The sequence below is a fragment of the Micromonospora sp. LOL_021 genome, from assembly GCF_048060215.1.
In the GTDB taxonomy this organism is placed as follows: Bacteria; Actinomycetota; Actinomycetes; order Mycobacteriales; family Micromonosporaceae; genus Micromonospora_E.
In genome coordinates this window covers 1-55,502 of record NZ_JBHMIN010000041.1, presented here as the reverse complement: position 1 = coordinate 55,502, position 55,502 = coordinate 1, and the positions used below count along the sequence as shown (strand labels likewise).

Annotated in this window: 57 protein-coding genes and 1 pseudogene (1 of these 58 running past the window's edge); 21 read left to right on the top strand and 37 right to left on the bottom strand. The window is 71.4% G+C overall.

Annotated elements, in window-relative coordinates; translation table 11 throughout:
- Positions 1-693, top strand: the 3' portion of a protein-coding gene (locus ACFHWT_RS23130) for an NAD(P)-dependent oxidoreductase (RefSeq protein WP_416596747.1). Its footprint begins 324 nt before the window's first position; only the last 693 of its 1,017 coding nucleotides appear in the window; its start codon lies off the left edge, out of view; its stop codon occupies positions 691-693.
- Positions 694-824: 131 nt separating this feature from the next.
- Here the strand turns inward: ACFHWT_RS23130 and ACFHWT_RS23125 are convergent, their stop codons facing one another.
- Positions 825-2,468, bottom strand: a complete 1,644-nt coding sequence (locus ACFHWT_RS23125) for a 5-guanidino-2-oxopentanoate decarboxylase (protein WP_416596746.1) — start codon at positions 2,466-2,468, stop codon at positions 825-827.
- 292 nt (positions 2,469-2,760) lie between these two features.
- Between ACFHWT_RS23125 and ACFHWT_RS23120 the strand changes: the two genes are divergently transcribed.
- Both ACFHWT_RS23120 and ACFHWT_RS23115 read left to right on the top strand, forming a co-directional pair.
- The gene (locus tag ACFHWT_RS23120) at positions 2,761-3,858 is read left to right on the top strand and encodes a helix-turn-helix domain-containing protein (protein WP_416596745.1); all 1,098 of its coding nucleotides are present in this window, start codon (positions 2,761-2,763) and stop codon (positions 3,856-3,858) included.
- The gene (locus ACFHWT_RS23115) at positions 3,855-4,400 is read left to right on the top strand and encodes a nucleotide-binding protein (protein ID WP_416596744.1); all 546 of its coding nucleotides are present in this window, start codon (positions 3,855-3,857) and stop codon (positions 4,398-4,400) included. Before ACFHWT_RS23120 ends, ACFHWT_RS23115 begins: the two co-directional genes overlap by 4 nt.
- A 207-nt stretch (positions 4,401-4,607) precedes the next feature.
- Here ACFHWT_RS23115 and ACFHWT_RS23110 read toward each other — a convergent pair whose 3' ends face one another.
- Together ACFHWT_RS23110 and ACFHWT_RS23105 are read right to left on the bottom strand one after the other, a co-directional pair.
- Positions 4,608-4,802 (bottom strand): DUF397 domain-containing protein, encoded by a 195-nt coding sequence (locus ACFHWT_RS23110; RefSeq protein WP_416596743.1) that lies wholly within the window; start codon positions 4,800-4,802, stop codon positions 4,608-4,610.
- Complete coding sequence (locus ACFHWT_RS23105) at positions 4,793-5,569, bottom strand: helix-turn-helix domain-containing protein (RefSeq protein WP_416596742.1); 777 nt, start codon at positions 5,567-5,569, stop codon at positions 4,793-4,795. Before ACFHWT_RS23105 ends, ACFHWT_RS23110 begins: the two co-directional genes overlap by 10 nt.
- A 452-nt stretch (positions 5,570-6,021) precedes the next feature.
- Between ACFHWT_RS23105 and ACFHWT_RS23100 the strand changes: the two genes are divergently transcribed.
- Together ACFHWT_RS23100 and ACFHWT_RS23095 are read left to right on the top strand one after the other, a co-directional pair.
- Entirely contained in the window at positions 6,022-6,399 is a 378-nt protein-coding gene (locus tag ACFHWT_RS23100) for a DivIVA domain-containing protein (protein ID WP_416596741.1), read from the top strand.
- Positions 6,396-7,097 carry a hypothetical protein gene (locus tag ACFHWT_RS23095; protein WP_416596740.1) on the top strand — a complete coding sequence of 234 codons (702 nt, stop codon included), beginning with the start codon at positions 6,396-6,398 and terminating at the stop codon, positions 7,095-7,097. The genes ACFHWT_RS23100 and ACFHWT_RS23095 overlap by 4 nt, the downstream gene beginning before the upstream one ends.
- Positions 7,098-7,245: 148 nt before the next feature.
- Here the strand turns inward: ACFHWT_RS23095 and ACFHWT_RS23090 are convergent, their stop codons facing one another.
- The 4 genes from ACFHWT_RS23090 to ACFHWT_RS23075 all read right to left on the bottom strand — a co-directional run bounded on the left by ACFHWT_RS23090 (position 7,246) and on the right by ACFHWT_RS23075 (position 10,842).
- Positions 7,246-7,809 carry an exonuclease gene (locus ACFHWT_RS23090; RefSeq protein WP_416596739.1) on the bottom strand — a complete coding sequence of 188 codons (564 nt, stop codon included), beginning with the start codon at positions 7,807-7,809 and terminating at the stop codon, positions 7,246-7,248.
- 62 nt (positions 7,810-7,871) lie between these two features.
- Positions 7,872-9,332 (bottom strand): family 43 glycosylhydrolase, encoded by a 1,461-nt coding sequence (locus ACFHWT_RS23085; RefSeq protein ID WP_416596738.1) that lies wholly within the window; start codon positions 9,330-9,332, stop codon positions 7,872-7,874.
- Between the two features lie 198 nt (positions 9,333-9,530).
- On the bottom strand, positions 9,531-9,749 hold the full coding sequence (locus tag ACFHWT_RS23080; protein WP_123605794.1) for a hypothetical protein: 219 nt from the start codon (positions 9,747-9,749) through the stop codon (positions 9,531-9,533).
- Positions 9,750-9,855: 106 nt separating this feature from the next.
- Entirely contained in the window at positions 9,856-10,842 is a 987-nt protein-coding gene (locus tag ACFHWT_RS23075; RefSeq protein ID WP_416596737.1) for a sporulation protein, read from the bottom strand.
- Positions 10,843-11,150: 308 nt separating this feature from the next.
- Here ACFHWT_RS23075 and ACFHWT_RS23070 point away from each other — a divergent pair, with 308 nt between their 5' ends.
- Complete coding sequence (locus ACFHWT_RS23070) at positions 11,151-12,566, top strand: hemolysin family protein (RefSeq protein ID WP_416596753.1); 1,416 nt, start codon at positions 11,151-11,153, stop codon at positions 12,564-12,566.
- Positions 12,563-13,609 carry a hemolysin family protein gene (locus tag ACFHWT_RS23065; protein ID WP_416596735.1) on the top strand — a complete coding sequence of 349 codons (1,047 nt, stop codon included), beginning with the start codon at positions 12,563-12,565 and terminating at the stop codon, positions 13,607-13,609. Before ACFHWT_RS23070 ends, ACFHWT_RS23065 begins: the two co-directional genes overlap by 4 nt.
- 21 nt (positions 13,610-13,630) lie before the next feature.
- Here ACFHWT_RS23065 and ACFHWT_RS23060 read toward each other — a convergent pair whose 3' ends face one another.
- The gene (locus ACFHWT_RS23060; RefSeq protein ID WP_416596734.1) at positions 13,631-14,407 is read right to left on the bottom strand and encodes an EI24 domain-containing protein; all 777 of its coding nucleotides are present in this window, start codon (positions 14,405-14,407) and stop codon (positions 13,631-13,633) included.
- A 266-nt stretch (positions 14,408-14,673) separates the two neighbouring features.
- On the opposite strand from ACFHWT_RS23060, the gene ACFHWT_RS23055 reads away from it, so the two are divergent.
- A complete protein-coding gene (locus ACFHWT_RS23055) occupies positions 14,674-15,960 on the top strand; it encodes an NAD(P)-binding domain-containing protein (RefSeq protein WP_416596733.1) in 1,287 nt (428 codons plus the stop codon).
- Between the two features lie 65 nt (positions 15,961-16,025).
- On the opposite strand, the gene ACFHWT_RS23050 is transcribed toward ACFHWT_RS23055, so the two are convergent.
- From ACFHWT_RS23050 to ACFHWT_RS23035, 4 genes are all read right to left on the bottom strand, one after another.
- Complete coding sequence (locus tag ACFHWT_RS23050) at positions 16,026-16,919, bottom strand: alpha/beta fold hydrolase (protein ID WP_416596732.1); 894 nt, start codon at positions 16,917-16,919, stop codon at positions 16,026-16,028.
- A complete protein-coding gene (locus ACFHWT_RS23045) occupies positions 16,916-17,224 on the bottom strand; it encodes a DUF2516 family protein (protein WP_123605844.1) in 309 nt (102 codons plus the stop codon). Before ACFHWT_RS23045 ends, ACFHWT_RS23050 begins: the two co-directional genes overlap by 4 nt.
- A 77-nt stretch (positions 17,225-17,301) precedes the next feature.
- On the bottom strand, positions 17,302-17,763 hold the full coding sequence (locus ACFHWT_RS23040) for a hypothetical protein (protein ID WP_416596731.1): 462 nt from the start codon (positions 17,761-17,763) through the stop codon (positions 17,302-17,304).
- A complete protein-coding gene (locus tag ACFHWT_RS23035) occupies positions 17,760-18,371 on the bottom strand; it encodes a helix-turn-helix domain-containing protein (RefSeq protein ID WP_416596730.1) in 612 nt (203 codons plus the stop codon). Before ACFHWT_RS23035 ends, ACFHWT_RS23040 begins: the two co-directional genes overlap by 4 nt.
- Positions 18,372-18,512: 141 nt before the next feature.
- On the opposite strand from ACFHWT_RS23035, the gene ACFHWT_RS23030 reads away from it, so the two are divergent.
- Complete coding sequence (locus ACFHWT_RS23030) at positions 18,513-19,322, top strand: alpha/beta fold hydrolase (protein WP_416596729.1); 810 nt, start codon at positions 18,513-18,515, stop codon at positions 19,320-19,322.
- Between the two features lie 45 nt (positions 19,323-19,367).
- Here ACFHWT_RS23030 and ACFHWT_RS23025 read toward each other — a convergent pair whose 3' ends face one another.
- Genes ACFHWT_RS23025 through mtfM form a run of 5 tightly spaced genes read right to left on the bottom strand, consistent with a single transcriptional unit; the run spans position 19,368 to position 22,696 of the window.
- Positions 19,368-20,324, bottom strand: coding sequence for an asparaginase (locus ACFHWT_RS23025; protein ID WP_416596752.1), 957 nt, complete (start codon positions 20,322-20,324; stop codon positions 19,368-19,370).
- A gap of 32 nt (positions 20,325-20,356) precedes the next feature.
- Positions 20,357-21,469, bottom strand: coding sequence for a YgfZ/GcvT domain-containing protein (locus ACFHWT_RS23020; RefSeq protein WP_416596728.1), 1,113 nt, complete (start codon positions 21,467-21,469; stop codon positions 20,357-20,359).
- Positions 21,466-21,888, bottom strand: a complete 423-nt coding sequence (locus ACFHWT_RS23015; RefSeq protein WP_278171720.1) for a Fur family transcriptional regulator — start codon at positions 21,886-21,888, stop codon at positions 21,466-21,468. The genes ACFHWT_RS23020 and ACFHWT_RS23015 overlap by 4 nt, the downstream gene beginning before the upstream one ends.
- Positions 21,889-21,946: 58 nt before the next feature.
- The gene (locus tag ACFHWT_RS23010; protein WP_123605847.1) at positions 21,947-22,576 is read right to left on the bottom strand and encodes an FABP family protein; all 630 of its coding nucleotides are present in this window, start codon (positions 22,574-22,576) and stop codon (positions 21,947-21,949) included.
- Positions 22,577-22,591: 15 nt separating this feature from the next.
- Positions 22,592-22,696, bottom strand: coding sequence for a small membrane protein MtfM (gene mtfM, locus ACFHWT_RS23005; RefSeq protein ID WP_278171721.1), 105 nt, complete (start codon positions 22,694-22,696; stop codon positions 22,592-22,594).
- Between the two features lie 25 nt (positions 22,697-22,721).
- Here mtfM and ACFHWT_RS23000 point away from each other — a divergent pair, with 25 nt between their 5' ends.
- On the top strand, positions 22,722-23,087 hold the full coding sequence (locus ACFHWT_RS23000; RefSeq protein ID WP_278171723.1) for a DsrE family protein: 366 nt from the start codon (positions 22,722-22,724) through the stop codon (positions 23,085-23,087).
- Between the two features lie 41 nt (positions 23,088-23,128).
- On the opposite strand, the gene ACFHWT_RS22995 is transcribed toward ACFHWT_RS23000, so the two are convergent.
- Both ACFHWT_RS22995 and ACFHWT_RS22990 read right to left on the bottom strand, forming a co-directional pair.
- Complete coding sequence (locus tag ACFHWT_RS22995; RefSeq protein ID WP_416596727.1) at positions 23,129-24,103, bottom strand: hypothetical protein; 975 nt, start codon at positions 24,101-24,103, stop codon at positions 23,129-23,131.
- A gap of 354 nt (positions 24,104-24,457) precedes the next feature.
- Positions 24,458-24,973 (bottom strand): annotated as a pseudogene (locus ACFHWT_RS22990) (winged helix-turn-helix domain-containing protein); the annotation flags it as partial.
- Positions 24,974-25,347: 374 nt separating this feature from the next.
- Here ACFHWT_RS22990 and ACFHWT_RS22985 point away from each other — a divergent pair.
- Positions 25,348-29,814 carry a S8 family serine peptidase gene (locus ACFHWT_RS22985; protein WP_416596751.1) on the top strand — a complete coding sequence of 1,489 codons (4,467 nt, stop codon included), beginning with the start codon at positions 25,348-25,350 and terminating at the stop codon, positions 29,812-29,814.
- Positions 29,815-29,918: 104 nt separating this feature from the next.
- Here the strand turns inward: ACFHWT_RS22985 and ACFHWT_RS22980 are convergent, their stop codons facing one another.
- From ACFHWT_RS22980 to ACFHWT_RS22955, 6 genes are all read right to left on the bottom strand, one after another.
- A complete protein-coding gene (locus ACFHWT_RS22980) occupies positions 29,919-30,515 on the bottom strand; it encodes a lamin tail domain-containing protein (RefSeq protein WP_416596726.1) in 597 nt (198 codons plus the stop codon).
- A 232-nt stretch (positions 30,516-30,747) separates the two neighbouring features.
- Entirely contained in the window at positions 30,748-31,089 is a 342-nt protein-coding gene (locus ACFHWT_RS22975; RefSeq protein ID WP_416596725.1) for a DUF1416 domain-containing protein, read from the bottom strand.
- 2 nt (positions 31,090-31,091) lie between these two features.
- Positions 31,092-31,940, bottom strand: a complete 849-nt coding sequence (locus tag ACFHWT_RS22970; protein ID WP_278171731.1) for a sulfurtransferase — start codon at positions 31,938-31,940, stop codon at positions 31,092-31,094.
- A gap of 223 nt (positions 31,941-32,163) precedes the next feature.
- Positions 32,164-32,259, bottom strand: coding sequence for an Ms5788A family Cys-rich leader peptide (locus ACFHWT_RS22965; RefSeq protein ID WP_416552081.1), 96 nt, complete (start codon positions 32,257-32,259; stop codon positions 32,164-32,166).
- 112 nt (positions 32,260-32,371) lie between these two features.
- Positions 32,372-33,184: a DUF2993 domain-containing protein gene (locus ACFHWT_RS22960; protein WP_416596724.1), complete on the bottom strand. Its 813-nt coding sequence runs from the start codon at positions 33,182-33,184 to the stop codon at positions 32,372-32,374.
- 159 nt (positions 33,185-33,343) lie between these two features.
- A complete protein-coding gene (locus ACFHWT_RS22955) occupies positions 33,344-34,378 on the bottom strand; it encodes a hypothetical protein (protein WP_416596723.1) in 1,035 nt (344 codons plus the stop codon).
- 464 nt (positions 34,379-34,842) lie between these two features.
- Between ACFHWT_RS22955 and ACFHWT_RS22950 the strand changes: the two genes are divergently transcribed.
- The 3 genes from ACFHWT_RS22950 to mshD all read left to right on the top strand — a co-directional run bounded on the left by ACFHWT_RS22950 (position 34,843) and on the right by mshD (position 37,756).
- Complete coding sequence (locus tag ACFHWT_RS22950; protein WP_278171736.1) at positions 34,843-35,559, top strand: winged helix-turn-helix transcriptional regulator; 717 nt, start codon at positions 34,843-34,845, stop codon at positions 35,557-35,559.
- 222 nt (positions 35,560-35,781) lie between these two features.
- Positions 35,782-36,753 (top strand): polysaccharide deacetylase family protein, encoded by a 972-nt coding sequence (locus tag ACFHWT_RS22945; protein WP_416596722.1) that lies wholly within the window; start codon positions 35,782-35,784, stop codon positions 36,751-36,753.
- A gap of 88 nt (positions 36,754-36,841) precedes the next feature.
- Positions 36,842-37,756 (top strand): mycothiol synthase, encoded by a 915-nt coding sequence (mshD, locus tag ACFHWT_RS22940; RefSeq protein WP_416596721.1) that lies wholly within the window; start codon positions 36,842-36,844, stop codon positions 37,754-37,756.
- Between the two features lie 38 nt (positions 37,757-37,794).
- Here the strand turns inward: mshD and pstB are convergent, their stop codons facing one another.
- The 6 genes from pstB to ACFHWT_RS22910 all read right to left on the bottom strand — a co-directional run bounded on the left by pstB (position 37,795) and on the right by ACFHWT_RS22910 (position 43,633).
- Positions 37,795-38,574 (bottom strand): phosphate ABC transporter ATP-binding protein PstB, encoded by a 780-nt coding sequence (gene pstB, locus ACFHWT_RS22935; protein WP_416596720.1) that lies wholly within the window; start codon positions 38,572-38,574, stop codon positions 37,795-37,797.
- Positions 38,575-38,594: 20 nt separating this feature from the next.
- The gene (gene pstA, locus ACFHWT_RS22930; RefSeq protein ID WP_416596719.1) at positions 38,595-39,659 is read right to left on the bottom strand and encodes a phosphate ABC transporter permease PstA; all 1,065 of its coding nucleotides are present in this window, start codon (positions 39,657-39,659) and stop codon (positions 38,595-38,597) included.
- On the bottom strand, positions 39,656-40,690 hold the full coding sequence (pstC, locus tag ACFHWT_RS22925) for a phosphate ABC transporter permease subunit PstC (RefSeq protein ID WP_416596717.1): 1,035 nt from the start codon (positions 40,688-40,690) through the stop codon (positions 39,656-39,658). Before pstC ends, pstA begins: the two co-directional genes overlap by 4 nt.
- Positions 40,691-40,806: 116 nt before the next feature.
- Positions 40,807-41,901: a phosphate ABC transporter substrate-binding protein PstS gene (gene pstS / locus ACFHWT_RS22920; protein WP_416596715.1), complete on the bottom strand. Its 1,095-nt coding sequence runs from the start codon at positions 41,899-41,901 to the stop codon at positions 40,807-40,809.
- A gap of 230 nt (positions 41,902-42,131) precedes the next feature.
- Complete coding sequence (locus tag ACFHWT_RS22915; RefSeq protein ID WP_416596713.1) at positions 42,132-42,596, bottom strand: hypothetical protein; 465 nt, start codon at positions 42,594-42,596, stop codon at positions 42,132-42,134.
- 164 nt (positions 42,597-42,760) lie between these two features.
- Positions 42,761-43,633, bottom strand: a complete 873-nt coding sequence (locus ACFHWT_RS22910; protein WP_416596750.1) for an NUDIX hydrolase — start codon at positions 43,631-43,633, stop codon at positions 42,761-42,763.
- A gap of 133 nt (positions 43,634-43,766) precedes the next feature.
- Here ACFHWT_RS22910 and ACFHWT_RS22905 point away from each other — a divergent pair, with 133 nt between their 5' ends.
- The 5 genes from ACFHWT_RS22905 to ACFHWT_RS22885 all read left to right on the top strand — a co-directional run bounded on the left by ACFHWT_RS22905 (position 43,767) and on the right by ACFHWT_RS22885 (position 47,468).
- Positions 43,767-44,738 carry a Gfo/Idh/MocA family protein gene (locus ACFHWT_RS22905; protein WP_416596712.1) on the top strand — a complete coding sequence of 324 codons (972 nt, stop codon included), beginning with the start codon at positions 43,767-43,769 and terminating at the stop codon, positions 44,736-44,738.
- Between the two features lie 55 nt (positions 44,739-44,793).
- Positions 44,794-45,573 carry a MarR family transcriptional regulator gene (locus tag ACFHWT_RS22900; RefSeq protein ID WP_416596711.1) on the top strand — a complete coding sequence of 260 codons (780 nt, stop codon included), beginning with the start codon at positions 44,794-44,796 and terminating at the stop codon, positions 45,571-45,573.
- Positions 45,566-46,228, top strand: a complete 663-nt coding sequence (locus tag ACFHWT_RS22895; RefSeq protein WP_289212091.1) for an arsenate reductase ArsC — start codon at positions 45,566-45,568, stop codon at positions 46,226-46,228. The genes ACFHWT_RS22900 and ACFHWT_RS22895 overlap by 8 nt, the downstream gene beginning before the upstream one ends.
- Positions 46,225-47,022 (top strand): aquaporin, encoded by a 798-nt coding sequence (locus ACFHWT_RS22890; RefSeq protein WP_416596710.1) that lies wholly within the window; start codon positions 46,225-46,227, stop codon positions 47,020-47,022. Before ACFHWT_RS22895 ends, ACFHWT_RS22890 begins: the two co-directional genes overlap by 4 nt.
- A gap of 86 nt (positions 47,023-47,108) precedes the next feature.
- A complete protein-coding gene (locus ACFHWT_RS22885; RefSeq protein ID WP_416596749.1) occupies positions 47,109-47,468 on the top strand; it encodes an arsenate reductase ArsC in 360 nt (119 codons plus the stop codon).
- On the opposite strand, the gene ACFHWT_RS22880 is transcribed toward ACFHWT_RS22885, so the two are convergent.
- From ACFHWT_RS22880 to ACFHWT_RS22865, 4 genes are all read right to left on the bottom strand, one after another.
- A complete protein-coding gene (locus ACFHWT_RS22880; protein WP_416596709.1) occupies positions 47,461-48,465 on the bottom strand; it encodes an anion permease in 1,005 nt (334 codons plus the stop codon). The two genes, ACFHWT_RS22885 and ACFHWT_RS22880, sit on opposite strands and share 8 nt — an antisense overlap.
- Before the next feature lie 5 nt (positions 48,466-48,470).
- The gene (locus ACFHWT_RS22875) at positions 48,471-49,097 is read right to left on the bottom strand and encodes a DUF47 domain-containing protein (RefSeq protein ID WP_416596708.1); all 627 of its coding nucleotides are present in this window, start codon (positions 49,095-49,097) and stop codon (positions 48,471-48,473) included.
- 138 nt (positions 49,098-49,235) lie between these two features.
- On the bottom strand, positions 49,236-50,144 hold the full coding sequence (locus ACFHWT_RS22870) for a PPK2 family polyphosphate kinase (protein ID WP_416596707.1): 909 nt from the start codon (positions 50,142-50,144) through the stop codon (positions 49,236-49,238).
- Positions 50,145-50,190: 46 nt separating this feature from the next.
- A complete protein-coding gene (locus ACFHWT_RS22865) occupies positions 50,191-50,697 on the bottom strand; it encodes a DUF402 domain-containing protein (protein ID WP_281552984.1) in 507 nt (168 codons plus the stop codon).
- Between the two features lie 89 nt (positions 50,698-50,786).
- On the opposite strand from ACFHWT_RS22865, the gene ACFHWT_RS22860 reads away from it, so the two are divergent.
- Positions 50,787-52,925, top strand: a complete 2,139-nt coding sequence (locus ACFHWT_RS22860; RefSeq protein WP_416596706.1) for an ATP-dependent DNA helicase — start codon at positions 50,787-50,789, stop codon at positions 52,923-52,925.
- A 46-nt stretch (positions 52,926-52,971) separates the two neighbouring features.
- Here ACFHWT_RS22860 and ACFHWT_RS22855 read toward each other — a convergent pair whose 3' ends face one another.
- Positions 52,972-54,249, bottom strand: a complete 1,278-nt coding sequence (locus ACFHWT_RS22855; protein ID WP_416596705.1) for an AI-2E family transporter — start codon at positions 54,247-54,249, stop codon at positions 52,972-52,974.
- Between the two features lie 188 nt (positions 54,250-54,437).
- Here ACFHWT_RS22855 and ACFHWT_RS22850 point away from each other — a divergent pair, with 188 nt between their 5' ends.
- Positions 54,438-54,776, top strand: coding sequence for a GroES family chaperonin (locus ACFHWT_RS22850; RefSeq protein WP_123605868.1), 339 nt, complete (start codon positions 54,438-54,440; stop codon positions 54,774-54,776).
- A 77-nt stretch (positions 54,777-54,853) separates the two neighbouring features.
- Here the strand turns inward: ACFHWT_RS22850 and ACFHWT_RS22845 are convergent, their stop codons facing one another.
- On the bottom strand, positions 54,854-55,030 hold the full coding sequence (locus ACFHWT_RS22845; RefSeq protein WP_416596704.1) for a hypothetical protein: 177 nt from the start codon (positions 55,028-55,030) through the stop codon (positions 54,854-54,856).
- Between the last annotated feature and the right edge of the window lie 472 nt (positions 55,031-55,502).

Genomic DNA, 55,502 nt, shown 5'->3' with positions numbered 1-55,502 from the left:
TACACGATGGAGGGCTACGGGCTAAACCCACGTGCGACCGGCCAACTGATGGTGGCGCTGCTGCTCAACCTCGCGTACCGGGTCACCGAATCCGACCACTATCTGCGCGGCGTCGGGTTCTTCCAAGAGATGACGATGCAGTTCATGGGCCAGGGCACCACCGGCAAGACCGTCGGCCTCTACGGCTTCGGCAAGGTCGCCAAGCAGGCGGCCCGGGTGCTCACCAACATGGACATGACCGTGCTGTACAACAAGCGCACCCGGTTGACTCCCGAGGAGGAAGCGAAGTGGGGCGTCCAGTGGGCCGAACCTGACGAACTGTTCACCCAGTCGGACTACGTCTGCCTGTTGGTCAACTTCGAGGACGCCAACTACGAGCTCGTCGGCGAGAAGCAGTTCAAGATGATGAAGCCGACGGCGTACTTCATCAACGTCGCCCGTGGTCGCATCGTCGACGAGCCGGCGCTGATCAGGGCGTTGCAGGACGGCACGATCGCCGGTGCCGGCCTCGAGGTGTTCCGCAGCGAGCCGCCCATCGTGCACGACGCGTACGTGCCGGCGGAGTTCCGCAAGATGGACAATGTCGTCCTCACCCCGCACAACGGCGGCGCCACCTACGCTTCGCGCGGGGCACAGACCCTGCACATCGCGCGGGCGATCGTCGAGGACATCAAGGCCAACTGGAAGGCCTGAGCCTGTGGTGCCGCGACCGGTACCCGCCGCTCACCGTCGGCACACCCACCCGCGCCGGGGTCGAGTCTGCCTCGACCCCGGCGGCGCCGGGTACCCCGGCCGCGGCCGCCCGGACCTGGGAGCGGAGACGGTTACTGCCAGCCGACGGTGTCCGCATCCACCTCGATGACGGTGGGCCGGTCTGCTCCGAGTGCGTGACGCGTGGCGTCGACGAGTTCGTCGATACCGGTGACCCGGACGCCGTGCGTACCGAAGGCGCGGCCGAGAAGTACGAAGTCGGGTGTCACGAGGTCCACCCCGACCGGGGCGATGCCGGCCGCGACCATGCCGTCCCGGATCTCTGCGAAGCCGTGGTTGTTCACGACGATGACCGGTAGGGCGATCCCCTGTTCGACCGCTGTCGCGAGTTCGGCGACGGAGAACATGAACGCGCCGTCGCCGACGAGCACGACCACCGGCACCGACGGTCGTCCCAGCTTGGCGCCGATGCCGGCCGGAAGCCCGTAGCCGAGGGTGGCGTAGATCGTCGGGTAGAGCAGCCGCATCGGCGCCTGCGCCGTCCAGTGATGGGCGGTGCCGTAGTAGGTGACCTGTGAGCTGTCGCCGGCGACGATGGTGGTGGCCGGCAGGGCGGCGCTGAGCGTCCGGTTGAGGTGGGCCCACGGCCCGGCGTCCCGGCCTGCGGCGGCCGCCGACGCGGCGCGGGCCTGGCCGGCCCGCTCCGATGCCGCGAGTCGGGCCGCCGCACTCACCGCGCCGGGACGCTCGGTCTCGATCCGCTCGGCCAGAGCGTGCAACGCCTCGCGGGCGTCGGCGTGCAACGCGAGCGCCGGTACGAGGTTCCTCGTCAGCGAACCCGCGTCGACGTCGATCCTGATGACGGTGCCCGGCAATTCGGGCCGCCATCCCCACAGCTCCGCGTCGGACAGTCCGCTGCCCACGACCAGGACCGTGTCGGCAGCGGTGAGCAGTTCCTGCGCCGGCCCGAGCCGTACCGACGCACCGACCGACAGCGGGTGTGTTTCGTCGAGGACACCCTTGCCGGTGACGGTGGTGACGACGGGAGCGGCCAGCAGTTCGGCCAGGCGGCGGACCTCGCGCGCGGCACCGACGGCGCCGCGACCGACGAGCAGGGCCGGCTGGCCCGCCGAAGTCAGCAGTTCGGTGGCGCGGGCCAGTTCGTCGGACGAGACTGCCGGCATCGGCGGGGGCGACGGCTGCGGCAGGTGCCGGCCGTCCCAGGCGGCGTCGAGGACGTCGAGCGGCACCTCCAGGAACACCGGTCGCCGCCGGGCGGTCCGCCAGCGGGCGAAGGTTTCGTGGATCACGGTCGCCGCCTGCGCGGCGCTGTCCACCCGTACGCTGCGCTCGGCCACGCCGGCCATGTGACCACGCTGGTCACGCATCTCGTGCAGGCTGCCGATGTCGGCGCCGTCCAGGCCGCGCGGCGGTCCCGGTGCGACGACGAGCAACGGGATCGAGTCGGCGTGGGCGGTGCCGACGGCCGAGGCGACGTTGTTGACCGCCGGGCCGCTGGTGACGAAGCAGACGCCGGGACGCCCGGTGGCGCGGGCGTAGCCGTCGGCGGCGTAGCCGGCGCCCTGCTCGTGGCGGGTCGTGACGTGGCGGATCGAGGTGTCCGCCAGGGCGCGGTAGAGCTCCAGGTTGTGGGTGCCGGGGATGCCGAAGACGACCTCCACGCCCTCGGCCGCCAGGGCGGAGACAACGGCGGTGCCGCCGTTGCCGGTCCGGCCCGCTTCGCTGGCGGACGTCATTCCATGCCTCCGCGTCTGGTCATCCTGGTCTCCCTGTGCCGGTATCCGCCGCAGATACTTCTGCAACCAGCAGCCAGACGTACTTCTCGCAGCTTGCGGTTGTGTTACGTCCGCACGGGGGGCAAGCGCGGAAGGGTTGGCATGGCGCGTTCGCCCCTCCACAGTTCCCGGCCTCACGCCGACGGCGTACCGACCAGGTGTCTCATCGCTGCCAGCGTCTGGTCGATGGTGGCCGCCGAGCTCGTGGCCTGACCCGCTCCCTCAGCGACCGCGATTGTTCTAAAATCGAACAGTGAGCATCGGCGAGCGGGTGGCGGCGGCCCGAGTTGCGGCTGGGCAGACCCAGGAGGACCTGGCCACCCAGGTCGGCATCCAACGCAGCGCCCTAGCCAAGATCGAAACGGGCGATCGACGGGTGTCCGCGCTTGAACTGGTGGCGATCGCTCAGACGTTGGGACGCAGCGTCGAGTGGTTCGTCGAGCCAGGGCCGCCAGCCCTCGTCTCCTACCGCCAGTCTCGGTCCGGGCTGGCGACGCAGCCCATCGACGACGAGTTGGACCGCATCGCCCGCGACGTCGAGTTCGTCATCAACGAGAGTCCCGGCCTCGCCGACGGGCAGCCCGAGCCCTTTCCCACGCCGGCAACCATCTCGGCGGCGGACAGTCTAGCTGCCGAGGCACGCCGCCTCCTGGGGCTCGATCCTCAGGAACCCACGCGGGATCTGTCCCGCCTGGTGACCACGATCGGGCTACTGCCCTTCTCCGTACGGTTGGGCGAAGGCGCCGACGCAGCGACCGTCCTGCTGGGCGCAGGTGGGGTCAGCGTCATCAACGGCGATCAAAAGGTTGGTCGTCGTCGGCTGGCACTCGCACACGAGCTGGGGCATTACCTGGTCGCCGATCAGTACACGCTGGACTGGCGGGTGGCAGCCACCGAGGCTGACGAGATCGAGGCACGTCTGGACCGGTTCGCCCGGGCCCTGCTGCTGCCCGAGGCCGACCTGCGGGAACGGTGGGCCGAGTGGTCGGCGATCCCGGATGAGGTCATGCGAGACACCGCGGTACGGGCCGGCAGCCACTATCAGGTCGACATGGCCACCCTGGCCCGCCGGTTGACCGAGCTGGGCCTTGTCGACCAAGCGAAGGCCGACAGGATTCGTGCCGTCCGCACCACCAAGGCGGACATCGAGGAGAAGAACCTGCTGCCGAGCCAGGAGCTGGCGCCGGTGTCGCTGCCGCGCAGCTACACGCAGGCGGTCCTGCGGCTTTACCGGCGCGAGGTCGTCACCCTCGACCGGGCGCTTGGTCTGCTGCTCGGCACGTTCGGCGCGGACGACCTACCCGAGCTGCCCCCGGCGAACGAAGCCGAGATCTGGGCCTTCACCTCGTGAATCCCGACCGACAGACGTACGTCCTCGACACCGGTCCGTTGAGCCATTTCGCTCGCAGCCAGTGGCTCGGCGTGTTGAAGGCGGTCCTCGCAAACGTCACCGTGGTGATACCTGACGTCGTCGAGGCCGAGCTACGCGACGGGGCAACCCGGCATAGCTACCTGCAGATGGTGCTCGACGCCGACTGGGTCGGCGTGGTCCGACTCGATCAATCAGCCCAGATCACCGCCTTCACCTACTACAAGCAGCGGCTCGTCGGACCGGACGGCAGAAACGTCGGTGAGTGCGGAGTTCTCGCCCTGGCCGAAGCCACACCCCGAGCGGTTGCCGTTGTCGACGACCGGGTTGCGAGGAACGCGGCGAAGTCCCGCAAGGTCGAGGTCCGCGGCACTCTGGGGCTGTTGTGTGACGCGATCCGACAGGAGTTGCTCACCGTTCCGTTGGTCAACGCGCTCGCCGATGATCTCCTGCAGAACTCGTACCGGCTGCCCTTCGGCCCAGGGGGTTTCGCGAAGTGGGCCAGCGACGAAGGACTTCTTTGACCTGCGGGGCCGAGCCAGCGGGTGAGGGGCACTCGGTGGGACCGATCGGGCAGGAACATCAGCCGAGGTCTGGCGGCCGGGCCAGGTCACGTGATGGCGCAACTCCGAACTCGACGTCGCCTTCGTTCAGGGACAGGTTGGTCGCTCAATCGGGCGCCCAACGCCCGTTTGCGCGGGTTGGGCACCGCCGAGCGAGACAGGCGTGGGTCAGGGGTGGGTGGGGAGGTGCGTGACGAAGGTGGACCAGGCGGCGGGGGCGAAGGTCAGCACCGGGCCGGTCTGGTCCTTGCTGTCGCGTACCAGCACGGCGCCGGGCAGGTTGTCGGCGACCTCGACGCAGTCGCCACCGGCACCGTTGGACCGGGTCGACTTGCGGAAACGAGGGGTGCCAGTCAGCTCCATGTCAGCGCCGCTTTCTCGATCATCTCGCGGGACTCCGCGACGGGCAGGGCGTAGCTGCGGACATCTTCCCACGCTCGTTCGAGCCGGCGCACCTGTTGCGGGTCGTCGATGGGCTCGCCGCCAAGGTGGGTGTCCAGGTAGCCCACCCATCGGTCGTGCACCGAGCCGAGCGCGAACGGACCGTTGAGCCCGGCGTACGCCCCAGCGGTCGCTGGCACGACGTGCACCCGGACGTTGGGCCGGTCGCAGGCGGCGACGAGCGCGGTCAGCTGCTCCACCATCACGTCCGGCGAGCCGATCTGCCGGTGCAGCACCGACCGGTCGAGCACCGCGACGAAGTGCGCCGGGTTCTCCGCCCGGGTGATGACCTCCTGCCGGGCCAGCCGGTTGGCGAGTGACGTCTCGACATCGTCGACCGGGCCGATGTCGGTGAGCACATGTCGGGCGTACGCCTCGGTCTGCAACAGCCCTGGCACGACAGAAAGCTGGAACGAGCGCAGCATGCTCGCCTGCGTCTCGTTCTCGGCCCACGAGCGCAGGAACGGCGCGATTGACTGCCCGCGCGCCTGGGCCGCCAGCCGCTGGATCCGGTCGCCGGTCTCGAAGACGCCGTCGAGTGCCTTGGCGATCGCCGGCACCGGAATGAGCCGCCCCGCCTCGTAGCTGCCGATCGACGACCCACTCACCCCGACCAGCGCGCCGAGCTGCTCCTGCGACAGCCCTCGCGCGGTCCGCTCCTTGCGGATGGCCTCCTGCAAGTCGATCATTATCGGCCCCCTTATCAGTTTCGTAGGATCTCTCCGAGAACCCTCCGACTCCCACATCTTCCATCGCATGGGGTGGGTAGTCCAGGGTGGAGGGGTAGGAAGTTGAGAAAGCAAGATCCACGGAGGACCGAGCCCCCGGGGCGCGTGCGAGAAAACCATTTCACGGCCACGGCCGTCAACACCGGAACAGCCAGGAACCCCCGTGCCATGGCCGCTCCGGTGCTGGTCCGTGGCCGAAACGCGGCCGACACCGCGTTCCCGCAAGTAACACCGAAATGGAGTACGCACGCGCCCCGGGCCCCTATCCGATCGATCCGCCGTGAATCGAAGACTGCCCTGGTTGCCGTACTGCCAAGGATGGCTGCGGCGATTGGGGCGGGGTGGCCCTGCCGATCGGCAAGCGGCAGGGCCACCCCTTCCAGACACCCGACACGCAAGGGGAGGAAAACGCGATGCGAGAACTGTGGCGACGGTGGCGGGTCCGCTGGCAGCGGCGGCGGATGGTGTCCCTGCCGCCGCGTGACTGGCCGAACGGCAGCGGCGTGTACCGCGTACCCGCGAATGGCCGCAACCAGCGGCCGACCGCGTACCGGCCGATCCGGCCCTGGCAGGTCCGCAGCCAGCACTTCCGCACCGCCAGCCGACGCGCCCACGGACGTGGCCTCGACCCGGCCGACGTCGCCGCGTTCCTCGAACGGGTCGCCTACGACCTCGGTGTCCTCTACGCCGAGCTCGACCGGACGTACGAACAGAACGACCGGATCAAGGACGCGTTGCGCCGCTGGCAGGGCGGCCATGCCCCGACGGCCTCCCCGTCCGGTTACCGGTGACCGAGCGACACATTGGGCCGGGCTCGGCCGGCGACAGAGCACGGCGCGCCCAGTTGGTGCTCACGGTCGCCAACGTCGACACCGGTGCGGTCGTCTCGGCCAGCGTGGTGCCCGGCACGGTCACCCCGATGCCGACCGGCTGCGGTCGATACTGGTGCCTCGACCTGGCCAGACTACTTGACGATCTGGCGGCAGCGGCCGGCGTCGCCCACCTCTACGACCCGGAGGATCCAGCCGGACCGGTTCTCGCCCCCTGGCTGCAACTGCCGAAACAGTGGCGGCCCGACCTGCCGGCCGACCAGCGGTGCGCCCTGGAAGCCGAAGCGATCGCCGCCGAGTCGATCGACCCGTGGCGGTTGTGGCCCGGCCGGACAACGGGTCCACCGGACAACACCCACCCACCGTCGCCGGCGACAGCGATCGCCGTGGCGCTCCGCCTCGGCCTGACGGTCACCGTCGGCGGTCGCCCCACCGGCGTGCTCACCCAGGGCACCGTCGAACAGGCGGTCGCCGACTTGCTGAACTCGCTGCCCGACGCTCTCGGCGACCTGATCCCCGCCGACCCGGACACCCCCATCCCCGTGCCGTTCGAGCATCGGCTTCCGTGCCACGGCCCGCGGCACTCAGCTACCGACGTCGACGAGCTGATGTCCATCAGCCGTGACTGGAGCGGAATCGTCGACGCCAATGGGCGGTAAGACAGGTCAGCCGATCAGATCGGCGGAGGACTCTGGCTCATCGCGGGGGTGTGACGGCATCGCCGGCACACGATGTGAGGCTGAGATACCTGATCCCGGTGTCGAGAGGCATCTCAGCCTCACATCGGTGCAGAGGCGGGTTGCTGCGTCAGCGGGTCGCCGGGTTGGCGGCGAGCATGGCGCAGAACAGGGCACCCTGCTCGATCGCGTCGTCCAGGGCGACATGCTCGTGCTGCTGATCGCCGAACCAGTCGCGGGGCATGATCCGCTTCGACGTCGTCCGGTAGCCGGTGCCCAGCAGCGCCATGGCGTACGTCTTGATGTCCAGCGCCGAGTGGGAGAACGGGCTCGATCCGGTGAAGCGGATCAGGTACCAGTAGACGAACATGAAGTCGTACGCCGCCGGGTAGCCGATGAACACCGGCCGCCCCGGCAGCTGAGCCAGCCACTCCGTGTACCGGGCCATCGCGACCGCCGGCTCCTCCTGGTCGGCCCGGCACGCCGCCCACGCCTCCGGCTGCGTCTCCCACCACGCCATCGTCTGCGGGGCGCCGCTGGCACCGGGCAGCGTGACCAGGTTGGCGCTGAACGTGCCGACCAGCTCCTTGCCTGCCGTGTACGCCGCCGAGGCGAAGCTCAACATCGAGTGCGGGCCGGGGATCGGCCCGTCCGCCTCGACGTCCGTGCTGACGTAGATCTCCGCTTGTGCCACCCCCGCACCGTACGCCCAGCTGGTGGCGCGCTGTCGTACGGTGCCGGGTGTTGGCGGTCGGGTCAGCTGACGGTGAAGGTGGCCGAGGCGCGGCCGGCGGCGTCCGGTACGGCTTCCAGGTAGAGCAGGCCGTCGCGGTGGCGGACGTACTGACCGGGGAAGTTGACCGACTCCAGCGACAGTTTGCCGGCGTCGGCCAGCCCGGCGCGCGCCATGAAGGTGGCGTCCTGCCGGAACAGGCTCGACCCGTCGTTGGCCTCCACCCAGATCTGGTGGTTGCGGTGCCGCAGGTAGTAGCCGGGGAAGTTGGTCGACTCCAGCGAGACGCCGGCCGAGTTGGCCAGCCCGGGGACGACCCGGAACTGCGAGTCGGCCAGATTCGTCATATTCCCCTCAAGACGGACCCGGTAGTCCCAGTGCCGCAGGTAGCGGTCCGGCTGGTCGTGGGCGCTGAGCCGGATCGGCGTGGCACCGTCCGGCACCGGTACGCCGAAGTTCGGTGTGCCGTCGGCGTTCCAGTATATCTTCTGCACCCGGGTACGCCGGTTGGGGTCGTTCAGCGGGTCGTAGCCGTTGCCGAGGTACCGCTCGTAGTTGCGGGAGTGGTAGACGATCACGTCGCTGCCGTCCTCAGCGACGGTGAACGAGTTGTGCCCCGGCCCCCACTGACCGGTACGGCTGTTGCTGGCCAGCACCGGGTTCGGGCTCTTGGTCCAGGACGACGCGTTCAGCAGGTTGCTGTTGGCCGACGCGGTGAGCAGCCCGACGGCGTAGTTGGCGTCGGTGGCGCTGGCCGAGTAGGTCATGAAGACCCGGCCGTTGCGGATGATCACCGCCGGGCCTTCGTTGACCCGGTAGCCGCGGGTCTCCCAGGCGTACGTCGGAGTGCTGATCATGACCGGGGTGCCGGTGTACGTCCACGGGTTGACCATCCGGGCCAGGTAGATGTTGGAGTTGCTGCCGGCGTACTCGGCCCAGGCCAGGTAGCGCACTCCGTTGTGGACGAAAGTGGTGGCGTCGAGCGAGAAGCCGGGGCGGGGCGGCTGGATCTGACCACGTTCGGTCCAGGGACCGTCGAGCGGGTTGGCGGCGGATGATTCCAGCACGTACGGGCGGATGGCCCAGATGTCTTCGGCCCGGCCGGCGGCGAAGTGGATGTACCACCTGCCGTCGATGAAGTGCAGCTCCGGTGCCCAGATGTGCGCACCCATCTCGCCGGTCGAATGCTTGCGCCAGATGACCCGCTCGGCTGCGGTGGCCAGACCCTGCAGGGTGGTGGCCCGGCGCATGACGATGCGGTCGTACTCGGGGACGGTGGCGACGAAGTAGTAGTAGCCGTCGGTGTGCCGGTGCACGTGCGGGTCGGCCCGCTGTTCGACGATCGGGTTGGTGAACTGGACGGCGGGCGGGACCGCCGCCGCGAGAGCAGCCGGGGTGGCGGCGACCACGGCGGTGGTCGCCGCAGTCACCAGGGCGGCGGTTGTCGCCGCCAGCCAGTTGACCCTGGATCGCGATCGCCTCATGGTCGACACCCTTCGCAGTCATCATCTTCGATGCAAACAGTGTTAGCGCTCACACAATCCAGGTCAAGAGGATGCGTCATCTTCACGAAACAATCCGGCGGGGCGGCGGGAATTTTCCCGCCGCCCCGCCGGGACACTGTCCAGACTGGCTCCAGCAAGGCCTGCCGCTGGAGACTCGGCCGAGGCCGCCCGCTCCGGCTACTCGCCGCCGAGATTCACCAGCGCCTGCGCGGTCCGGAAGTACGGGTTCCGCCCGAGGTCGCCGACGGTGACGATGCCGAAAGCGTCCTTGAGCAGCTTGGCGTCGCTCTCACTGACGCCCTTCAGCGCGGCGACCGGCGCGGCGACGATCTCGGCCAGGGACTTGTCCTGGTAGGCCTTGTCGACCAGCGTGGTCAGGTCAGCGGTGACCGGCATCCTGTTTGTTCTCCTTACTCGGTGGGGGTATGACCCGGCCCACGGCGGGCCGAGCCGACGAGTCCGGCTGTCTGCAGCACTGACTCGGGGGTACGCGGGCCGGCGGCTACTCCTCGGACTCTTCTTCCTCGGGTTCGTCTTCCTCGTCGTCGCCGCCGATGACGTCGAAGATCTCCTCGGCGACCATGCCGGCGGCGAAACCGGCAACGGCGCCGCCGGCCGCACCGGCGAGCACGCCGCCCATCCCAGAGCCACCGTCCTCGTGTCCACCGTGGTACCCGCCATGGGCGTGACCACCCCCGTAGCCGCCAAGCAGCGTGTGTCGCTGCTCCAGCGACTGCCGCAGCCAGGAGTCGACCAGGCTGATCCAGTCGATGCTCTCGGCGGCCGCGTGCTCGACCCGGTAGTGGCCGTACGCGTCATGACCGGGGGTGAACAGCCCGGACTTCTTGTCGAACTCCAGGACCACGGTCACCCCGTGCGGGTCGGCGACGAACGTCAGCTCGACCTGGCTGACCCCCGGGTACTGCGGTGCCGACGCGTACTCGATCTCCTGGTAGAACGGCATGGTCTGGGGCAGGCCGGCCAACTGGCCGTGCTCTAGGTCGGCACCGGTGAACGGCAGCCCGAGCGCGGCGAACGCCTCCAGGATCCGCTCCTGCACCGGCAGCGGATAGACGTGCACGTCGTCGAGGTCGCCCGGGTCGATGGCACCGCGGACCCAGATCTTGGTACGCAAGCCCATGGTCATGCCAGGCAGCCGCTGACCGTACATGTCGGTGACCGGCGTCTCCCACGGCACGTCGATCTCGAACGGCAGCGACAGTTGCTGCCCGGCGGCAAGACGCAGCTCGCCGCAGACCGGAACCCGATGGAACTCGACCGTACCGTCGTACTCCTCGTCGTCGGTCTCCATTTCGACCCGGGTGACCAGTGCGACGGTGATCTGATCGATCTCCACCTCGTGGTCGCCGCCGGCGATGTCGACCTGGCCGGCCAGGGTCAGGCCGGGGCGGGTGCTGGCGTTGGACAGGACGGTGTCGACAGTCGGTCCACCGACTCCGAAGGCTCGGAGCATCCGTTTGAAGACCACGTGGCTATCTCTCCCTGGCGGTATGCTGGCGCGGCCCCCGGACGCGCCGATCGTTGCCGCACAACATGATCAGGCATGTCTATTTTGGAACCGGGGCTGTCGACGATGCTAGCGGGGCAGCCTGAGAGGTTGCTGAACAGCAGATATCAGGTACGCAAAGTAATTACATGAGCACTTCTCGCTACTGTTCTCAGTGAACTCGCAGGTTGGCGCAGCATCCGCCTGTCTATGCTGATGACCATGTCCACGACCAGCGACCCTCCCAGTCCCGGCCGCCCCGTCACCGTCGAAGGAGTGACCGGGCGGTGATGGAGTGGGCGCTGCTGGGCGTCGCGGTGCTGCTGGTCGCCGCCAACGCCGTGTTCGTCGCCGCCGAGTTCGCCTTCGTGACGGTCGACCGGGCGACCGTGGAACGGCAGGCCGCCGCCGGTGACCGCCGCTCGGCGGGCCTGCTGCGCGGCCTGCGGACGCTGTCCACCCAGCTGTCCGGCGCCCAGCTCGGCATCACCATGACCAGCCTGGTCGTCGGTTTCCTCGCCGAGCCGTCACTGGCCACCCTGCTACGCGGCCCGCTCGGGCTCACCGGCCTGCCGGACGGCGCGACCACCGCGCTCTCGCTGACGCTCGCGCTGGTCCTGGCCACCGGTTTTCAGATGACCTTCGGCGAGCTGGTGCCGAAGAACTGGGCCATCGCCGAGCCGCTGCGGGTCGGCCGGGCGGTCGCCGGCGCGCAGCGCGGCTTCACCGCCGCCACCGGCCCGTTGATCCGGTTTCTCAACGGTACGGCCAACCGGATCCTGCGGGCGTTCGGCATCGAGCCCACCGAGGAGCTGGCGTCCGCCCGTACGCCTCAGGAGCTGGCCTCGCTGGTCAGCCGGTCCGGCGAGGAAGGCACCCTGGACGCGGAGACCGCCGAGCTGGTCTCCCGGTCGATCGACTTCGGCGAACGGACCGCCGCCGACGTGATGACCCCCCGACCCCGGGTACGGTTCGTCACCGCCGACGCGCCGGTGGCCGAGGTGCTGCGGCTGGCCGCCGCCACCGGACACGCCCGCTTCCCGGTCACCGGCGCCGGAGTCGACGAGGTGCTCGGCGCCGTGCATTTCAAGCATTCCCTCGCCGTACCAACCGGGGAGCGCGACACCCGGCCTGTGCGGTCGGTGATGGTCGAGCTGCCCGAGGTCCCGGAGACCGCCGAGCTGGACCCGCTGCTCGGCACGCTGCGCAGCCGGGGACTGCAGATGGCGGTGGTGGTCGACGAGTACGGCGGCACCGCCGGCATCGTCACCCTGGAGGACCTGGTCGAGGAGATCGTCGGGGAGATCGCCGACGAACAGGACCGGCCGACCGGCCGGCACCAGCGCGCCGCCGACGGTTCGTGGCAGCTCTCCGGCCTGCTGCGGCCCGACGAGGCGGCCCGGCTGACCGGGCTCGATCTGCCGGAGGGCCGGATCTCCGACACCCTCGGTGGGGTGATCATCGAGGAGCTCGGCCGGCTGCCCCGGGTCGGTGACACCGTCACGGTCGTCGCCGACGACCGCGAACACCCGGACCCGGACGGGCTACCCACGTCCGTACCGGTGGAACTGACCGTGACCCGGGTCGACGGCCGGCGCGCCGACCGGCTGCTGCTGCGCCGCGCCGACGCCACCACAGCCGCGGGGTCTCCTGACGGACGCCGGAACGGCCACTCCAATGGGCACCCGGAGGAGACCGCGTCATGAGTGACTGGTTGGCGATCCTCGTCGGGGTGCTGCTGCTCGCCGGCAACGCGTTCTTCGTCGGTGCCGAGTTCGCACTGATCTCGGCCCGCCGGACACAGATCGAGCCACGGGCCGCCGCCGGGTCTCGGCTGGCCCGCGTCACGTTGCGGGCCATGGAGAACGTGTCGCTGATGATGGCCGGCGCGCAGCTCGGCATCACCGTCTGTTCGCTCGGCCTGGGTGCCATCGGCGAGCCGGCCGTGGCGCACCTGATGGAGCCGGCCTTCGCCGCCGCCGGGGTGCCGGACGCGCTGGTGCACCCGATCGCGTTCGCCATCGCCCTGGCGATCGTGGTCTTCCTGCACATGGTGATCGGCGAGATGGTGCCGAAGAACATCGCCCTCGCCGGTCCGGAGCGGTCCGCGATGGTCCTGGGCCCGGTGCTGTACGGCGTGGTCACCGTGCTGCGGCCACTGATCTGGCTGCTCAACCAGCTCGCCAACATCGTCCTGCGCCTGCTGCGGGTGCAGCCGAAGGACGAGGTGACCTCCACCTTCACCCGGGAGGAGGTTTCCGGGTTCATCGCCCAGTCCCGCCGTGAGGGCCTGATCGACGAGCACGAACACCGGCTGCTGACCGGGGCGCTGGCGTTCAGCGACCAGCCGACCGCCCGGGTGGCGATCCCGCTGGATTCGCTGGTCACGGTGTCCGCCACCAGCACGCCGGTCGAGCTGGAGAAGCGCTGCGCCGACACCGGCTACTCCCGCTTCCCGGTCGTCGACGGCGCCGCACAGGTGACCGGCTACCTACACGTCAAGGACGTGCTCGGGGCCTCGGCGCAGGACCGGGACCGGGCGGTCGACTCCCGGCTGATCCGGCCACTGGTCACGGTCCGGGCCACCCAACCGATGCGGGACACCCTGACGGTCATGCAGCAACGGGGCGCCCACCTGGCCCGGGTGGTGGACGCCGACGGCCGGTTGACCGGCCTGGCCGCGTTGGAGGACGTGATCGAGGAGCTGGTCGGTGAGGTCCGCGACGCCGCACAGGCCGCCAGCCGGTAGGAGGGCGGAGCAAGCCAGCCGCTAGGCGGGCGGAGCAAGCTGGGGTGGCCCGTCGGTGGGCTGGTTGAGCGACTGGCGGGCGAGCAGCGTCGCGCCGGCCACGGCCGCCGGCATGACCAGCACCGCGCCGAACGGGATCAGGCAGCAGCAGAAGACCGCCACCCCGAAGCCGAGCGCCTTCGGCCGGTTGGTGCGCAGCGCCACCCGGCGGTCCGGTAGCCGCAGCCCACGGCGGTAGAACGCGGACCCAACCAGCTCAAGGGCGAGCCGCCAGCCGCCGAACAGGGCAGCGACCACCGGCACCAGGGTCTGCCCGACGATCGGGATGAACCCGCAGAGGAACAGCGGAATCCCGATGACGATGCCGAACGCGATCAGCCGGGCCGAGTCGAGCAGGCTGTGCCACAGCGACCGCCACCACGGCACGTCGACCCCGTTCGGCACCCCGCCGTGCTGCTCCTCCACCCATTCGGAAATTTTCTCGTAGAACGGATCCCCGATGAACAGGGTCACGGCGGTGAAGGTGAGTACGCCGATCAGCCCGCCGAGGGCCAGCAACGCGACGGCGACCGCACCGCGTACCGCGTCCCGGGTGCCCGCCGACCAGTCGTCGGCGAACGGGGTGACCCAGCCGGCGACGTCGACCACGACGGCTATCCAGCCGACGAACGCGGCCACGAACAGCACCCCGGCGATCACCGCCGGGATCAGCCCGAGCAGCACCATCTTCGGGTTGCGGGCGTAGGTGCCGAAGCCCCGCAGGAACAGCCGGACACCGTCGAGGAATGCGCGGATCATCTCAGCCGGCCAGGCGCAGCCGTACCCGGCGGTTGGCCCGACCTTTGCTCTGCCACTCACGCAGGGTCGGGTCGCGCAGGTCGAGTCGGTCGGTACGGCCGTGACTGGTGACACCCACGGGTGGCAGGTTACCGCCGACCAGGTGGAATCACCCAGTCGGCTGATTTGACGAGTGTCAAACTTTGACCATCGCCGAAACAGCGGGCATCGTATTGTTGATTCGACGATCATCAAGACTGCGAACGCTCGTCAGCACGGAGGGATTCATGATCAACGAGGAGCTACCGGCCGTCGTCATCGGGGCCGGACCAGTCGGCCTGGCCGCCGCCGCCCACCTGCACGAACGCGGCCTGCCCTGGGTTCTGCTGGAAGCCGGCGGCAACGCCGGCGCGGCGGTCGGCAGGTGGGGGCACGTTCAGCTCTTCTCCCCCTGGCGTCACAACATCGACACAGCCGCCCGCCGGCTGCTCGACGCCGCCGGCTGGGCCGCCCCCGATCCCGAGCACCTGCCGACCGGTGCCGAGCTCATCGGCGACTACCTCGAACCGCTGGCCAAGCTGCCCGACCTGGCCGGTCGGATCCGATACGGCGCGCGGGTCGTCGCGCTGGGCCGCGCCGGAATCGACCGGATCCGCACCGACGGCCGGGAGCAGGCACCGTTCGTGGTCCGGCTCGCCGACGGTACGGAGCTCAGCGCCGGTGCCGTCATCGACGCCTCCGGCACCTGGGGTACGCCGAACGTGCTGGGCGTCAACGGGCTGCCCGCCCACGGCGAACCGCAGGCAGCCCACCTGATCAGCACCGCTCTGCCGGACGTGCTCGGTGCCCACCGGGCCGACCACACCGGCCGGCACACCATCGTCGTCGGTGCCGGCCACTCCGCCGCCAACACCCTGCTGGCCCTCGCCGAGCTGGCCGATCAGGAGCCGGGCACCCGGGTCAGCTGGGTCACCCGTGGCGCGACCATCGACCGGGCACTCGGCGGCGGCGACGCCGACGCTCTGCCTGGCCGCGGCAAGTTGGGCACCGGACTGCGGTTGCTGGTCGACGCCGGCCGAGTCGAGCTGGTCAGCGGATTCGGCGTGCACACCGTACGGGTCACCGCCAGCGGCCAGGCCGAACTGGTCGCGACCGACGGCCGGACGCTGGCCGCCGACCGAATCGTGTCGGCCACCGGTTTCCGCCCCGACCACCGGATCGCCGACGAGCTACGGCTGGACCTGGACCCGGCGCTGGGCTGCACCCGGAGGCTGGCCCCGCTGATCGACCCGAACGAGCATTCCTGCGGCACCGTACCGCCACACGGGGTGGACGAGCTCACCCAGCCGGAGCCGGGGTACTACGTCGTCGGCATGAAAAGCTACGGCCGGGCGCCGACGTTCCTGCTGGCCACCGGCTACGAGCAGGTCCGCTCGGTCACCGCAGCGCTGGCCGGTGACTGGGCCGCCGCCCGGGACGTGCAGCTGGATCTGCCGGAGACCGGCGTCTACTCGGTGACGCCCAGCGACCAGTCCACCACGCCGTCCGCCGCCTCCGGCGGCTGCTGCGGTTGACCGTCGTCGACGTGGCAGGAGTCGACGTGGCAGGAGACGGCCGGAGCCACGGCGCGTGCCGCTGATCAGATCGGCTCGTTGAGAAAGCCGGAGACCCGCTGCCGCAGATCGGTGCGCTGGTTCCAAAGCACGCCGGGGCGGTCGTAGACGTGCAGGGCGGCGCCCGGGATGGCGGCGGCCAGCCGCTCGGCGGTCTCGGCCGGGTGCAGGTCGTCGCCGACGCAGCCGATCACCAGGACCCGGGCGGTGACCGCGGCGAGCGCCGCCGGGTCGGGCACCGGCACCGCGTCGGCCAGGTCGACCAGTTCGGCGGCGAGTCCGTCGCGCAGCAGCTGGTCGATCCTGGTACGCAGGTACGCCCACGCGGCCGGGGTGTTGCGTACCGGCACCGGGGTCTCCGCCGCGATCAGCTCGGCCACCCCGGAGACGTCGCTGTCGTTGACCGCGGTGACCAGCTCGGCGATCCGCTGGCGGGCCGAGGCCGGCCGGGCCGCGTCGAAGGCCGACGGTAGGAAGAACACCGCCCGGTCGAACCGCTGCGGGCTGTCGGTCAGCAACCGGGCCAACGCCCCGGCACCGAGGCTCATCCCGACCGCCCGGCCGGCACCGGTCAGATCGGCCACGGCCCGCAGGTCCCGGGCCAGATCGGGGTAGCCCCACGGGCCGGCCGGCGCGGCGGAGCGGCCATGCCCCCGGAATTGGAAGAACACCTTGCGCCCGACGACTCCGCTGCCCAACGGCCGGGTGGTGGCGATCCCGTGCGCTATACCGTGTGCGAAGACGGTGGTCGGCTTACCGGACCCGGTGACCAGCCGTTCCAGCTCCACGCCGTGCGGCGTGGTGATCACCTCGGTCTCCGGCTCAGGCAGCGCGGGTCGGCCGGTACGGGGACCGGACGGGCCGGGCCCGTAGGTCCGCGGCCCGCCGTCCGGCGGCGGAGGCCAACGAAAATCTCTCACCAGGAGCCTCGGCCGTCGGCGATGTCCCGCAGCCCGACCCGCACGTCCAGCAGGTAGATCAGCCCGGCGGCGATTCCGATCAGACCGAACAGGCTGACCTGGAACAGCAGGGTGAGCAGCAGGCAGACGCCGAGGATGGCCAGCCACGCGCCTTTCGGCAGGGTGCCGATCGCCGGGAACGCCTCGCCTTTCTGGGTGACGCAGTGCACCAGCGCGACAGCCTGCACGACGAGGGCGAACACGAACAGCGCCAGGTCGAGGATGTACCGGACGTCGGCATAGAACAGCGGCGCGGCAGAGTCCATGCCCAAAGCTTATGCCGCGGGCCCCGGATGCGTGCCACCTGCATCCGGGGCCTGCGGATCACCCGGACCCGCCGGAACTACTCGGCCTTGGCCTGGGTGGGCTTGGCCGACTCGATCGAGTCGGCTTCCGGTACTGCGGTGACCTGGGCCGGAGCCTCGGTGGTCGCCATGTCGGCGTTGACGGTGTCGGCGGCCCGGACCACCCCGGTGCCGACGACCCGCTCGCCGTGCGCCACCAGCGTGCCGTAGATCGCCACGGCCCGCTGCCCGGCCGACTGGGCACCGGCCAGCACCGCGTCGCGGTTGCGCAGCGCGATCGCCCGTAGGCGCTCCAGGTCGGCACCGGTGTTGGCCCGCTCACGCAGCTCGGCAGTGCTCTGTGCGGCCTTCTCCCGCAGGCCGACGGTGCCGAGGCTGGCCTTGCCGGTCAGCTGCGTTACGGCCACCGGCAGCTTGCGCAGCTGCTGGTAAGCCAGGTCGCCGGCGCCGGCGACGGCGTACAGGGGTGCTGGGATCCGCTGGGTCCTCGGCTGGCTCATCGTTGCTCCTCCTCGGCCGCTGCGGCGGCCTGCTCGGTTTCCCCGGCCCGGGGCGTACGACGCCGGGGGGTGGTCTTCTGCCGGGAAGTGGTCCTGGTAGTGGTCCTGGTCGGCGCGGTGGGCGGCGGGTCCTCGGTCGCCGGGCCAGGTGCGGCCCCGGCCTCGGTGACGGCGACCGACTGCAGGGTCTGCTCCTCAACTTCTTCGGCGGCTTTGGCGGCGGTAGTTGCGTCCGCGTCCGTGTCGGCGTCCGGTCCGGCGTGCCGGGCGTTCTCCCGGCGGAACGTCTCGTAGATCTGGCTCAGCGACTGCTTCTGCGCCATGGTGAGGTCAGGGTCCGAAGCGATCGCGGCGAGCACGCCCTGGCCGTCCTTGTCGTCGAGCAGCCCGGCCCTCAGGTACATCACCGGCGTGGAGACCCGCAGTGCGCTGGCCAACTGCTGGAGCACCTCCGCGCTCGGCTTGCGCAGGCCGCGCTCCACCTGGCTCAGGTAGGGATTGCTGACGCCGGCCTGCTCGGCGAGCTGCCGCAGCGAGATGCGGGCGTTGTGCCGCAGGTCGCGGATGAAGCCCCCGATGTCGCGAGGCAGGTCCTTCGGTGTGGCCATGCCTCGACGGTAGCCCGATCCGCTTGCAACTGCTAGCGAAACGCTAACGAAAGTTAGCGGAGTCACCCGGAAGAACCGTCGCAGGAGCCGCCGAGAAAGTCGTTGGCGGCCAGCCGCCCCGAGTCGCTAGGCTGCCCGCCGATGACGACGATCCGGGTAGGCGACGCGACGATCAGCTACGACGACGTCGGCACCGGGCCACCCGTACTGCTGATCCACGCCGGCATCGCCGACCGCCGGATGTGGCGGGCGCAGGTCGCCGCGCTGCGCGACCGGCACCGGGTGATCGCCATGGACCTGCGCGGCTACGGCGAGTCCGACCTGCCGGCCACCGCGTTCGCCCACCACGACGACGTGATCGGCCTACTGGACGCGCTCGGCGTCGCCCGCGCCGCACTGGTCGGCTGTTCGTTCGGCGGTGCGGTCGCCATCGACGCCACTCTCGCCCACCCCGACCGGGTCACCGCCCTCGCCCTGTTCGGTTCGGCGCTGGGCGGCCACGACTGGTCCGACGCCACCGAACAGCTCTGGGACGACCTGGTCGGCGTGGTGGACCCGGAGGACCTGGACGCGACGGCCGACGCCGAGGTGCGGTTCTGGGTCGTCGGCCCGCACCGGCAGCCCGCCGACGTCGACCCGGAGCTGATCGCCTTCGCCCGCGAGATGGACCGCCGGGCACTCGCCGCCGAAGCCGCGCTCGGCGACGTCACCCACCGCGAACTCGACCCACCGGCGGCCCGCCGGCTCGGTGAGATCGGCGTGCCGGTGCTGGTCGGCGCCGGGGCGCTCGACGGGCCGGACATCCTCGCCCTGGCCGACCTGATCAGCACCGGCATCCCGACCGCCCGGCGGCTGCCGGACGTGCCCGGCGCAGCCCACCTGCTGCCGTTGGAGTGCCCCGGGCCGGTTGACGCCGCACTGCGTGAGTTCCTCGCCGACACCGTGCGATAGCCGCCCACACCACGCGACAGCCCGCTCGCCCGCCGGCCAGCCTCGTCAGGACGGCCGGCACAGGGCTCGCAGCGTGCCGACCGGCTGGCCGCCACCGAGCACCGGCGGTTCACCGAGTTCGGCCAGAGCCGTCGGATCCAGGCCTTCAGCGTCGGTGCCAGTGCCGACGCCGAGCTGGCGCAGCGCGGCAACCACCGGCGGCACCGCCGCCCGCTGCGCACCGTCGTCGATCTTCACCGCGATCGCCCCGACGCCGGGCACCGCCACCGCCAGCACGCCCTCCGCGCCGACCTTGGCCAGCAGCCCGGGCACCGCCCGCATCAGCCGGGTGTCGGCCCGTCCGGTGCCGGCCACCAGCTCCGGGTACGCGCGCATCGCGTCCGCCACGGTCCGCTCCACCGACCCGGCAAGGCCGTGCACCAGGCGCAGGAACGCCCGCGCCACCGCGGTCAGCGACAGCGCCAGCACCGGCGCGCCGCAGCCGTCCACCCCGACAGCGGCGGCCGGCTCACCGGCGCACTCCTCGACGGCGGCCCGGATCCGTTCCTGCAACGGATGCTCCGGATGCCAGTACTCCTCCACCGGCCAGCCGGCCGCCCGGCAGGTCAGCAGCATCCCGGCGTGCTTGCCGGAGCAGTTCATCTGCAGCCGGCTCGGCCCGCCACCGGCCCGCAGCACCTCGGCTGCGGCGGCCGCGCCGACCGGAAGCTCCGGCGGGCAGCGCAGCGCCGCCTCGGTGAGCCCGGCGGTACGCAGCAACGCGGCCACCCGGGCCAGGTGGAAGTCCTCGCCACTGTGGCTGGCACAGACCACCGCCAAATCGGCTGGATCGGCCAGCCGCAGCCCGGCCCACAGCATGCCGATCGCCTGCAACGGCTTGTTCGCCGACCGGGGAAACACCGGCGACTCCACGTCGCCGAACCGCTCTCGCAGGCTGCCGTCAGCGGCCAGCACCACCAGTGAGCCGTGATGCCGGCTCTCCACGAAACCGGAGCGGGCCATCTCGACCAGCGGCACCCCGCCGGCGTACCTGGTCAACTCTGCGCCATCCCGGCTCCGGGCTCGATCGCGGCGCTGAACTCACCGGCACGCAGATCGGCGTCGTCCGGCACGTTGCGTTTCACCACCGCCAGAGCCACCATGCCGAGCTCGTGGTGGCGCAGCGCGGTGCCGACGAAGCCGACCGTCCGGCCCTCCAGGGTCAGCGGGGTGCCGGCGGCCGGCGGGATGTCGCTGGCCACCCCGTCGAGGTGCAGCAGCACCAGCCGGCGCGGTGGCCGGCCCAGGTTGTGCACCCGGGCCACCGTCTCCTGCCCCCGGTAGCAGCCCTTGTCGAGGTGGACCGCCCGCCCGAGCAGGCCGACCTCCGCCGGGATCGCCCGGTGGTCGGTTTCCAGACCGACCCGGGGGGTACGCGAGGCGACCCGCATCGCCTCGTACGCCCAGAGCCCGGCCGGCGCGGCACCGGCCGCGGTCGCCTCGGCCACCAGCTGTGCCGTCGCGGACCGGGGTACCAGCAGGTCGACGCCGAGTGGCACCCGGCGGGCCCAGCCGCCCCGGTACGGCCCGTCGGTCGGCAGCGCGGCCACCGGGTAGAGCACGGTGGGCCGGTCGGGGATCGACCCGGCGGCGAACTTCGGCGCGGGCACCGGCAGCAGGTCCGGGTCGGCCAGCCCGGTCACGCCCAGCGCCGCCGCCGCGTCGACTGCGGCCGGGCCGACCAGCGACAGCACCGCCCAGTCCGCAGTCACCTCCGCTGGGTCGACCTGGGTGAAGAATCGCATCTTCAGCAGGTACGCCAGCAGCTCACCGGCCATCTGCGGCTCGGTGTCCAGCCAGGTGGTCGTGCCGTCCTCGGCGACCATCGCGTGCTGCTCCACGTGGCCGTGCGGAGAGAGCACCAGCAGCTCAGTGCCCTGACCTGCGCGCAGCGTCGCCAGGTGCTGAGTGGTCAGGGTGTGCAGCCAGCTGATCCGTTCGGCACCGGGCACCGCCAGCACTCCCCGGTTGCTCCGGTCGACCAGGCCGACCTCGGTGGCGAGCCGGCGCTGCTCGCGCATCGGGTCGCCGTAGTGGGCGGCGACCCCGGCGTCGGAGGAACCGGTGGCCACGTCGGCGATGTCCACCGCGCCGGGTATGTCGATCACTGTTTTCCTCCGCACCGCTCGCAGGTGCCGAACAACGCCATGTGGCCGATGTCGACTTGGAAGCCGCGCTGTTCGGCGAGCGCGGTGATCAGCGGCTCGGCCAACGCCGGGTCCATCTCCGAGACCGACTTGCAGGATCGGCAGACCAGATGGACGTGCTGGTCCTCGCCGACCGAGTGAAACGTCGGCGAACCGTGCGACAGGTGGGTGTGGGTGACCAGGCCCAGCTCTTCGAACAGCTCCAAAGTGCGGTAGATGGTGGTGATGTTGACCCCGGCGGCGACCTCACGGACCGCGTTGAGCACCTGCTCCGGGGTGGCGTGTCCCAGCTCGTGCACCGCTTCCAGGATCAGCTGACGCTGCGCGGTCAGCCGTAGCCCGCGCGAGCGCAGCATTTCTGCCAGGGAAGATTCAGCCACCGTCGCCATCCTATCGCCGCCGTCCCCGTGGCCGGCCCGTCTGCGTAGCCGATCCGGATCAGCCGCCGACCCGGATCAGCCGGGCGGACAGGTGCGGGGAGAGCGGCTGACCGACCGCGGCCATTTCCTGGGCGTACAGCAGCGCCCCTTCGACAATGCCGAACAGCCGGTGGCCGCCGGTGACCTCCTTGGCGGTACCGGTACGCACCACGGCGTCGGTGGCCAGCTCGACCTGCACCCCGGTGACCCGACCCAGGTAGAGCTCCATCACCCCGGTCGGGGTCATCATCGTCGCCTCAAGCTCACCGGTGGCCCGGCCGTCGGCGTCGGTGACCGCCCGCCACCAGCCGAGTTCGCGGCCGGCCGGGCGCACCGGGCGGGACTGCTCGTCGAGCAGCCAGGCCCGCGACTCGTACTGCAGGAACGGCCGACCGTCGTGGCTGATCCGGATCTCCTGCGCGTAGTCGAAGTCCTCGATTGTCGGGTAGCCGCCGCGCCCCCGCCCACGCCACACCCCGATGTAGGGCAGTAGCGCGTTCAACGCCGGGTGCAGCTTCGGGCCGACCCGCAGGTCGTGGCTCTCCTCGAACGGGTACGGGTCGACCGGCGGGGCGTCCAGCCACGGCGGCCGGACCGGGTTCTCCTCGGTGCTCGGCTGTCCCGCTCCGGACGCGCTGCTCGCGCTCATCGGTCCTCCGCTTTCTCACCAGCGTCCACGGCAGATGCGGACCGCGAGGTAGACCAGGCCACCGGCGAGCGCGCCGAAGCCTGCCACCAGCAGGCTGACGAACCCGATCTCGGTAACCATGACAAGGCCATCCTATGCTGGCCGCATGGCTCGCACTCTCGTCGTAAAGGCGACCGCCGGCTCCGACGAGCCGGAGCGGTGCGCCCAGGCGTTCACCGTAGCGGGCACCGCCGCCGCGGCCGGCGTCGAGGTCTCCCTCTGGCTGACCGGTGAGTCGGCGTGGTTCGGGCTGCCCGGCCGGGCCGCCGAGTTCGACCTGCCGCATTCGGCGCCGCTGCCCGACCTGCTGGACGCGGTGCTGGCCAGCGGCGGTCGGGTGACGGTCTGTACGCAGTGCGCGGCCCGCCGTGGGTTCGGCCCGGACGACGTACTGCCCGGCGTACGGATCGCCGGGGCGGCGGTCTTCGTCGAGGAGATCATGGCCGACGGCGTCCAGGCCCTCGTCTACTGACCGGGCTGGCAGCCGCCGACGGATCAGCGGGGACGGCGGGATCAGCAGGTGAAGTCGGTGGAGGCGATCCAGACGTCGTCGCCGTCGAGCCGCACCACGGTGCCCTTGGTGCCGTAGCGGTGGACGAACAGCGGTGCCTGATCGGAGACGACGGTGGCGCGCGGCATGGTGAAGCCGAGCGACGCCCACTCGTCGGACTCCGCTGTGCCGGCCGCGGTCAGCGCGTAGCTGCTGAGCTGTCCGTCGCCGTCGGGACAGGGCAGTTCCACCGACGACGCGGCCCGGACGTCGGCCACTCCGAAGGCGTCCGTCAGCAACTCGGCGTGGCTGCCCGGGGTCGGGCCGGCGGTGGCGCCCGGCCGGGGGTCGGCGGGTGCGGGCCGGGATCCGTCGGACGCCGGTCGGCAGCCGGTGCTGATCCGCAGCTGTACCACGCCGGCGCGGATCAGTTCGCCGCGGACCGCGACGAAGTCACCGGCGTCGGCACCGAGCCGCGACCGGCCGGTGGCGGCGTCGTGCCGGGCTATCGCGGCGTAGCTGGCCGGGAGCCGGCGGGCGATCCGGTCGAGCAACGCCGGGCCGGCACCGGGTGCCGTGTAGGCGGTGAGCAACCGGGTCAGTTCGGCGCCGGGCCGCATCGGCGTGATCCGGCAGCCGGCGGTGATCTGCTCCTCGGCCAGCACCACCACGCCGGCGTCGCCGACTGCGGCGATCAGGTCGATCGCCGCCCGGTCGGCGACGGGCCGGGCCTGTCCGATGTCGCGCTGCTCGCGCACGGTCGGACCGTCGTCCCGCTGGGACTGCACGGCCAGGCCGAACAGCAGCACGCTCCAGACCACTGCGGCAGCCGCCAGCCACCACCGCCACCACCGACGCACCGGGCCCTGGCCAGCGGCGTTCGGCGGTACGGCGGTGGATGGCGCTCCGGCGGCGACTGGCGGTCCCGCCGGCGGCGGGACCGCTGCGGCCGGGTGTGCCGGCGGGACGGCCGGGGTCGTGGGCGGGTCGTCGGTCACCCGGCCATCGTGCCAGGCACCGGCCAGGGCAGCCGGCCCGCCCGGCAGCCGTCATACAACCGGCCGCCCCGGCAGCGGTCAGCAGCCGACCTCGACCGGCCTGCCGATCCGCTGCTCCGGCAGCTCCCGATCCGACCCGTCCCAGCCGGGCTCGTCCGGCACCGCATCCTCGTGGACCAGCTGGTCGCGGACCAGGTTGTCCCGGACCAGCTCGTCACGAACGGCCGTGTCATCGCGAGCCGCCGCGTCGTCACGAACGACCACGTCGTCGCCGGCGCCGGCACCGGCCAGGTCGTCGCCGGCCAGGTCGTCCCGCTGGTAACCGGCCCGGTCCGGTCCCGTCGCCGCCGGTGCGCCGAAGTTGTCCGGCGCGCTCGACGCGAGCCGGTAGCCGACGCCGCGTACGGTCTGGATCTCCAGGCCGCCGCCGGCGCCGCGCAACTTGCGGCGCAGCCGTTTCACGGCCGAATGCAGGATGGCCGTGTCGCCGAGGTAGGCCCCGCCCCAGACCGAGCCAAAGAGCCGTTCGTAGGTCCAGACCACCACCGGCGGGGTGGCCAGCCGGGCCAGCAACTCCCGCTCCAGCCGGGTCAGCGCCAACGGCTCACCCCGCCAGGTGACGAGATGGCCGGGCACGTCGACGACGAGATCGCCGAGCACGACCGGCGCCGCCGGCTCCGGTTCCTCCGCCGGTACGGGCGGGAACAGCATCGCCCGTAACTCGGCCAAATCAGTACAGATGACTACCGTGCCGCAGTCGTCGAGCCGTCTCACGACGCGCTCACGGACGGCTACGTCAGCGGTGACACACACGACCAGTGGCACCTCACCGTTGACCACCGCGCTCCTCCCCAGGTTGCTGCGTGTCATCAGACAACGCCGTTTAGTCGCCGGAGTCAACAGCGACAGTCACCGATACCACTGCGGCCCGATGCTCGACCATGTGTTGCCCGGGTACTGCCTGAAAACTGCCCAACAGACCCCATTGATCACCAACGTCGCCCACTAAAGCATGACTCGTAGCCGCCGTGCGGAAACAGTCCGTAGAGCACTGCCCGCACGCGACTTGGGCGGATTTCGGGCTTTCCGGTCCGCTGATCCTGCGGTCCGGCGAGTACGGGCCGCCTATGAGCATGGGGGACCGCGTGGTCGACCTGCCCCGCCGCCGAACCGGACGACACCATAGTGACCGCAGCACCGTCCGCCGCCGCAGCCGCGGCGGCCCAGGGCGGCTGCTGTACCGGATGTTCACCGCCGGGCTGATCACCCTGCTCGCGGTGACCGCCCAACCCGCCGCCGCGACCGCCGCACCCGGTGCCGGCCCGGTCGACGGGTCGGCCACCGCGCCGATCAGCGCCGAGCTCGCCGCCGAACTGGACCGGGACGGCACCGTCGACTTCATGGTCTACCTGCGGGACCGCGCCGACCTGTCCGGTGCGGCCGACGCCGCCAGCGCCGGGATGCCGGCCGGTGACCGTCGCGCCGACGCCCGGGCCGAGGCCGTCTACCACGAGTTGACCACCACCGCCCAGCGCAGCCAGCAGAGCCTGCGCAAACTGCTCGACGGGCGGAAGGCCGGCTACACCGCGTACTGGATCGCCAACGCGGTCCGGGTCACCGGCGACCGGGACCTGGCCGACCGGATCGCCGCCCTGCCCGAGGTGCAGCAGCTCGAACCGGTCCGCAACTACCCACTGCTCACCCCGGAACCAGCCGAACCGGTGCCGCCGGTCGGCGACGACGCCGGCACCACGGCCGTCGAGTGGAACATCGATGACGTCCGGGCGCCACAGGTCTGGTCCGAATTCGGCACCAGCGGCGACGGGATCGTCGTGGCCACCATCGACAGCGGCGTCGAGTTCGACCACCCGGCCCTGGCCGCCAGCTACCGGGGCGCCGGCACCGGAGGCTACGACCACGACTACAACTGGTTCGACCCGACCGGCATCTGCCCGGCCGGGACACCCTGTGACAACAACGGTCACGGCACCCACGTCACCGGCACCATGACCGGCGACGACGGCGGCGACAACCAGACCGGCGTGGCGCCCGGTGCCCGCTGGATCGCCGCCAAGGGCTGCGAGGTGGACACCTGCTCCGACGCGTCGCTGCTGGCCGCCGGCCAGTGGGTGCTCGCCCCGACCGACACCTCGGGCGCGAACCCCCGGCCGGAACTGCGCGCCGACGTGGTCAACAACTCGTGGGGCGGCGGGCAGGACGACCCGTGGTACCGGCAGACCGTCGACGCCTGGATCGCCGCCGGCATCTTCCCAGCCTTCGCCATCGGCAACGAGGGACCGGGCTGCGGCACCGCCAGCTCCCCCGGCGACTACCCGCAGGCGTACGCGACCGGCAACTACGACGCCGACCACCGGATCGCCGCCCGGTCCAGCCGGGGTGCCTCGCTGGTCGACGGATCGGTCAAGCCGAACATCGCCGCGCCCGGCACCGCGGTCCGCTCCAGCATCCCCGGTGGCGGGTACGCGGCGTTCAACGGCACCTCGATGGCCTCCCCGCACGTGGCCGCCACCGTCGCGCTGGCCTGGTCGGCGGCACCGACCCTGCACGGCGACATCGCCGCCACCCGGGCCCTGCTGGACGGCACCGCGATCGACACCGACGACACCAGTTGCGGCGGCACCGCCGCCAACAACAACAACTTCGGTGAGGGACGGCTCGACGCGTACGCCGCCGTCGAGGCCGCCCCGCGCGGACCCGCCGGCCGGGTGACCGGCGTGGTCACCGGCGACGGCGAGCCGCTGCCCGGCGCCACCGTCTCCACCGGCGACCGCAGCGTCACCACCGGCACCGACGGCGGCTACGCGCTGACCCTGCCGACCGGCGAGCACACCATCACCGCCAGCGCGTTCGGTTACCAGTCGACGAGCGCCACGGTCACCGTCGCCGAGGACGGCACCGTCGAGCAGGACTTCGACCTGGCCGCCACCACCCTGGTCACGCTCAGCGGTCGGGTCACCGACGCGGCCGGCCACGGCTGGCCGCTCTACGCCCGGGTCGAGGTCGACGGGCGGCCCGAGACGGCCACCTACACCGATCCGGCATCCGGCCGCTACACCCTGACCGTGCCCGGCGGCACCGCCGTCACGCTGGTCGCCACGGCGACGCTCGCCGGATACCAGCCGGCCCGGGTGGAGGTGCCGGTTGGGGACACCGACCGCACCGTGCACCTGGCGGTGCCGGTCACCGCCGAGTGCGTCACCCCCGGGTACGTGGCCAGCTTCGGCGACCCGGTACTCGCCGAGAGCTTCCCGACCGCCGACACCCCGGACGGCTGGTCGGTGGTGAACCGCACCGACGGCGGCGGTTGGGAGTTCTCCGACATCGGCTCGCGGGGCAACCTGACCGGTGGTGACGGCGGCTTCGCCAACATCGACAGTGACGCGCTCGGCGTCGGTGCGGTCCAGGACACCGACCTGGTCACCCCGACGCTGGACCTGTCCGGAGCGGACGCGCCGTACCTGCGGTTCGCCAGCGACTGGCGGGCGGTCGGGCTCAGCGACAGCGCCGAGATCGGGGTCTCGGTCGACGGCGGCGCCAGCTGGACCAACGTGTGGCGGTACACCACCAGCCGGCGCGGACCGCGCACCGAGGAGATCCCGCTGACCTCGGTGGCCGGTGCCGAAGAGGTGCTGATCCGGTTCCGCTTCCAGGGCAGCTACGCCTGGTGGTGGCAGATCGACGACGTCGAGGTGGTCGACCGCAGCTGCACTCCGCTGCCCGGCGGACTGCTGGTCGGCAACACCACCGACCACAACACCGGGGCCGCGCTGAACGGGGTCACGGTGGCCAGCGCCACCGACCCGACGGTACGGGCGGTCTCCGCCGCCACGCCGGACGACCCGGCCCTGCCCGACGGCTTCTACCAGCTCTTCTCGCCGCTGGTCGGGGAGCAGGAGTTCACCGCGACGCGGGCGCCGTACCAGGTGCGGAGCCGGACGGTGACGGTGGTCGCCGACCGGGCCCGCCGGGCCGACTTCTCGGTCAAGGCCGGCCGGCTGGCGATCAGCCCGACCAACCCGGTCGTGTCCCACCAGCCGTACGGCAGCACCCGCAAGGCCAAGGTGACGGTGACCAACACCGGCAGCGCGCCGGCCGAGGTCGAGATGCTGGCCGGCGACGGTGGCTTCAGCCTGCTGGCCGACAACGGTGCACCGCTGGCCGAACACAAGGTGAAGGGGATCAGCAAGGCCTGGCAGGGTCCGGCGTACGGTGCCCCGGCCGGCGCCGCGCCGACCCGGATCACCGCCGCCTCTCGGGTGGGCGGGGCAGTCGCGGCCGGAGCCGGGGCTCGGGCCGCCGGGACGGCCGCCGACGCCTGGACGCGGGCCCCGGACCATCCGACGGACATCTTCGACAACGCGGCCGCCACGCTCGACGGCAAGGTCTACTCGGTCGGCGGTGGCAGCGCCACCGGCACCGAGCAGGACGCCTGGGTCTACGACCCGGTCACCGACGCCTGGAGCGCCCTGCCCGACCTGCCGGTGGCCCGCAGCAAGCCGGTGCTCGCGGCGGCCGGCGGCAAGCTGTACCTGTTCGGCGGATGGGGTGCCGGTGGGACTCCGGTGGCGAGCGTCGACGTGTTCGACCCGGCGACCGAAACGTGGGCCACGCTGTCCGGGGTGACCAGCCCCGCGCCCCGGGCCGCGGCCGGGTCCGCCGTCATCGGCGGCACGATCTACCTGATCGGTGGCTGCATCGACGGCACCTGCACCGACTCGCGTACGGTGTTGGCGTTCGACACCACCACCGACACGTTCCGGGCACGGGCCGACTACCCGGTCGCCGCCTCCTGGCTGGCCTGTGGCGGCATCGGTGAGCTGGCGTACTGCGCCGGCGGCGCCGGCACCGTGGAATACCGGTCGACGTACGCCTACGATCCGGCCACCGACGCCTGGAGCCCGTTGCCGGACCTGCCGCTCGACCTGTGGGGCGGCCAGTACGCGGCGGCCGGCGGTCTGCTGGTGATCGCCGGCGGCGTGACCGGGGCGTCCACCACGGTGACGAACCGGACGGTCGGTTTCGACCCGGCCGCCGGGGTCTGGCGCGACCTGCCGAACACCGAGTTCGCCCGGTACCGGGGCGCCGGTGCCTGCGGAGCGTACAAGGTCGGCGGATCGCCGAGCTCGTTCGTCGGTTCGGCGCAGGTGGAGGTGCTCGCCGGGCTGGAGCTGTGCGACGCCGCGGCCGACCTGCCGTGGCTGGTCACCGACCCGGGCAGTTTCGCCCTGGCCCCCGGTGCCTCCCGGACGGTCACCGTCACGCTGGCGGCGACCGCCGAGGCCGGCGTGGATCAGCCCGGCCGGTACGCCGCGACCCTCGGGTTGCGGTCCGACACCCCGTACCCGGTGGGCCAGGTCGACGTGCAGATGAACGTCTCGCCGCCGGCGTCCTGGGCGAAGGTGCAGGGCACGGTCACCGGGGTCAGCTGCGCTGGGGTCGAGGTCGGGGTGGCCGGGGCGACGATCCGGCTGAACTCGCTGACCGATCCGGGCACCGGCTACACGCTGCGCACCGGCGCCGACGGCGGGTACGCGTACTGGCCGCCACGCGGGCAGTACGAGATCATCACCGCGAAGGACGGCTGGGTGCCGCAGGCCCGGCAGGAACGGCTGCCGGCCGGGATCGTCACCACGGTCGACAGCGTGCTCGAACCGGTCGATCCCTGCCCGGCCCGCCTCGGCGGGATCTGACCGGGTGACCGGTCCGACCGCCGGCGCGGCTGACCGACGGTGAGAACGGGTGCCGGGCCAGCCCAGCTCTGGCCCGGCACCCGCCGGCGGTCAACCCGGAATCGTCACGGGTTGACCGGGCATCGCACCCAGTCCCGGCCCTTCACGTACGACCAGGAGCAGGTGTGCAGAGCGTAGCCTTTACGGTGCCGCAGGAATGCTTTGTCGCCGTCGACGTCCCACACGAAACCGCTGGTGTTCCAGTAGACGGTTCGTGCGGTGTCGTCACCGGCGCCGGAACGCAGCCAGACTCGGCCGCCTTTTCCGGGAATGACGACGTCGCCGAACCGGTAGGTTCGGCCGTTCTTGTTGTGCACCGTGTAGCCGCGCAGGTTGATCGCCGTCTTGCCTCGGTTGACCAGTTGCAGCCATTCCCGGTTGGCCAGCGCACCGCTGCCGTCGTCGACGCCGTTCGGGTGGTACTGCACGCTGTGCACCCGCAGGCTGGATGCGGCGCTCGCGGGCACGGCGATGGTCAGTGAGGTGACCAGCCCAAGCATCGCCGCAGTCAGGGCACCGACAGTCTTTCGCATGATTCCCCCCATGGGATGAGCAATTTTCGCAGGCGTCGGAAAAATCGAATCCCGATTCGCCGTACGCCCGCTACCGCCACGAAAAATTGTGTACGACAGGCCGCCCAATTCACCAGAGAGTGACGTCATCAAGTCAGTTCGTCCTGCCGCACCGTCATGTCGGGCGCCGGTGACTTGTCGGCGTGGCCACCGGCCGGAGCGACCAGGGTGACGCCGTCGGTCGGCCGTTTCCGCTGTCCACAGGGCGACAGCGGGGACCAACGGCGAGCGATCCGCCGCCAATGTCGGGTCACGAAGCCGACAGGCCGCCGCCCCGGAAGGACTTCCGGGGCGGCGGCCTGTCGTCGGGTCGGGCCGGGTGTCAGCTGCCGACAGTCACCGAGACCTCGTTGACTCCCTGGGCGGCGGTCACCGGGGTGTCGCCGTTGCCGTGCCGGGACAGGGCCCGCAGCGTCCAGCTGCCCGGTGCGGCGAAGAACCGGAACTGGCCGGCCGGCGAGGTGACCACCTCGGCGGTGAACTCGCCGGTGGCGTCCAGCAGCCGCACGTACGCGCCGGCCACGGCCTCGCCGTCGGCGGACCGCACGGTCCCGGTGATCACGGTCTCCTTGGCCAGGTCGACGCTGGCCGGCAGCGGTGCCGCCTGGTCCGGGGCGGCGCAGCCCGCCGCGATCGGAGCGTTCGGTGTGGTCGCAGCGGTCATCGTCACGCCTTCCCGGGCTCGTCGCCGAGCACCACCGGCACGCCGATCAGCGAGCCGTACTCGGTCCAGGACCCGTCGTAGTTCTTCACGTTGGAGTGCCCGAGCAGCTCCTTGAGCACGAACCAGGTGTGCGAGGAACGCTCGCCGATCCGGCAGTACGCGATGGTGTCCTTGCCGTCCTCGAGGCCGGCCTCGGCGTAGAGGGCGCGCAGCTCGTCGTCGGACTTGAAGGTGCCGTCCTCGTTGGCGGCCTTGGACCACGGCACGTTGACCGCGGTCGGGATGTGCCCGGCCCGCTGCGCCTGCTCCTGCGGCAGGTGGGCGGGGGCGAGCAGCCGGCCGGCGAACTCGTCGGGCGAGCGGACGTCGACCAGGTTCTGGGTGCCGATCGCGGCCACCACCTCGTCGCGGAACGCCCGGATGGAGCTGTCCGGCTCCTGGGCGACGTACTGGGTGGCCGGGCGGGCGACCACCTCGGTGGTCAGCGGGCGGGCGTCGAGCTCCCACTTCTTGCGGCCGCCGTCGAGCAGCTTGACGTCGCGGTGGCCGTACAGCTTGAAGTACCAGTACGCGTACGCGGCGAACCAGTTGTTGTTGCCGCCGTAGAGCACCACGACGTCGTCGTTGCCGATGCCCCGCTCGGACAGCAACGCCTCGAACTGCGACTTGTTGATGAAGTCGCGGCGAACCGGGTCCTGCAGGTCGGTCTTCCAGTCGATCTTGACAGCGCCGGCGATGTGCCCGCCGTCGTACGCGGAGGTGTCCTCGTCGACCTCGACGAAGACGACGCCCGGGGCGTCGAGGTTCTTCTCGGCCCAGTCGGCCGAAACGAGTGCGGTGTCGCGACTCATCAGATCACTCCCTGGTTGGTCTCCCCCTTGCCCGGCGGGCCGCCGGTGCGGAGGAAGCGGATCGGTGGCAAGTCCACGCCGCAGGTTGTCGCACCTGTGCGGGACCCTGGAGGACGGATCACGGACGTGCGACGGCGCCGCTGCCGGGCGATGGTGAGAATTCTTCGGCGCTGGTCACCGACCACAGAAAGGGTCGACGACAGCCCGCCGGGTCAGCCCGCCGTCAGAGGACCGGGCGACACAGGCAGGTGGCCACACGGCACAGGTCGACCGCGCGCCGCTTGGTGAGGAACTTCCCCATGGGGCCGAAGCTTACCAGCCTGTTTCCGGACGGTCACCGATCCGACCACGCAATGGGACATCCGAACGTTGAGACCTGCGCCACGCTGCCGGAGATGGTCAGCCAAGCGCCGGTCAGCCAAGCGCGCCGGTCAACCGAGTGCGCTCAGCGGCACGTCGGTGGCGGTGGCGGTGACGGCGAGGCCGGCCGGCGTCACGGCGACCTCCTGCAGGTCGAGCTGGAACGGCAGGGCGGGCAGCGGCACCGCGATGGACAGCTGCTGGGCGTAGGCCTCGACGAACCCGCGGGCCGCCTCGTCGCCGGGCAGCCCTTCGGCGGCGAGTTCCTCGAAGCGCAGCAGCACCTCGCCCGGGGCGACCTCCAGGTCCGCGGTACCGGTCAGGGTGACCTGCTGACCGAGGATGTCCACCGGGGCGGTGACGCCGAGCTGTCCATCCTGTTCGGACAACTCCACGCCGGGCTGGTCGATCAGCTGCACGATGCTGTCGTAGGAGACCGTGGCGGTGCCCTGCACGGTTTCCGCGGTGACCTCACCCTGCCCGGTGCGCAGCGTCTCCAACGGCGCCTGTACGCCCCGCGCGTCGACGTCGAGGGTGGGCAGCCGCACGCTGTTGCCGTTGACCGCCGCCGACACGTCGCGCAGCACGATCGAGACCGACTGGTAGCGGCCGGTCGCGACCTGGCTGAGGAACGGGAAGCCGCCGATCGAGACCTCCGGCTCGGAGGATTCGATGTTCTGCCCGGCCACCTGCTGGCGGATCTGGTCGGCGACCGCGCGTTCGGCGTACGCGACGGCGACCCGGTCGGCGACGACCAGGACGAGTGCCAGGACGAGCAGCAGCACCGCGACGACGGCCAGCGACCGGCGGGCTCGTCGGCCCGGTTGCCGCCGGGGACGCGACCGGCGGACCGGTTCCTCCTGGTACGCCGGATAGGTCGACACGGTGCCTCCTCGGCTGCGGACGGATGCGCCGACCGTATCTACCCAACCTGAGTACGGCTCACCCGGCACCGGCCCGACCGGTCAGGTCACCTCACCGAGACCGACCGGGGCACCTCACCCCCCGACCGCCCCGGCACCTCAGTGAAGAACCGCCCCGCCTCAGTTGAAGATCAGCACACCGAGGGCGTAGGACAGCGGCGCGGCGAGGGCGAACCCGCCGAGCGGTCCCTGCATGTGCCGGGCCACCCACATGGTCGGCGGATCCCCGGCCATCTGCCGGCTGGCCTCGGCGTAGCCGGTGGCGAGGTCGACCAGGACCGCCGCGCTGGCGGCGACCAGACCGACCAGGGCCGCGGTGACCGGGGTGAAGCCGACCACGTAGATGCCGAGCACCGCACTGGCCAGCGTGCCGACCATGGCGCCGAGCACCACTCCGGTGGCGCCTCGGGGCACCTGCGGGGCGAGCCGCGGCCGGGCCACCACCGCGTCGGTGAGCCGGGCGGTCATCAGGGCGATGCCGGTGCCGGCCAGTGCCACCACGATGGTCTGGGTGCCACCGAGCTGCAGCCGGCTGAGCACGATCAGGGTGGCGAAGGCGACCACTCCGACGACGATCTGCAACGTGGCACCGAGTGACTCGGTGACCCTGGTGCGGTCGGCCGGCCGGATCAGTTGGGCGAGGACCGCGATGACGAAGCCACCTGCCGCCGCGTACCCGACCGGGGCCAGCGACGCGACGGTCGGCAGCAACGCTCCGATGTCGGCGGCGGCAGCGGCGAGCAGGCTCACCCCGCCGATGACCGGCATCGCCGGTGGCCGGATCGCCAACGTCCAGGAGATCACGAAGAGCAGTTGTACGCCGAAGACGACAATCGTGAACGGGGTCCGGGCCAGCCCTGGACCGGCGGTCTGCGCACCGAAGATCAGCCCCAGGGCCAGCAGCACGGAGAACCCGGCCACGGTGAGCGAGATGGTCCGGCTGACCGGCACCGGCGCCGATGTGGACCGGCTGCTGACGGTTTCCTGCTCCCCGGTGCGGTCCGGCCGGTCCGCCGGCCGGCTGTCCGCCGCACCCGACGGACCGGTGGCCTCGCCGGCCGCAGCGGCCGCACCACCGGGAACGGGCGGGTGGCCCGGGGCAGGCGCTGGAGCCCGACCCGGGGCCGGGCCGGGAGCGGGCGCCCGACCAGGCACCGGCGCGGCAGCCCGACCCGGACCGGGAGCGGGTGGCCGGCCGGGAGCGGGCGCCCGGCCAGGCGTCGGTGGACCGGGGGCCGGCGGTCCCGGGACGACGGCGCGACCGGGGCCGCCCCGCATGCCGCCGGGCCGCCCGCCGGGCGGTGGCCCAGCCGGCGACTCCCGGCTACCGTCAGGCCACTGTCCGCGACCGGTCTCGGATGGCGTGGAGGGATGCACGCCCTGATGGTGCCAGACGGGGCGGGTGGCCCGCTGGCGACGGCGCGGGGCCGTTATGGCCGACTGCACAGATGAACAGCTCACCGCCCCGCTGTTTCCGGCACCTAATCGGTTAAGCTCATGACTTAACCACCCGTCAGCGAAGCCGGGGTTCGACGCCACTGTCTGCGGTGACGGCCACGTGGCCGGCGTCCGCGGTCACCACGCGCGGCCGGGACAGGCCGCGAGGACGGAGGTGATGTGTGGAAATCCTGCTGCTGGTAACGGCCCGTGCGGGCGAGCCGTCGGCCGTACTGCCCGCACTCGACCTGCTCCCCCACTCGGTGCGGACCGCGCCCCGCGACGTCCGCACCCTGGTTTCCGGGCCGAGCCCGGACGCGGTCCTGGTCGACGCCCGGTCGGAGCTGTCCGAGGCCCGTGCGACCTGCCGGATGCTGCATGCCACTGGTCTGGGCGTCCCGCTGGTCGCGGTGGTCACCGAGGCCGGCCTGATCGCGCTGAACGCCGACTGGGGCGTCGACGACGTCATTTTGGCCAGCGCCGGCCCGGCCGAGGTGGAGGCGCGGCTGCGGTTGGCGGTAGGTCGGCTGACCAACGCCACGTCCGGCGCGGGCGGGCTGATCCGGGCCGGCGAGCTGACCATCGACCCGGACACCTACGCGGCGAAGCTCAAGGGCCGTCCGCTCGACCTGACCTACAAGGAGTTCGAGCTGCTCAAGTTCCTCGCCCAGCACCCGGGGCGGGTCTTCACCCGCGACCAGCTGCTGCGCGAGGTCTGGGGCTACGACTACTTCGGCGGCACGCGTACGGTCGACGTGCACGTGCGGCGGCTGCGGGCCAAGCTCGGCTCGGAGTACGAGTCGATGATCGGCACGGTGCGCCAGGTCGGCTACAAGTTCGTGGTGCCGCCGAGCCGCTCGTCGCTGCCGGACACCGAGCCGGCACCGCTGCCGGTCTAACGGCAGGTTTAGCCGGACCGGCTGTCGGTCTAGCGGATCTTGCCACCTACCGTGGCGCAACACCGAAACATCAACTGAGGCGCCATCCGGATCTGCCCGGATGGCGCCTCAGTTTTTCGTCCGAATAGATCGTTTAAATCGGTTATCTACCGTTTCACCTAACCAGCCAACTGCAGTCTCCTAGCGTCGGGCCGACAACCGACCGACGGCGGGAGGACTGCAGTGACGGTGCTGGCGGGTCTACGCGGGCTGACCATCGCCGCAGTAGCTGTGACAGCCGTCCTGACCAGCGCGTACCTCCTCGGTTCCAGCAGTGCGCCGGCCGACCGGGCCGCCCCCGACCCCACGCCCGCACCGGCACCGGGCCCCCCGACCCGCAGCGGACCCGACCCCGACCTGGTGCCGCCACCGGCCCGGTCCACGGCGGCGCCGTCGTCACCCGCCGGGGCACCGGACCCGGACCAGTTGGATCCCGAGCAGCCGGACCCCGAGCAGCCGGCGGCCCGGCTGCCGGCGTACGCCCCACTGGCCCCCGACCGCAGCGGACCGCACGGCACCCGGCGGACCAGCGGCAGCGCCGCAGTCGCCCTCACCTTCGACGACGGCCCGCACCCCGTGCACACCCAGCAGACCCTCGACGTGCTCCGCCAGTTCGAGGTGAAGGCGACCTTCTGCCTGGTCGGCCGGAACGTGGTCGCTCATCCCGAGCTGGTCCGGGCCATCGCAGCCGATGGGCACACCCTGTGCAACCACTCGTGGAGCCATGACTTCGACCTCGGCGGCTACCCCACCGCCGCGATCCGCGCCGATCTGATTCGCACCTCCGAGGCGATCCGGGCCGCCGCCCCCGGCCACCCCGTCTCCTACTATCGCCAACCCGGTGGCTTCTGGACTCCCGCCGTGGTCGAGGTGGCGCGGGAACTGGGCATGACCTCGATCCACTGGACCATCGACCCGGCCGACTACTTCCAGCCCGGTGCGGGCAGCATCACCGCGACGGTGACCGCGCAGGCCGTACCCGGGTCGGTCGTGCTGCTGCACGACGCCGGCGGCAACCGGACCGGCACGGTGCTGGCGCTGCGCTCGATCCTGCCGAACCTGCGGCAGCGCTTCCTGGTCGACGCGCTGCCGCCGATGGCCGAACCGGCCGACCAGCGCAGCCGCCGGCTACACCTGCGCACCGGCCAAATCTGACCCGCAACCCCGCCGGCCCGCTGATCCGCCGGCACCCCGACCCGCCACGCCGCGACGGGTGGACCAGACGGGAGATACGGTGGGGCACGTGGCTGAGCCGGTGACCCAGACGACCGTGACCGCCGAATCGTCCGACCGGCTCGACCCTGCCCAGGTCGACCAGGTGCTGAAGCTGGCTACGGCCGCCGCCGACACCGACGGCGCCGACCCGCTGCCGGAGCAGGTCGTCATCGGCCTGCGGGACGCGGCGTCCGCCCGGCACCTCACGCTGACCGACCCGACCGGCGAGATGATCGGGTACGCGCACCTCGACCCGACCGATCCGGCCGGCCCGGTCGCCGAACTGGTGGTCCATCCAGCGTACCGGCGACGCGGGTACGGTCGTCGGCTGCTGGCCGGGCTGCTCGACGCCGTCGAGCCCGCCGCCCCGCTGCGTGTCTGGGCGCACGGCGACCACCCGTCGGCCGCTGCCCTCGCCCTCGACCACGACTTCGGCAGAGACCGGGTGCTGCTGCAGCTACGCCGCAAGCTGGCCGACCCGTTGCCCGAGCCGGCCCTGCCGACCGGGGTACGGATGCGATCGTTTGTGCCGGGTCAGGACGACGCCGCCTGGGTGGCGCTCAACGCGAAGGCGTTCGCCGACCATCCCGAGCAGGGCCGCTGGGGGTTGCCGCAGCTGCACGCCCGGATCGCGCAGCCGTGGTTCGACCCGGCCGGTTTCCTGCTCGCCGAGGATCCGGCCGGCCGGCTGCTCGGCTTCCACTGGACCAAGGTGCACACCGGGCCGGCGGTCGGCGAGGTCTACGTACTCGGTGTCGACCCGGACGCGCACGGCGGCGGTCTCGGCCGCGCGCTGACCCTGGCCGGACTACGGCACCTGGCCGCTACCGGGCTGCACCGGGCGATGCTCTACGTCGACGAGTCGAACACCGCCGCGGTACGGCTCTACACCCGGCTCGGCTTCCTGCGCTGGTCGGCCGACGTGACCTACCGCCGGCGCTGACCGGCCGGCCTCGGCCGACCGGTTGATGCCCGCGCGGGTCAGCCGAACCGGCCGGTGATGTAGTCCTCGGTCGCCTTGACCTTCGGGTTGCTGAAGATCCGCTGCGTGTCGTCCATCTCGATCAGCTTGCCGGGCTGCCCGGTGCCGGCGATGTTGAAGAAGCCGGTGCGGTCGCTGACCCGGGCCGCCTGCTGCATGTTGTGCGTGACGATGACGATGGTGAACTCGGCCTTCAGCTGGTGCATCAGGTCCTCGATGGCGAGAGTGGAGATCGGGTCCAGCGCGGAGCACGGCTCGTCCATCAGCAGCACCGCCGGCTTGACTGCGATCGCCCGGGCGATGCACAGCCGCTGCTGCTGCCCACCGGAGAGGCTGGAGCCGGGCCGGCCCAGCCGGTCCTTGACCTCCTCCCACAGGTTGGCGCCGCGCAGCGTCTGCTCGACCAGTTCGTCGAGGTCGGCCTTGCGCATCCGACCGCCGTTGAGCTTCACCCCGGCCGCCACGTTGTCGTAGATCGACATCGTCGGGAACGGGTTGGGACGCTGGAACACCATGCCGACCTGCCGCCGTACCGCGACCGGGTCGACGCCGACGCCGTACAGGTCGTCGCCGTCCATCGCGACCTTGCCGGTCACCCGGCCGCCGGGCACCACCTCGTGCATCCGGTTCAACGAGCGGAGGAAGGTCGACTTGCCGCAGCCGGACGGGCCGATCAGCGCCGTCACGGAACGCGGCTCGATGGTCATGTCGACCTGCTCCACGGCCTTGAAGTTGCCGTAGAAGATGTCGAGGTCGGAGACTTCGATGCGCTTGGCCACTTGAGGGGTCCTTTCCGCGGTCAGCGGCTGGTCGGCAGGGAGAAGAAGCGGGAGATCAGCCGGGCCACCAGGTTGAGGCCCATGACGATGACGAACAGGGTGAGCGCCGCCGCCCACGCGCGTTCCACACCGAACTCCGGCCGGGCACCGGGGATGCTGTACGAGTAGTAGGTGAAGATCGGCAGCGAGGACATCCGGCCGTCGAACAGGTTCCAGTTGGTTGCCGTGGTGCTGCCGGTGATGATCAGCAGCGGGGCGGTTTCGCCGATCACCCGGGCGATGGCGATGGTCACGCCGGTGGCGATGCCCGGAGCGGCGGTCCGTAGCACCACCCGCAGCACGGTGCGCCACTTCGGCACGCCGAGCGCGTACGACGCCTCGCGCAGCTCGTTCGGCACCAGCTTGAGCATCTCCTCGACCGAACGGACCACCACCGGCACCATCAGCACCGACAGGGCGACGGCACCGCCGAGGCCGAACCGGATGCTCGGGCCGAAGAAGATCGCGAAGAAGGCGAACGCGAACAGACCTGCCACGATGGACGGGATACCGGTCATCACGTCGACCAGCAGGGTGACCCACCGGGCCAGCCGGCCTTTGCCGTACTCGACCAGGTAGACGGCGCACATCACGCCGACCGGCACCGAGATGAGGGTGGCCGCGCCAGTGATCATCAGGGTGCCGACGATGGCGTGCAGCGCCCCGCCGCCCTCACCCAGCACGCCCCGCATGTCGCTGCTGAGGAAGGTCCCGTCGAACCGGTGGATGCCGTTCTGCGTGACGGTGATCATCAACGACAGCAACGGCAGCATCGCGAGGGTGAAGGCGAGGCTGACCAGCACGGTGACGAACCGGTCCTTGGCCCGACGACCGCCTTCGACCTGCCAGGAGACAGCCGGCAGGGCCACCATCACGAGCAGTACGCCGATGGCCAGCGAGAGCGGGATGGCAAGCCCGAGGCTGAGGCCGCCGACCAGGCCGACCGACAGGCTGCCGCTGACCACCGCCCATGGTGCCCACTTCGGCAGTACGCCGCTGGTCAGCGGGCTGGTGACGGGTGCCCGGGGCGGGGTGATGGTGGTCATGCGTTCGCTCCCGAGAAGTCGCGCCGACGGGCGACGACGGCCCGGGCGGCGAAGTTGACGACGAAGGTCAGCGCGAACAGCACCAGGCCGGTGGCGATCAGCGCGTTCACCGCCAGCCCGCTGGACTCGGGGAAGTCCAACGCGATGTTGGCGGCGATGGTGCTGCTGTTGACCGAGTCGATCAGGTTGATGGTGATCACGTCGGAGGCGGAGAGCACCATCGCGACCGCGAGGGTCTCGCCGAGCGCCCGGCCCAGCCCGAGCATGCTGCCGCTGATGATTCCGGAGCGGCCGAACGGCAGCACGGTCATCCGGATCATCTCCCAGCGGGTGGCGCCGAGCGCCAGGGAGGCTTCCTCCTGCAGCCGGGGCGTCTGCAGGAAGACCTCCCGGTTGACCGCGGTCATGATCGGCAGGATCATCACCGCGAGCACCAGACCGGCGGTCAGCATGGTCCGGCCGGTGGCCGAGGCGGGGCCGGCGAAGAACGGGATGAAGCCCAGGTACTCCTCCAGCCAGCGGTAGACCGGAACGATGTTCGGGGCGAGGAAGAAGATGCCCCACAGTCCGTACACGACGCTGGGTACGGCAGCCAGCAGGTCGACCAGGTAGCCCAGACCGGCGGCGATCCGGCGCGGCGCGTAGTGCGAGATGAACAGCGCGATGCCGATCGCGAGTGGGGTGGCGAACACCAGCGCGATCACCGCGGCGAGGACCGTGCCGAACAGCAGCGGGGTGACGTACGCGATGAAGCCTTCACCGCCGGGCAGGTCCTCCGGGTCGGCGACCAGGGCGGGGAGTCCCTCGTAGAGCAGGAAGGCCGCGACCGCGGCGAGGGTGACCAGGATGAGCACGCCGGCGCCGACGGCGGTGCCGGAGAAAATCTGGTCACCGATCCGTTTGCCGGACCGGCCCCGACGACGGGTCTCGGCGTTCGGCGGCTCGCCCGTCGACGTGCCGCGCGGCGAGTCGCCGCCGGGCGGCGGATCACTCGATGGGGTACCGCTCTGCGCGGTGGCGGGCTTTGTCACGGATTACGCCTCCTCAGGCCGTGTCGTGACGGGCGGTGCGGGGATACGCCGCAGGTCCGGACGGCCACCGGGTGACCGTCCGGACCTGGGTCGCAGGGCTGGACGTGGTGCTGGACTCAGCCGGCGACGGTGATCGCGTCGATGGCCTGCTGTGCCTGGCTGCGCAGCGTCGCGGAGATCGGCGCGGAGCCGGCGTTCTCGGCGGCGGCCTGCTGGCCCTCCTCGCTGATCACGTGGTTGAAGAACGCCTTGACCAGGTCGACCTTCTCCTGGCTGTCGTAGTTGACGCAGGCCAGCTGGTAGGAGACCAGCACGATCGGGTAGACGCCGGCCTCGGTGGTGTCCCGGGGCAGGTCGATGGCGAAGCTGAACTCGGGGCGACCGGCGACGGTCTCGGCGGCGTCGACGACGGCGGCGGCCGCCTCGGCCGAGTACTCGACGAACTCCTCGCCGACCTGGACCGCGGCGACGCCGAGGTCGGTGGCCTGGGAGGCGTCGATGTAGCCGATGGTGCCCTCACCGCCGCGCAGCGCGGCAGCGACACCCTGGGTCTGCGCGGCGGCCTCGCCACCGGTGGTCGGCCAGTCGCCGGAGACCTCGTACGGCCAGTCGGCCGGGGCGGCCTTGGCCAGGTAGTCGACGAAGTTCTCGGTGGTGCCGGACTCGTCCGAGCGGTGCACGGCGGTGATCGCCAGGTCGGGCAGTGCGGCGTCCGGGTTGAGCTCGGCGAGCGCCGGGTCGTTCCAGTTGGTGATCTTGTTGTCGAAGATCTGGGCGATCGCCGACGGCGACAGGTTCAGCGTCTCCACGCCCGGCAGGTTGTACGCCACGGCGATCGGGCTGATGTAACCGGGGAACTCGATGAAGCCCTGCTCGCCGCAGGTCTCCAGGGCCGCCGCGACCTCTTCCTCGTCGAGGTACGCGTCAGAGCCGGCGAAGTCGGAACCGCCGCTGGTGAACTGCTCGCGGCCGCCGCCGGAGCCGATCGGGTCGTAGGTGACGGTCGCGTCCGGGGCGACGGAGGTGAATCCGGCGATCCACGCCTCCATCGCGGCACCCTGCGAAGAGGCGCCGGCGCCAGCGAGGTCGCCGCTGACCGAGGTTCCGGAGCCGTTGTCAGGCTCCGAGCCGTCGTCGCCGCACGCGGCCACGCCGAGGGTAAGCATGACGGCGGCCGGCAGTGCGGCCAGCCGGAGGGACTTACGATTCACGGTGCGTTGCCTCTCTGAGGTCGGGTGGCGAGTCGCCGCCCAGGGGTCGCGGGGGGCGAGTTCACCGTCTCGAACGCCGAGGACGGTACGAGCCGTGGCTAAACTGCCGACCGGAGCATGGTGAACAGAAGGTGAACGGGGGTTGTATGGTCGCCGTCCGAGCTGAACCGACGCTCGACTGTGACCGACGTCGCACCTCGGCCGACGGGTTTCGCCGCCTACGTCGGTGATCAGCTTTCGGGCCGATCGCGCCGCACCAGCCGCCACCGGCGGGCCTGCTCGGCCGGAAGCTGGTAGCCGACCGCACCGGAGCGGCCGGAACCGGTCCGGGCCATCCGCTGCAACGGCAGCCCCCACTTCGGATAGTCGTGGTACGCCTTGACGATCCGGGTCAGCCCGCCGAGCGCGCCGATCACCTTGTCGACCGGGCTGCCGAGCCGCGCCGCGAGGTCGCCGACCGACATGGTCTCGCCGGGGTGCTCGGCGAGCAGGTCGAGGATCGCGAACACGGTCTGGTGCGTCCGGGACCGGCCCTGGGCGAACCGGCGCAGCTCCTCGACCGGCCACTCCTTGGCGGCGCGGGCCGTGGACCGGGCCCGGCGGGCTGGCTTCGGGATCGGTCTGGGCCGTTGGTCGAGCTCCTCGATCAGCCGGGCGATGTGCGAGACGTACTCGGCGGGCACGGCAAGATGCACGAGGTCGTCGGTGTCCGTCGGCGCACCTCGCGCGGCTGAGGTCCCTGGTCGTGGAGCCATCTGTCCCGTCCGGTAGCGGTCGCGGGCGAGGACCGCCCGGCACCCTGTCGCGTTTGTGCGCGCCAAAGTATCACCGCTTGGTAACGCAAGATCATCTATCCGGTTCAGGGCTTGACAACCGCGAAGCTGACCGTCCCGTCCGGATCCACGTGCAGCTGAGGGGTCACCGGTACGGCCGGATCCCGGCCAGCGGCGGCCGCGAAGACGGCACCCGGGTCGGCGCAGCCGGCGACCTCGCCGAGCGTCACCCGGGTGGGTGGCAGCAGCTGCCAGTCGCCGCTCTCCGCCCGGTTCAGGGCCAGCCTCGGCCGGACCCACAGCGTCTGATCCGCCTCACCGGACACGTCCCGGGTCGCCTGCCCGACCGGCAGCCGGGCCACGAAGAAGTGGGCGTCGAACCGGCGCGGCTCGAAGTCCGGAGTGATCCACCGGCTCCACGCGGCGAGCAGGTCCGACCGCAGGGTCAGCCGCCGACGGCGCAGCAACTCCGCGAAGCTCAGCGTCCGGGCGAGCAACGCCTGCCGGTCGACCTCCCACTCCGGACCGTCCACCGCGTCGACCACAGTGGTCTCGTCCGGACCGGCCAGCAGCACCCCGGACTCTTCGAACACCTCCCGGGCGGCGGCGCAGACCACTGCCCGCGCCTGGTCCGGTGGACACCCCAGCCGCGCCGCCCAGTGCTCCGGGTCCGGCCCGGCCCAGTCCAGCTCGCCGGCGGCGTCGGAGGGATCCACCCCACCGCCGGGGAACGCGTACACCCCGCCGAAGGCGACGGCCGCCACCCGCCGGATCAGGTAGACCTCGAACCCGGTGCCGCCGGGCTCCCCCGTCGACCCCGGGTCCGTCGTCGGGCCCGGGTCCGTCGTCGGGCGCAGCAGCAGCACGGTCGCGGCGACCCGTGGTCGCACCGGTTCCCGGCCGGCCGCGTAGAACCGGCTGGCCTGCTCGACCATCGCCTCGGGTACGGCGAACAGCATCGGATCGGGTGGCGCGGCGAAAGCCGTGACGTCGTCGTCGGTGGGCACGCGCCGAGCGTAGGTCGTCGCCCGGCAGACCGGCCAGCACGCCCCGCCGTCGCCGCGCACGGACTCGCTGGCTAGCGTGCCTCGCATGACTCGTTGGGGAATCCTCGCCACCGGCGGCATCGCCGCCCGCTTCGTCGAAGACCTGCAACTGCTGCCCGACGCCGAGGTGCTGGCGGTCGGCTCCCGCTCGGCGGCCAGCGCGCAGGCGTTCGCCGACCGCTACGGCATCCCCCGGGCGTACGGAACATGGGACGAGCTCGCCGCAGACGGTGACGTCGACATCGTCTACGTGGCGACGCCGCACTCGGCGCACCACGCCGCGACCATGACCTGCCTGGCCGCCGGCCGGGCGGTGCTGTGTGAGAAGCCGTTCACCCTCGACCTGGCCAGCAGCACCGAGCTGGTGGAGACCGCCCGGGCCCGAGACGTGTTCCTGATGGAGGCCATGTGGATGCGGTGCAACCCGACCGTACGCCGGGTGTGCGAGCTGATCGACGACGGCGCGATCGGTGAGGTCGTCTCGGTGCACGCCGACTTCGGCCTGGCCGGGCCGTTCGCGCCGGAGAGCCGGATGCGCGACCGCGCGCTCGGCGGCGGCGCCCTGCTCGACCTGGGCATCTATCCGGTGAGCCTGGCGCATCTGGTGCTCGGCCGGCCGGACTCGGTGCACTCCTGGGCGAAACTCACCCCGGAGGGCGTGGACCAGAACACCGGCGTGCTGCTGGGCTACGAGTCGGGCGCGGTGGCCGCGTTGACCTGCGGTATCGTCGGGGCCACCCCGGTGACCGCGACGATCACCGGCAGCACCGGCCGGATCGCGCTGCCCGACCCGTTCATCTGCCCGAGCGAGTTCACTCTCCGCCGGGGCACCGGCGACCCCGAGGTGGTGCGGGTGGTCGAGCCGGCCGGCAACGGCTACCAGTACGAGGCGGCCGAGGTACACCGCTGCCTGGCCGCCGGTCTGCGGGAGAGTCCGCTGGTGCCGCACGCGGTGTCCCTCGAGATCATGGAGCTGCTGGACACGATCCGCGGCCAGATCGGCGTCAGCTACGGCTGATCCAGGCCGGGAGTTTGCTTGACTCCGGTGACTTACCTCAGCAATCATTGAGTCAATGAACGCTGAGGTAAGTCACCGTGCCGACGACCGGCCGCCGCCCGCCCGTCCGCTGGAGCGGCGCGCCCAGCTGCCCGCCGGGCAGCTGGAACAGCGCGCCCGAGTGCACGCGGCGCTCGGCGACCCGGCCCGGCTGGCCATGGTCGACCTGCTGCACCTCGGCGACGCCGCCCCCGGCGAGCTTGGCCGGCGGCTCGGGCTGCCGAGCAACCTGGTCGCCCACCACGTCAAGGTCCTGCAGGAAGCGGGCCTGCTGCGCCGCGCCCGGTCCGAGGGCGACCGCCGCCGCAGCTACCTGCAACTGGTGCCGGACGTCCTCGCCGGGCTGGCACCACCGCCGCTGGCCGGCGTCGACCGGGTGGTCTTCGTCTGCACCCACAACTCGGCCCGTTCCCAGCTCGCCGCAGCGCTCTGGCAGCGCACCGGCCCGACCCCGGCCGCCTCAGCCGGCACCCGGCCGGCGACCAGGGTGCACCCCCGGGCGGTGGCGCTGGCCCGCCGGCTCGAGCTCGACCTCGACCCGGCCCGCACCGCGCACGTGTCGGCCGTCGTCAGCGACGGCGACCTGGTCGTCGCAGTCTGCGACAACGCCCACGAGGAGCTAACCGGGGCCGGTGCGCCCGACCTGCACTGGTCGGTGCCGGACCCGGTTCGGGTGGACACCGACGCCGCCTTCGAAGCCGCGTACGCCGACCTCGCCGGCCGGGTCCACCGGCTGGCCCCCGCCATCACCAGCCGGGCCACCGCCCCCACGTCCACCGGAGCCCACCATGTCTGACGTCACCGACGCCGTCCGCCCCGACCTGTCCATCGACCAGCAGGTGGCGCTGCGTACCGCAGCGACCCGGCTGGCCCGGGAGTTCGACGGCACCTACAACACCGAGACGATCGAACGGTTCCTGGCATCCAGCTACGACCAGTTCGCCACCGGCAGCACCATCCCCAACTATCTGCCGCTGCTCGCCGAGCGGTTCGCCCGGCAACGGCTGCAGGCCCTGGCCCGGGTCGAGGGCCTGCACTCCGACGGCCGCCCGGTGGTGCTCTTCCTCTGCACCCACAACGCCGGCCGCAGTCAGATGGCGCTCGGATTCCTCACCCACCTGGCCGGTGACACGGTGGTCGCCTGGTCCGGCGGCAGCGAGCCGGGCCACGAGGTCAACCGGGCGGCGATCGCGGCGATGGCCGAACGCGGTATCGACATCTCCGGCGAGTACCCCAAGCCGTGGACCGACGAGGTGGTCCGCGCCGCCGACGTGGTGGTCACCATGGGCTGCGGTGACGCCTGCCCGGTCTTTCCCGGCACCCGGTACGAGAACTGGGAGCTGGACGACCCGGCGGGGCAGGACGTCGACGGCGTACGGCCGATTCGCGACGAGATCGAGCGCCGGGTCCGCCGGCTGCTGGACGACCTACAGAAAGTGGAGAACGCGTGAACCCGATCGCACTCTGGCGACGGCTGCTGGCCGAGTTCGCCGGCACCGCCCTGCTGGTCACCTCGGTGGTCGGTTCCGGGGTGATGGCTCAGACGTTGTCGCCGGACGACGTCGGGCTGCAACTGCTGCAGAATTCGATCGCCACCGCCTTCGCGCTCGGCGCGCTGATCCTCATCTTCGGCCCGGTCTCCGGCGGGCACTTCAACCCGGTCGTCTCGGCCGCCGACTGGTTCCTCGGGCGACGCAGCCGCACCGGTCTGACCCTGCCGGATCTGACCGGCTACGTCGCCGCGCAGGTGACCGGCGGCGTCGCCGGAGCGATCCTGGCCAACCTGATGTTCGCCCTGCCGGCGGTGACCTGGTCGGCCAAGGAGCGGTCGGCGGGCAACCTGTGGCTCGGCGAGGTGGTCGCCACCGCCGGTCTGGTCCTGCTGGTCTTCGCGCTGGCCAGGTCGGGCCGGGCCGGCGCGGCACCGGCCGCGGTCGGTGCCTACATCGGTGCCGCCTACTGGTTCACCTCATCGACGTCGTTCGCCAACCCGGCGGTGACGATCGGCCGGGGCTTCACCGACACCTTCGCCGGCATCCAGCCTGCCTCGATCCCGGCGTTCCTGGTCGCCCAGGTCGTCGGGCTCGCCGTCGGAGTCGCCCTGCTGCTGGCGCTCTACCCGGGGGTGGGACGCGCCGCCGACCAGGTCGTGGTGCCGGCCGAGCCGGCCCAGCCGGCAGGTCCTGCCCAGCCGGGCGGATCGGCGACCGACGAGGCCGACGACCTGGCGACCGCCCGACGCTGATCTGCCGATCCACACCCCTCGAAGGAGACACCGTGAGCAAGCCCAGTGTGCTGTTCGTCTGCGTACACAACGCGGGCCGGTCCCAGATGGCCGCCGGCTGGCTGCGTCACCTCGGCGGCGACGCGGTCGAGGTCCGCTCGGCCGGCTCCGCGCCGGCCGAGTCGGTCAACCCGGCGGCGGTCGAGGCGATGCGCGAGGTCGGCATCGACATCACCGACCAGATCCCGAAGCGGCTGGAGTGGTCCACGGCCGAGTCCTCGGACGTGATCGTCACGATGGGCTGCGGTGACGCCTGCCCGGTCTTTCCCGGCAAGCGGTACGAGGACTGGCAGTTGACCGACCCGGCCGGCAAGGGCGTCGAGGCGGTCCGGCCGATCCGGGACGAGATCCGCCGCCGGGTCGAGGCACTGCTCGCCGACCTGGTCCCAGCGACGCGGGTCAGCTGAACAGCGGGCGGACGACGAAGTACATCACCGCGCCGATGCCGCCGGCCGCTGGGAAGGTCAGGATCCAGGCACCGACGATGTTGCCGGCGACGTTCCACCGTACGGCCGACAGCCGCTTGGTCACTCCGACGCCCATGATCGCCGAGGTGATGGTGTGCGTGGTGGAGATCGGCGCGCCGAGTACCAGTGCGTTGAAGTAGAGCACCGAGCTGGCGACGGTCTCGGCGGCGAACCCCTCCGGCGGCCGCAGGTCGATGATCTTGCGACCGAGGGTACGGATGATCCGCCAGCCACCGGCGTAGGTGCCCAGCGCCAGCACGGTCGCCGAGGTCCAGAAGACCCATTCCGGGATGGTCTCGGCGTCCGACTGGAAGCCGCCGACGAACAGGGCAAGCACCACGATGCCGATGGTCTTCGCGGCGTCCTGCATGCCGTGCCCGACCGACATCGCCGCCGCCGAGATGGACTGGGCGATCCGGAAGCCCCGGTTGAGCTTGCCCGGCTGGCCGTTGCGGAAGATCCACTGCACGGCGAGCATGACCAGGAAGCCGAGGGCGAAGCCGACCAGCGGGGAGAGCACCATCGGCGCCACCACGTCGCTGGCGATGCCGCCCCACAGCACCGTGCCGGAGGCGGCGATGGTGGCGCCGACCAGGCCGCCGATCAGCGCGTGGGACGACGACGACGGCAGCCCGAAGTACCAGGTGATCAGGTTCCAGGTGATCGCGCCGACCACACCGGCGAAGACGATGCCGAGGCTGGAGACGCCAGCCGGCAACTCGACCAGGCCGCTACCGACGGTCTTGGCCACCTCGGCACCAAAGTGGGCGCCGATGAAGTTACCGACCGCGGCCATGATCAGGGCGACCCGTGGGGTGAGTGCCCGGGTGGAGATGCTGGTGGCGATGGCGTTTGCCGCGTCGTGGAACCCGTTGGTGTAGTCGAAGACCATGGCAACGGTGATCACCGCGAGGACGGCGATGAGTTCGGCGCTCACCCGGCTCAGGACTCCTTGACCGCGATGGTCTCGACGGTGTTGGCCACGTGCTCGAAGGCGTCGCAGGCGGCCTCCAGCTCGTCGGCGACCTCCTTCATCTTCAGCACGGTGAGCGCGTCGTACTCGCCGGAGAAGAGCCGGACCAGCAGCATCCGGTACGACCGGTCGCCCTCGTTCTCCAGCCGGTTGCACTCGATCCAGTAGTCGTCGAGGTTCTTCATCGCCCGCAGCCGGGGCATCGCGTCTGCGGTCACCCGGGCCTGCTGGTCGAGCACCGCGATCAGCTCGTGCATCTCCCGGGGCAGCGACGGCAGCTGGGTCAGCCCGTAGAGGTAGAGCAGGTTGCCGACCGCCTCCAGGTGGTCCATCACGTCGTCGAGCTGGCTGCCCAGCCGGTAGATGTCCTCCCGGTCGAACGGGGTGATGAACGCCGAGTTGATCTTCTTGTAGAGGTCGTGGGTGATCTGGTCGCTGTCGTGCTCGACCTCGGTGAGCCGCTCGCTGACCGACTGGACGTCGACCCCGGGCAGGGCGAGTTCGTTGAGCAGCTCGGTGCCCCGCATGAGGTTCTGCGCGGCCTTGGTGAACAGTTCATAGAAGGCGCCCTCGACCGGGCGGAAGGAGAACTTCACAGCGCAGACCTCGTCGCAGACGATGGGGAACAGGGGCTGGCCACGGGAAACGCCCGCGCGCTCTGCAGGGAATGCTAGGGAACAGCGAATCGCGTCTGCTCGCGGCCCACCCCTGTACACCTACGAGTCAGGCTCTGTTCATCCGCCGTTCACTCTCGGTCCGTCCCCGGCGAGCAGCCGGGCGTGCTCCTTGCGCAGGTCGAACCGAGCTGGCGGGTAGCTCAGGTCCAGATCCGCGAAGTGCTCCCGGAGCAGGTGCGCCAGCGCCCAGTCCCGGTACCACTTGCGGTCGGCCGGCACCACGAACCAGGGCGCGGCGTCCGTGGCGCACCGGCTCAACGCCTCCGTGTACGCGGCCTGGTAGTCCGGCCACTTGCTGCGCGCGTCCACGTCCCCCGGGTGGTACTTCCAGTGCTTGGTCGGATCGGTCAACCGGGACAACAGCCGCTCCCGCTGCTCCGCGTACGAGATGTGCAGGAACACCTTGATCAGCACGAAACCCTCGTCGACCAGCCCGGCCTCGAATTCGTTGATCTCGTCGTACCGGGCCCGCCAGGTCTCCTCCGGCACCAGCGACTCGACCCGTACCACCAACACGTCCTCGTAGTGTGACCGATCGAACACCCCGACCTGGCCGGCGGCCGGCAACGCCTGGCGGATCCGCCACAGGAAGTGGTGCCCCAACTCCTCCTCGGTAGGTGGCCCTAACGCCCGGATCTGCAGGCCGAGCGGGTTCATCGCGCCGGCCACCCGCTTCACCGCGCCGCCCTTGCCGCCGCAGTCCATCGCCTGCAGCACCAGCAGCACCCGCCGACCGGCCGCGTCGCCGGCAACCGCCTGGGCGTGCAGCATCTCCTGCTGCTCGGCCAACTCGTCGCCGATGCGGCGGACCTCGGCGCGGGCCCACGACTTGCGGTCCGGCCCGGTCACCGACAACGCCGGCAGCCCTGGCGTCGACCTCGGGTCGATCGCGGACAGGTCGAGCGGCCGGCCGGCGCCGACCCGAAGCAGTTCCCGGACAGGTGGCTCGTACAGGTCAGCAGTCATCAGCCGATCATCGCCCAGCCGACCGCCGACCGCCCAGCCGGTCCGGTCAGCAGACCAGCGCCAGCCACTTCCGGTAGGCCGAGGCGAACGGCTCGGTGCCGTCGCCGAGCGCGTCCTGCAACCAGCGGGCGGCGGCCCAGGCCGACTCCACCACGTCCTCCGGGTAGCCGTATCGCACCCGGTGCTCGGCGAACTCGTCCTCGTCGCGCAGTTCCACCAGACCGGTCGCCCGGCGCCGCACCACATCAAGATCAAGATCTATGAGGTGTACGGTGGACTCGTCCTCCCAGCGGGCCGGGCTGGCGATGTCGCAGTAGACCTCGCTGGTGCGCGGTGGCGGGTTGAACATGCAGGTCCACCACTGCTCACGCGGCACCAGCAGGACGAACGGGATCTGCTCCACCGACGGGCGACCGTGGTAGATCGACTCGGTGCCCCGGGGCACGCCGAGCCACACGCCGACCTCGTCCTCAGTCAACCGGCGTGCCGGATAGTCGCGGTGGGCCGAACCGTCGTACTTGCGATAGACCACCCGTACGACATCGCTCGACATGTGTCGCACCTTAACCGATGGCCGGCCGCCGGAAGGCAACGTGCAGGTGACGCCCGGGTACCGGCGACGGACCCGACGGCACGCTGTGGATGACCGCCGAGGACGACGCTGGTGATCGGTACTGTCACCGGGTGACCCCTGCGACGACCACCAGCACCGCGTCCGCTCCGGCGGCCCCGCCGCGCCCGGCCGGCCGGTCCGGCACCGGACGGCCCAGCGCCGCCCAGTTGCTCGCCGCCGCGGTCGGCGCGGTCCCCGGCGGCTCGGCCCGGCCCGGCCAGCAGGAGATGGCGTCGGCGATCGCCGACGCCATCCGCAGCCGGCACCACCTGCTCGTGCAGGCCGGCACCGGCACCGGCAAGTCGCTGGCCTACCTGGCGCCCGCGCTGACCGTCGACGGTCCGGTGGTGGTCTCCACCGCCACCCTGGCGCTGCAGTCCCAGCTGGTCGAGCACGACCTGCCCCGGCTCGCCGACGCGGTCGAGCCGATCCTGCGCCGCCGGCCCACCTTCGCCGTCCTCAAGGGCCGGCACCACTACCTGTGCCTGGCCCGGCTGGAGGACTCGGCCGAGGAGGAGCCGACGGACCTGTTCGACGCCGCCGGCGACAACGCCGACAGCGGCGGCAGCAACGGTGGTGGCACCCGTTGGCTGGGTGCCGCCGGCCGGCTCGGCAAGCAGGTGCAACGGTTACGCGACTGGGCGATGGAGACCGACACCGGCGACCGCGACGAGCTGGACCCCGGCGTCGACGACCAGGTGTGGCGGCAGGTGTCGATGCCGGCCCGGGAGTGCGTCGGGGCGGCCCGCTGCCCGTACGGCGAGGAGTGCTTCGCCGAGGCGTCCCGGTTCCGGGCCCGCGAGGCCGACGTGGTGGTCACCAACCACAGCCTGCTCGCCGTCGACATGCTCGCCGGCCGGCACATCGTGCCGCCGCACAAACTGCTGATCGTCGACGAGGCCCACGAGCTGGCCGACCGGGTCTCCTCGGCCGCCCAGGCCGAGCTCACCCCGGACGTGATCGACCGGGCCGCCCGGCGGGCCCGGCCGCTGCTGCCGCCGGAGACCGCCGAGCAGCTCACCGAGGCCGGTGACGCCCTCGCCGTCGGGCTGGGCGAGTCGCCGGCCGGGCGGCTGACCAGCGGTCTGCCGCCAGCACTGCACGAGGCGTGCACCCTGCTGGAGTCGGCGACCCGGGCCGCGCTGGACAAGATCGGCGACATCAAGGCCGACGACCCGGACCCGGTGCGCAAACAGCAGGCCAAGTCGGTGCTCGACGAGCTCTCCACCACCGCCCAACGGCTGCTCGACGAGGCCGAACACGACGTCGCCTGGGTGGAGAAGCCGGACGGCCCGGCCGCCAACCGCCGGGCGCTGGTGGTGGCACCGCTGTCGGTGGCCGGCACCCTGTCCAGCCACCTCTACGAGGAGCGGACCGTGGTGGCCACCTCCGCCACCCTGACCCTGGGCGGCCGGTTCGACACGGTGGCCCGGTCGTTGGGTCTGGAGACCGCCGCCCCGGCCACCGAGCAGACCGAGGCGGTCACGGCCGACGATCTCAGCTGGCGGTCACTCGACGTCGGTTCCCCGTTCGACTACCCCAAGCAGGGAATCCTGTACGTCGCCGCGCACCTGCCCCGGCCGACCGTCTCCGGGCTGCCCGCCCAGGCCGGCGAGGAGCTGCTGTCGCTGATCGGCACACTCGGTGGCCGTACCCTCGGATTGTTTTCGTCCCGGCGGGCCGCGCAGCAGGCGGCGGAGCTGGTCCGGGCGCGGACCGGGCTGACCGTGCACGTGCAGGGCGAGCAGGCGTTGCCGCTGCTGGTCCGCCGGTTCCGGGAGGACCGGGCGAGTTGCCTGTTCGGTGTGATGTCGCTGTGGCAGGGGGTGGACGTGCCCGGCGACGCCTGCCAGCTGGTGGTGATCGACCGGCTGCCGTTCCCCCGGCCGGACGAGCCGCTGGCCGCCGCCCGCGCCGCCGCCGTGGACGCCGCCGGCGGCTCCGGGTTCGCGGCGGTCAGCGTGCCGATCGCGGCGGTACGCCTGGCGCAGGGCGCCGGTCGGCTGATCCGGTCGACCGGTGACCGGGGTGTCGTGGCGGTGCTGGACTCCCGGTTGGAGACGGCCCGTGGCTACGGCGCGTTCCTGCGCCGCTCGTTGCCGCCGTTCTGGTACACCACCCGGCCGGAGGTGGTGCAGGGCGCGCTGCGCCGGCTGGCCGCCAGCTGACCCGCCGCGAGTCGGGCGGTTCGGCCGCCGGTCGGCTGCGGTCGGGTCACGGCGGGCTGGTGCCGACCACCACGGAAGCCGGCGTCGGCGGTGGCGGGACGTGCCGGCGGCGGGCCAGCCGGCGTACCGCCGTGTTCAGCACCGCGATCAGCGGTACGGCGACCAGCGCGCCGACGATGCCGGCCAGCACCACACCGGAGGTCACCGCAAGCACCACGGCCAGCGGGTGGATCGCAACCGCCCGCCCCATGATCAACGGCTGCAGGACGTTGCCCTCCAGCTGCTGAACCGCGATCACCGCACCCAGGATGATCAACGCGGTGACCCAGCCGCTGTCCACCAAGGCCACCAGGATGGCCACCGCGCCGGACAGGGTCGCGCCGACGATCGGGATGAACGCCCCCAGGAACACCAGCGCGGCCAGCGCGAACGCGAACGGGATGTCGAACAGCACCAGGAAGATCCCGATGCCCACGGCATCGATGAACGCCACCAGCACGGTCGCCCGGACATAGGCGACCAGGGTCGTCCAGGCCGCGCTACCGGCGTCGTCGACCCGCCAGCGCGCCGCGACCGGGAACATGCCGACGATGAACCGCCAGATCCGCTGCCCGTCCCGGAGGAAGAAGAACGTCGAGAACAGCACCAGCAGCGCACCGGTGAACAGCTCCACGACCGTACCGGCGGTGGAGACCGCGCCGCTGGTCAACGTCTGGGTGTTCTCGGTGATCCAGTTCTGCCCGGCCTCGACGTACTCGTCGAGCTGGCCGTCGTCGAGCTTGAGCGGCCCGGTCCGCAGCCACTGCTGGATTTCCCCGATGCCGCTGGCCGCCTTCTCGCTCAGGTCGGGCAGGCCGGTGATGAACTCGTTGACCACCAGGGTCAGCGTGCCGACCACCCCGGCCAGCCCGGTGATCAGCACCACCGCCGTGGCCAGGGTACGGGGCACGTGAGCCCGCAGCAGCCAGCCGACCGCCGGGGCGAGCAGCGCGGCGAGCAGCAACGCCACCAGCACCGGGATGATGACGATCCGGACGTTGCCGATGACCCGCAGCAACGCCCATCCGACGATGCCGATCACGATCAGCCGCCACGACCAGGCGGCGGCGATCCGTAGCGCGTGCGGCACGTCCGCGTCGTCGCGGCTCGTGGTCGACAGGTGCCCGTCGCCCGGCGGCGGGGTCTCCGCGCCCGGGTCTGCACCCGCGCCGGTCAGCTCGTCGGCGGCACCGGCCGCGGCGGCCCGGCGGGACCGTTCCCGCTCCCGGGCGGCCCGCACCGACTCCCGCCCGGCCTCGTACGCCTGGCGTAGCCGCCCTCTCATTTGTTGCAGCCGGCTCAAGCGAAACCCCCGGAGTCAAGTGTCGGTCCGTACACGGTAACGGGCACATGTGCGTCGTTGCTGCCGCTGCCTCCCTGAACTCTCCCCGAAGTGCCCCGTACGGGCATCGGGCAACCATCCCGCCGACCCACCCGCGACCGGCCGGCACACCCACGCGGTACGGTTCGGTCGTGACCGCCGACCCACCACACGACAACGGTTTGCCGATCCGCCTGCTGCATGACCGGGTGCTGGTCAAACTCGAAGGCGGCGAGGGTGAGCGCCGCTCCACCGCCGGCATCGTGATCCCGGCCACCGCGTCGGTGGGCCGGCGACTGTCCTGGGCGACCACGGTCGGGGTCGGACCGAACGTACGCTCGATCGTCACCGGTGACCGGGTGCTGTTCGACCCCGAGGACCGCTCCGAGGTCGAGCTGCACGGTCGCGGCTACGTCCTGCTCCGCGAACGCGACGTGCACGCGGTGGCCGCCCAGCGGGTCGAGGAAGACTCCACCGGCCTCTACCTGTAGCTCAACGGCCCCACGCCGGTGCGGTCATTGTGACTCACCAGCCACCCTCGCTCGAATCGCCACCAGCTACGCACCCGTCACCGCACCGGGCTGCTGTTGCGATGCTCGGCTTCCGCACCGCCGCTCAGATCGCCGGCAACGCCCAGCCCCGACCTACGCTGACCAAAGCCGACGTCACCGACTTGGCCACCGTTAGCGCCCGTTTCTGCGCTGCCCTTGATGCCGCCCTTCGCGCAACAGTCAACATTGCCCATCACACGAAGGACTCCCTTGACCACATCAGCGCCATACCGCTTCCCAGTCGACGTTCTCGTGTTCCTTTAGCGCGAGGACGGCCGAGGAAGCATTGGTTTGCGGTGGCAATTTGCACGATTGCCCTCCAGGCGGATTATAGCCAACGGCACCCTTGTCGCATCGGATCATTTCGTGTTAGCGGCTAAAACCCACGTCCGCCAGGCGTCTTGCCAGGTCCTGCTGGTAGCGGCGTGGGAAGTCACCTCCCCGTAATTTCCCGGCAGCGAGCCGACGTGAAGGTTGCGCCACGCGCGCTGTGCCCGACTGCTGGCCACTTCCGTGTCGAGTTGAGTCCAGTACAGGAGCGTCTCCGACGTAGCCCTCTCACGCAGTCGCGGATCGTCCCGGAACCATTCGGCATTGTGATAAAGGAGGTCTATTCACAGGCGATCCTGTAGAAGTGCAGCCCGATGACACAGGAGATCGTTTCCG

What these genes read in the sequence shown, in the direction of transcription:
- ACFHWT_RS23105 (WP_416596742.1), bottom strand. Translation starts at nt 5,569, where the DNA reads ATGATCGACTTGCAGGAGGCCATCCGCAAGGAGCGGACCGCGCGAGGG.
- ACFHWT_RS22900 (WP_416596711.1), top strand. Translation starts at nt 44,794, where the DNA reads ATGAACGCTGAGGTAAGTCACCGTGCCGACGACCGGCCGCCGCCCGCC.
- ACFHWT_RS22855 (WP_416596705.1), bottom strand. Translation starts at nt 54,249, where the DNA reads ATGAGAGGGCGGCTACGCCAGGCGTACGAGGCCGGGCGGGAGTCGGTG.
- ACFHWT_RS23070 (WP_416596753.1), top strand. Translation starts at nt 11,151, where the DNA reads ATGGAGTGGGCGCTGCTGGGCGTCGCGGTGCTGCTGGTCGCCGCCAAC.
- pstA (WP_416596719.1), bottom strand. Translation starts at nt 39,659, where the DNA reads ATGACCACCATCACCCCGCCCCGGGCACCCGTCACCAGCCCGCTGACC.
- ACFHWT_RS23035 (WP_416596730.1), bottom strand. Translation starts at nt 18,371, where the DNA reads ATGGCCACACCGAAGGACCTGCCTCGCGACATCGGGGGCTTCATCCGC.
- mtfM (WP_278171721.1), bottom strand. Translation starts at nt 22,696, where the DNA reads ATGGTTACCGAGATCGGGTTCGTCAGCCTGCTGGTGGCAGGCTTCGGC.
- ACFHWT_RS23025 (WP_416596752.1), bottom strand. Translation starts at nt 20,324, where the DNA reads ATGGCCCGCTCCGGTTTCGTGGAGAGCCGGCATCACGGCTCACTGGTG.
- ACFHWT_RS23110 (WP_416596743.1), bottom strand. Translation starts at nt 4,802, where the DNA reads ATGGAGCTGACTGGCACCCCTCGTTTCCGCAAGTCGACCCGGTCCAAC.
- ACFHWT_RS23010 (WP_123605847.1), bottom strand. Translation starts at nt 22,576, where the DNA reads ATGAGCGCGAGCAGCGCGTCCGGAGCGGGACAGCCGAGCACCGAGGAG.
- ACFHWT_RS22980 (WP_416596726.1), bottom strand. Translation starts at nt 30,515, where the DNA reads ATGACGTCACTCTCTGGTGAATTGGGCGGCCTGTCGTACACAATTTTT.
- ACFHWT_RS22910 (WP_416596750.1), bottom strand. Translation starts at nt 43,633, where the DNA reads ATGCTGTTCGCCGTACCCGAGGCGATGGTCGAGCAGGCCAGCCGGTTC.
- ACFHWT_RS23060 (WP_416596734.1), bottom strand. Translation starts at nt 14,407, where the DNA reads ATGATCCGCGCATTCCTCGACGGTGTCCGGCTGTTCCTGCGGGGCTTC.
- ACFHWT_RS23080 (WP_123605794.1), bottom strand. Translation starts at nt 9,749, where the DNA reads ATGCCGGTCACCGCTGACCTGACCACGCTGGTCGACAAGGCCTACCAG.
- ACFHWT_RS22865 (WP_281552984.1), bottom strand. Translation starts at nt 50,697, where the DNA reads ATGTCGAGCGATGTCGTACGGGTGGTCTATCGCAAGTACGACGGTTCG.
- ACFHWT_RS22905 (WP_416596712.1), top strand. Translation starts at nt 43,767, where the DNA reads ATGACTCGTTGGGGAATCCTCGCCACCGGCGGCATCGCCGCCCGCTTC.
- ACFHWT_RS22845 (WP_416596704.1), bottom strand. Translation starts at nt 55,030, where the DNA reads ATGGGCAATGTTGACTGTTGCGCGAAGGGCGGCATCAAGGGCAGCGCA.
- ACFHWT_RS22860 (WP_416596706.1), top strand. Translation starts at nt 50,787, where the DNA reads ATGACCGCCGAGGACGACGCTGGTGATCGGTACTGTCACCGGGTGACC.
- ACFHWT_RS22975 (WP_416596725.1), bottom strand. Translation starts at nt 31,089, where the DNA reads ATGACCGCTGCGACCACACCGAACGCTCCGATCGCGGCGGGCTGCGCC.
- ACFHWT_RS23040 (WP_416596731.1), bottom strand. Translation starts at nt 17,763, where the DNA reads ATGAGCCAGCCGAGGACCCAGCGGATCCCAGCACCCCTGTACGCCGTC.
- ACFHWT_RS23055 (WP_416596733.1), top strand. Translation starts at nt 14,674, where the DNA reads ATGATCAACGAGGAGCTACCGGCCGTCGTCATCGGGGCCGGACCAGTC.
- ACFHWT_RS22895 (WP_289212091.1), top strand. Translation starts at nt 45,566, where the DNA reads ATGTCTGACGTCACCGACGCCGTCCGCCCCGACCTGTCCATCGACCAG.
- ACFHWT_RS23100 (WP_416596741.1), top strand. Translation starts at nt 6,022, where the DNA reads ATGCGAGAACTGTGGCGACGGTGGCGGGTCCGCTGGCAGCGGCGGCGG.
- ACFHWT_RS22885 (WP_416596749.1), top strand. Translation starts at nt 47,109, where the DNA reads ATGGCCGCCGGCTGGCTGCGTCACCTCGGCGGCGACGCGGTCGAGGTC.
- ACFHWT_RS23125 (WP_416596746.1), bottom strand. Translation starts at nt 2,468, where the DNA reads ATGACGTCCGCCAGCGAAGCGGGCCGGACCGGCAACGGCGGCACCGCC.
- ACFHWT_RS23000 (WP_278171723.1), top strand. Translation starts at nt 22,722, where the DNA reads ATGGCTCGCACTCTCGTCGTAAAGGCGACCGCCGGCTCCGACGAGCCG.
- ACFHWT_RS23030 (WP_416596729.1), top strand. Translation starts at nt 18,513, where the DNA reads ATGACGACGATCCGGGTAGGCGACGCGACGATCAGCTACGACGACGTC.
- ACFHWT_RS22870 (WP_416596707.1), bottom strand. Translation starts at nt 50,144, where the DNA reads ATGACTGCTGACCTGTACGAGCCACCTGTCCGGGAACTGCTTCGGGTC.
- ACFHWT_RS23065 (WP_416596735.1), top strand. Translation starts at nt 12,563, where the DNA reads ATGAGTGACTGGTTGGCGATCCTCGTCGGGGTGCTGCTGCTCGCCGGC.
- ACFHWT_RS23085 (WP_416596738.1), bottom strand. Translation starts at nt 9,332, where the DNA reads ATGAGGCGATCGCGATCCAGGGTCAACTGGCTGGCGGCGACAACCGCC.
- ACFHWT_RS23045 (WP_123605844.1), bottom strand. Translation starts at nt 17,224, where the DNA reads ATGGACTCTGCCGCGCCGCTGTTCTATGCCGACGTCCGGTACATCCTC.
- ACFHWT_RS22985 (WP_416596751.1), top strand. Translation starts at nt 25,348, where the DNA reads ATGTTCACCGCCGGGCTGATCACCCTGCTCGCGGTGACCGCCCAACCC.
- ACFHWT_RS22970 (WP_278171731.1), bottom strand. Translation starts at nt 31,940, where the DNA reads ATGAGTCGCGACACCGCACTCGTTTCGGCCGACTGGGCCGAGAAGAAC.